Origin of the sequence: Akkermansia sp. KLE1798 (assembly GCF_001580195.1) — a bacterium.
Taxonomy (GTDB): Bacteria; Verrucomicrobiota; Verrucomicrobiia; order Verrucomicrobiales; family Akkermansiaceae; genus Akkermansia; species Akkermansia biwaensis.
In genome coordinates, this window is the sequence record NZ_KQ971086.1 from 1 (window position 1) to 42112 (window position 42112).

The 42112-nt window shown below is 58.1% G+C and carries 37 protein-coding genes and 2 tRNA genes; 29 read left to right on the forward strand and 10 right to left on the reverse strand.

Annotated features, from left to right (window positions below; all coding sequences use genetic code 11):
* Positions 1-104: 104 nt before the first annotated feature.
* Entirely contained in the window at positions 105-1244 is a 1140-nt protein-coding gene (locus tag HMPREF3039_RS08230) for an autotransporter outer membrane beta-barrel domain-containing protein (RefSeq protein ID WP_082770281.1), read from the reverse strand.
* 395 nt (positions 1245-1639) lie between these two features.
* On the opposite strand from HMPREF3039_RS08230, the gene kbl reads away from it, so the two are divergent.
* The 9 genes from kbl (at position 1640) to HMPREF3039_RS08280 (ending at position 13468) form a co-directional block, all read left to right on the forward strand.
* On the forward strand, positions 1640-2839 hold the full coding sequence (gene kbl, locus HMPREF3039_RS08240) for a glycine C-acetyltransferase (protein WP_067573326.1): 1200 nt from the start codon (positions 1640-1642) through the stop codon (positions 2837-2839).
* A 15-nt stretch (positions 2840-2854) separates the two neighbouring features.
* Entirely contained in the window at positions 2855-5488 is a 2634-nt protein-coding gene (locus HMPREF3039_RS08245) for an SUMF1/EgtB/PvdO family nonheme iron enzyme (RefSeq protein WP_067573328.1), read from the forward strand.
* Between the two features lie 142 nt (positions 5489-5630).
* Positions 5631-6401: a ParA family protein gene (locus tag HMPREF3039_RS08250; RefSeq protein WP_067573330.1), complete on the forward strand. Its 771-nt coding sequence runs from the start codon at positions 5631-5633 to the stop codon at positions 6399-6401.
* Positions 6402-6501: 100 nt separating this feature from the next.
* Positions 6502-9234 (forward strand): protein kinase domain-containing protein, encoded by a 2733-nt coding sequence (locus tag HMPREF3039_RS08255; protein ID WP_067982804.1) that lies wholly within the window; start codon positions 6502-6504, stop codon positions 9232-9234.
* 100 nt (positions 9235-9334) lie between these two features.
* A complete protein-coding gene (locus tag HMPREF3039_RS08260; RefSeq protein ID WP_067573334.1) occupies positions 9335-9913 on the forward strand; it encodes a hypothetical protein in 579 nt (192 codons plus the stop codon).
* A gap of 8 nt (positions 9914-9921) precedes the next feature.
* Positions 9922-10755, forward strand: coding sequence for a hypothetical protein (locus HMPREF3039_RS08265; protein WP_067952070.1), 834 nt, complete (start codon positions 9922-9924; stop codon positions 10753-10755).
* Positions 10752-11600 carry a hypothetical protein gene (locus HMPREF3039_RS08270; RefSeq protein WP_067573338.1) on the forward strand — a complete coding sequence of 283 codons (849 nt, stop codon included), beginning with the start codon at positions 10752-10754 and terminating at the stop codon, positions 11598-11600. Before HMPREF3039_RS08265 ends, HMPREF3039_RS08270 begins: the two co-directional genes overlap by 4 nt.
* Before the next feature lie 141 nt (positions 11601-11741).
* Positions 11742-12605 carry a hypothetical protein gene (locus HMPREF3039_RS08275; RefSeq protein WP_067573340.1) on the forward strand — a complete coding sequence of 288 codons (864 nt, stop codon included), beginning with the start codon at positions 11742-11744 and terminating at the stop codon, positions 12603-12605.
* A gap of 29 nt (positions 12606-12634) precedes the next feature.
* Complete coding sequence (locus tag HMPREF3039_RS08280; RefSeq protein ID WP_067573342.1) at positions 12635-13468, forward strand: hypothetical protein; 834 nt, start codon at positions 12635-12637, stop codon at positions 13466-13468.
* 25 nt (positions 13469-13493) lie between these two features.
* Here the strand turns inward: HMPREF3039_RS08280 and HMPREF3039_RS13805 are convergent, their stop codons facing one another.
* Entirely contained in the window at positions 13494-13796 is a 303-nt protein-coding gene (locus HMPREF3039_RS13805; protein ID WP_147550215.1) for a hypothetical protein, read from the reverse strand.
* On the opposite strand from HMPREF3039_RS13805, the gene HMPREF3039_RS13810 reads away from it, so the two are divergent.
* From HMPREF3039_RS13810 to mutL, 7 genes are all read left to right on the forward strand, one after another.
* The gene (locus tag HMPREF3039_RS13810; RefSeq protein WP_147550218.1) at positions 13797-14345 is read left to right on the forward strand and encodes a hypothetical protein; all 549 of its coding nucleotides are present in this window, start codon (positions 13797-13799) and stop codon (positions 14343-14345) included.
* A 26-nt stretch (positions 14346-14371) separates the two neighbouring features.
* Entirely contained in the window at positions 14372-15184 is an 813-nt protein-coding gene (locus tag HMPREF3039_RS08290) for a hypothetical protein (protein ID WP_067573346.1), read from the forward strand.
* The gene (locus HMPREF3039_RS08295; RefSeq protein ID WP_067573349.1) at positions 15181-16026 is read left to right on the forward strand and encodes a hypothetical protein; all 846 of its coding nucleotides are present in this window, start codon (positions 15181-15183) and stop codon (positions 16024-16026) included. Before HMPREF3039_RS08290 ends, HMPREF3039_RS08295 begins: the two co-directional genes overlap by 4 nt.
* A gap of 103 nt (positions 16027-16129) precedes the next feature.
* Positions 16130-16204, forward strand: a tRNA-Cys gene (locus HMPREF3039_RS08300).
* Between the two features lie 23 nt (positions 16205-16227).
* Positions 16228-16303 (forward strand) — tRNA-Glu (locus tag HMPREF3039_RS08305).
* 98 nt (positions 16304-16401) lie between these two features.
* On the forward strand, positions 16402-16614 hold the full coding sequence (thiS, locus tag HMPREF3039_RS08310; RefSeq protein ID WP_067573351.1) for a sulfur carrier protein ThiS: 213 nt from the start codon (positions 16402-16404) through the stop codon (positions 16612-16614).
* A 37-nt stretch (positions 16615-16651) separates the two neighbouring features.
* On the forward strand, positions 16652-18538 hold the full coding sequence (gene mutL, locus HMPREF3039_RS08315) for a DNA mismatch repair endonuclease MutL (protein WP_067573352.1): 1887 nt from the start codon (positions 16652-16654) through the stop codon (positions 18536-18538).
* 14 nt (positions 18539-18552) lie between these two features.
* Here the strand turns inward: mutL and HMPREF3039_RS08320 are convergent, their stop codons facing one another.
* Positions 18553-19515, reverse strand: coding sequence for a glycosyltransferase (locus tag HMPREF3039_RS08320; RefSeq protein ID WP_067573354.1), 963 nt, complete (start codon positions 19513-19515; stop codon positions 18553-18555).
* A gap of 158 nt (positions 19516-19673) precedes the next feature.
* Between HMPREF3039_RS08320 and HMPREF3039_RS08325 the strand changes: the two genes are divergently transcribed.
* Positions 19674-21620, forward strand: a complete 1947-nt coding sequence (locus HMPREF3039_RS08325) for an O-antigen ligase family protein (protein ID WP_067573356.1) — start codon at positions 19674-19676, stop codon at positions 21618-21620.
* Positions 21621-22096: 476 nt separating this feature from the next.
* Complete coding sequence (locus HMPREF3039_RS08330; protein ID WP_067573358.1) at positions 22097-22453, forward strand: DUF488 domain-containing protein; 357 nt, start codon at positions 22097-22099, stop codon at positions 22451-22453.
* A gap of 395 nt (positions 22454-22848) precedes the next feature.
* On the opposite strand, the gene hemC is transcribed toward HMPREF3039_RS08330, so the two are convergent.
* The 7 genes from hemC to HMPREF3039_RS14505 form a co-directional block, all read right to left on the reverse strand.
* Positions 22849-23784, reverse strand: coding sequence for a hydroxymethylbilane synthase (gene hemC, locus HMPREF3039_RS08335; RefSeq protein ID WP_067573360.1), 936 nt, complete (start codon positions 23782-23784; stop codon positions 22849-22851).
* Positions 23774-24775, reverse strand: a complete 1002-nt coding sequence (gene hemA / locus HMPREF3039_RS08340; protein WP_231863887.1) for a glutamyl-tRNA reductase — start codon at positions 24773-24775, stop codon at positions 23774-23776. The genes hemC and hemA overlap by 11 nt, the downstream gene beginning before the upstream one ends.
* 17 nt (positions 24776-24792) lie before the next feature.
* Positions 24793-25554 (reverse strand): cytochrome c biogenesis protein CcsA, encoded by a 762-nt coding sequence (gene ccsA, locus HMPREF3039_RS08345; RefSeq protein ID WP_067573364.1) that lies wholly within the window; start codon positions 25552-25554, stop codon positions 24793-24795.
* Between the two features lie 18 nt (positions 25555-25572).
* Positions 25573-26367, reverse strand: coding sequence for a GTP cyclohydrolase FolE2 (gene folE2 / locus HMPREF3039_RS08350; RefSeq protein ID WP_067573366.1), 795 nt, complete (start codon positions 26365-26367; stop codon positions 25573-25575).
* Between the two features lie 106 nt (positions 26368-26473).
* Positions 26474-26719: a 30S ribosomal protein S18 gene (rpsR, locus tag HMPREF3039_RS08355; RefSeq protein WP_192907213.1), complete on the reverse strand. Its 246-nt coding sequence runs from the start codon at positions 26717-26719 to the stop codon at positions 26474-26476.
* 32 nt (positions 26720-26751) lie between these two features.
* Positions 26752-26925 carry a 50S ribosomal protein L33 gene (gene rpmG, locus HMPREF3039_RS08360; protein WP_022396979.1) on the reverse strand — a complete coding sequence of 58 codons (174 nt, stop codon included), beginning with the start codon at positions 26923-26925 and terminating at the stop codon, positions 26752-26754.
* Positions 26926-26958: 33 nt separating this feature from the next.
* Positions 26959-27696, reverse strand: a complete 738-nt coding sequence (locus HMPREF3039_RS14505) for a TraR/DksA family transcriptional regulator (protein ID WP_067573371.1) — start codon at positions 27694-27696, stop codon at positions 26959-26961.
* A 234-nt stretch (positions 27697-27930) separates the two neighbouring features.
* On the opposite strand from HMPREF3039_RS14505, the gene HMPREF3039_RS08370 reads away from it, so the two are divergent.
* From HMPREF3039_RS08370 to HMPREF3039_RS14165, 11 genes are all read left to right on the forward strand, one after another.
* Complete coding sequence (locus tag HMPREF3039_RS08370) at positions 27931-28890, forward strand: ROK family protein (protein ID WP_067573373.1); 960 nt, start codon at positions 27931-27933, stop codon at positions 28888-28890.
* Positions 28891-28894: 4 nt separating this feature from the next.
* The gene (locus tag HMPREF3039_RS08375) at positions 28895-29869 is read left to right on the forward strand and encodes an RsmB/NOP family class I SAM-dependent RNA methyltransferase (RefSeq protein ID WP_067573375.1); all 975 of its coding nucleotides are present in this window, start codon (positions 28895-28897) and stop codon (positions 29867-29869) included.
* Positions 29866-30375: a metallophosphoesterase family protein gene (locus HMPREF3039_RS08380; RefSeq protein WP_067573377.1), complete on the forward strand. Its 510-nt coding sequence runs from the start codon at positions 29866-29868 to the stop codon at positions 30373-30375. Before HMPREF3039_RS08375 ends, HMPREF3039_RS08380 begins: the two co-directional genes overlap by 4 nt.
* A complete protein-coding gene (locus tag HMPREF3039_RS08385; RefSeq protein WP_067573379.1) occupies positions 30372-30782 on the forward strand; it encodes a (deoxy)nucleoside triphosphate pyrophosphohydrolase in 411 nt (136 codons plus the stop codon). The genes HMPREF3039_RS08380 and HMPREF3039_RS08385 overlap by 4 nt, the downstream gene beginning before the upstream one ends.
* A 1039-nt stretch (positions 30783-31821) precedes the next feature.
* A complete protein-coding gene (locus tag HMPREF3039_RS08395; protein ID WP_067573383.1) occupies positions 31822-34098 on the forward strand; it encodes a methyltransferase domain-containing protein in 2277 nt (758 codons plus the stop codon).
* A gap of 17 nt (positions 34099-34115) precedes the next feature.
* On the forward strand, positions 34116-35750 hold the full coding sequence (locus HMPREF3039_RS08400; protein WP_067573385.1) for a hypothetical protein: 1635 nt from the start codon (positions 34116-34118) through the stop codon (positions 35748-35750).
* A 929-nt stretch (positions 35751-36679) separates the two neighbouring features.
* A complete protein-coding gene (locus HMPREF3039_RS08405; protein ID WP_067952071.1) occupies positions 36680-38062 on the forward strand; it encodes an efflux RND transporter periplasmic adaptor subunit in 1383 nt (460 codons plus the stop codon).
* Between the two features lie 59 nt (positions 38063-38121).
* Complete coding sequence (locus tag HMPREF3039_RS08410; RefSeq protein WP_067573389.1) at positions 38122-38826, forward strand: ABC transporter ATP-binding protein; 705 nt, start codon at positions 38122-38124, stop codon at positions 38824-38826.
* Positions 38823-40187, forward strand: a complete 1365-nt coding sequence (locus HMPREF3039_RS08415; RefSeq protein WP_067573391.1) for an ABC transporter permease — start codon at positions 38823-38825, stop codon at positions 40185-40187. The genes HMPREF3039_RS08410 and HMPREF3039_RS08415 overlap by 4 nt, the downstream gene beginning before the upstream one ends.
* Before the next feature lie 31 nt (positions 40188-40218).
* Positions 40219-41583 carry an efflux transporter outer membrane subunit gene (locus tag HMPREF3039_RS08420; protein WP_067573393.1) on the forward strand — a complete coding sequence of 455 codons (1365 nt, stop codon included), beginning with the start codon at positions 40219-40221 and terminating at the stop codon, positions 41581-41583.
* 318 nt (positions 41584-41901) lie between these two features.
* A partial coding sequence (locus HMPREF3039_RS14165) for a hypothetical protein (RefSeq protein ID WP_197457893.1) occupies positions 41902-42112 on the forward strand: 211 nt, incomplete at its 3' end.

Genomic DNA, 42112 nt, shown 5'->3' on the forward strand with positions numbered 1-42112 from the left:
TTTCCCCTCTTTCCCCTCTTTCCCCTCTTTCCCCACCGAGTCCCCGGCATCAGCAACCGGCATTCCGCGCCCCTCCATCACCACGATGAGGGGCGCGGAAGACATCAGAAGACCACGGCTACGCCCAGCGCCGCCCGGTGTTCCGTGTAGGATTCCCGGAAACAGGCCTGATAGGAGGCATAAATGGAGAGGTTTTCACTGCGCACGAAGCGCGACAGGAATTTGGCCTTGAAGGCCTGGCGGGCCGGAGCGTATCCGCTGCCCCTGTACCGGGACTCGTACACGGTGTCGCCGTCCCACCAGGTATCGTTGAAGGTGTGGTGGGGATTGTTGCGCCATATGTCCGGGCAGTAGCTGCCGGAAACGGCGTTGGTCCACATCATGCCGTTGGAGAAACGGATGGCGTGTTCCAGCGTCACTCCCACTTCAAGAGCCAGATTGTCGAACGATCCGCGGTTTTCCCACCTGGAGTCCCTTCTCCAGTATTCATCATCGTCGTCCCACCACCAGGAAGAGTCATAGCCTCCGTCGTCATAGTCATCCTTTTTCACCTTGTTGGAGGCATGCACATAGCTCATCCTGGCGAAAGGCGTGATGCTGAATGATCTGGAGAATTCGTAGCGCCATGCGGCCGACAACGCCACATTCCAGGTTTCCGTATCCCACGTGGAGTCTTCGTAGTTCATGCCGTGGTGGGCGCATTTGTTGTCCGTGTTGCCGAATCCCATGTTCATGGACAGAAGAAGATGGGATTTTCTTCCGGTCTGCCTGTACAGGGCTCCGTAAACGTTGACCATCATCGTATCCTGGTCGAATTTGTCGCCTTCCAGAAATCCGGAGGGATGGTCCGCCATTTCCTTGATGTTCTGGGTGCCGGACATAAAGCCCAGGGCCAGGCCGAGCAGCCCGCCCCGTCCGTTTCCGGATGTACAGTAGTCGTAGCCCAGGGCTCCGCCGCCGGCCGAATAGTCGAAGGCGGGATGCCCGTTCCTGACGCTGGCATCTCCGAAGCTTCCCATGCCGCTGAACCAGAAGCGCGATTGATTGCCGTCCTGAAAACGGTACACGCCCATCTGGGAGTCGATGGCGTCGGAGAAAGCCTGCATATGGCCCGTCGCCGCCCAGAGGGAATCCAGGCTGGTTTCAGGGCCGCTGTCCGGGAATTGGTTCACGGACTGGGCATGCAGCAGGGAGGCGCACCCGGCGGCGCTCAAACACCATGCATATAGGGAGGATAGTTTCATGGCAGGTATGAATGTTTTTGTTCAACAGGTTTGACGAATCAGCAAGGTTGCTACCCGGAAAGCGGAGCGAAGAGGCGGTTTTGTTTACCCCGGCTTTTTTTCAGAAAAAATCCTCCGCTTTTTCTTCCGAAGGGGACTTCCCGGAAGGCACCTCGGCAACGGCTTTCCGCCTGGCCCGGAACCATCAGTTCCATGCCTTTTATGTTCTCGTGGAAAGACCGTTGAACCAGAAATACGGCGCCATCCGCCAGGCGCGCCGCCGTTTGCCCGGACATTTCGGCGAACCGCTTCTTTAAGCTTTTCCTTCCGGGCCTTTTGTGGTATGGGTGCGGGAGCAATGGCGCAGTCTCCTGCCCCTTTATTTGCTGACTGTTTCAATTCATCCATTATTTGACATGTATACCCCCGAGTTCAAGAATATCCTGACGACCACGCTGAACGGCCTGCGCGAAGAAGGCCTGTACAAGGAAGAACGCTTTATCGCCTCCCAGCAGTATTCCCAGGTAACGCTGAAAGACGGCCGTTCCGTCATCAACATGTGCGCCAACAATTACCTGGGCCTGGCCAATAATCCGGAAGTGATGGAAGCGGCCAAGAAGGCGATTGACCAGTGGGGGTTCGGCATGGCGTCCGTCCGGTTCATCTGCGGCACCCAGACCCTGCACCGCCAGCTGGAGGAACGCCTTTCCGAATTCCTGGGCACGGAAGACACGATTCTGTTCCCCTCCTGCTTTGACGCCAACGGCGGCCTGTTCGAAGGGCTGCTGACCGCGGACGACGCCATCATTTCCGATTCCCTGAACCATGCCTCCATCATCGACGGGGTGCGCCTCTGCAAGGCCAAGCGCTTCCGCTACGCCAACAACGACATGGCGGACCTGGAAGCCAAGCTGCAGGAGGCGGACGCCGCCGGCGCCCGCATCAAGCTGATTTCCACGGACGGCGTCTTTTCCATGGACGGCATCATTGCCCAGCTTGACAAGATTCACAAACTGGCGGCCAAGTACAACGCCATCGTCCATTTCGACGACTGCCACGCCACGGGCTTCCTGGGCAGGAGGGGACGCGGCACGCATGAATACCGCGGCCTGTTCGGCAAGATAGACATCACGACGGGGACACTCGGCAAAGCCCTGGGCGGCGCGTCCGGCGGCTACGTTTCCGGCCCGAAGGAAGTGGTGGACGTCCTGCGCCAGAAGGCGCGCCCCTATCTGTTTTCCAACAGCGTGGCCCCGGCGATCGTGGCCGCGTCCATCAAGGTGCTGGACCTTCTGGAAGGTTCCACGGAAGCGCGCGACCGCGTGGAAGCCAATACCAAATATTTCCGCGACGCGATGACCGGCGCCGGCTTCACCATCGGCGGCAAGGACCACCCGATTTCCCCGGTGATGCTGGGGGATGCCGTCCTGTCCCAGCAGTTTTCCGCACAGCTCCTGGACGAAGGCGTGTATGCCGTAGGCTTCTTCTACCCCGTCGTGCCCAAGGGGCAGGCACGCATCCGCACCCAGATTTCCGCCGCCCACACCCGCGAACAGCTGGACAAGGCGATTGAAGCCTTCTGCAAGGTGGGCAAGAACCTGGGCGTCATTTCCTGATTTCCCGGCCCGCTCATGACTTCGGACGCATCACCCGTGCCCGGCGGCAACCTGCCGACACTGCCCGTGAAACGGGTGGTGCGTCCCACCCCTTCCATCCCGGACCATGAAGTGGTTCGCCAGATCGGCAGCGGAGCGTATGGAGAGGTCTGGCTGGCAAAAGCCCTGACGGGCGCATGGAGGGCCGTCAAAATCGTCTGGAGGGAGGATTTTGAGGACGAACGGACCTTCAACCGGGAGTTTGAAGGCATTCTTCAATACGAGCCCATCGCCCGCAACCATCCGGGCCTGGTGCACATCCTGCATGTGGGCCGCCACGACGAAGGCTCCCCCTTCTATTATTACGTGATGGAGCTGGGCGACGACGCCCGCACGGGAGTCCATATCAACCCGGACGAGTATATTCCCCGCACCCTCCAGACGGACAAGAAGTTTTCCGGCAACAAGCCCCTTCCCCTGGATTACTGCCTGGAGGTGGGCAGCCAGCTTGCCCACGCGCTGCTGTACCTGCACAGCAAGAACCTGACGCACCGGGACATCAAGCCCGCCAACGTCATTTTCGTGAACGGGCGTCCCAAACTGGCGGACATCGGCCTGGTGGCCCATCTGGACCAGCGCAGTTTTGTCGGCACGGAGGGGTTCATTCCTCCGGACGGTCCCGGAACCCGCAGGGCGGATGTGTATGCCCTGGCCAAAGTCCTGTATGAGATCAGCACCGGGAAGGACCGCATGGATTTTCCCGAACTGCCGGATGAATTGCCGGCAGGCACCGTGCAGAAAAAGTGGCAGGCGTTCAATACCATCATCTGCCAGGCCGCGGAACCGCGCGTGGAGGAATGCACGATCGATTCCGCGGAGGAGCTGGCGGAAAAGATAGACGCACTGAGAGGGTATGAAGTTCCGTCCCGCTTCCGGCTTCAAAAGAAAAACCGCCGCAAGTTCAAACGTACCTTCCAGCTTCTGGGGGCCGCCATTGCCGGCGGCCTGACGGCGTACTGGGGAGTCCTCTGGCTCAACGAACAACAGCACGCACAGGAACCGGACACCCCTGCGGAAGCGCATTCCCAACAGTCCGCTCCGGAGGAAGAGTCCAGGAACGGGTACGTGCTGGTCACCAGTTCTCCGGCGGGGGCGTCCGTCTATGACGCCGACGGGAATTATCTGGATGAAACGCCTTACGGCCCCATCGAATTGCCTGCCGGCACCACCGTCGTGTACACCATCAAGAAGTCGGGATTTGCGGACAAGGAGGAGACGGGGACTGTTGCAGGAGGCTCCACGCTGGCATTGGGAGGAGTCCTGAAAGAGTACCATCCGCCCACGGACGGCCAGCCCTGGAAGGATACGGAAGGCGTTACCTATCTTCCGGCGGAGACGCGCCACGTGGCGGAGACGCCCCTGACGGCCGCCCTGTTCAACAAGTTCCTGAAGGAAGACAGGCAGCAGGGCAATTTTCAAATGCAGCGGCAGCAGGTGCAGCCGGGCCACCCGGAAAAGGATCTGGCCCTGCTGACCCAGGACGGCATTACGGCGTACCTGGCGTGGCTGAACAAGAAGTGCGAACGGGAGGGGCTGCTGGGCAAGGAGTTCTCCATCAGCGCGGACCCGGGGCCTCAGGGTTCCGGACGGACGGACGGGCGGAACACGTACGTCCTGAACGTCACCCGCGTTTTCCAGGTTCCCATCACCGTCACGACCAACCCGCCGGGAGCCAGCGTGTTTTTCAACAACAGGCTCATCGGCAGGACCCCCATTGAGGAGTATGTCAACCAGGTGCCTTACGTGATTGAGATCAAGCTGCCGGGGCACGCCACGATGCGGCGCAGGGGGCTTGATCCCCAGGACCTGTACCTTTCCCTCCAGCTTGAACCGGACAAGTCCGTGGTGTTCGGCTCCCCCTGGACCAACAGCCTGGGAATGGACCTGGTGCCTGCGGGGAACAATACTCTGGCAATGGCCCATGAAGTGCGCGTCAAGGACTTCCAGCAGTTCCTGAAAGCCACGGGCCGCAAAGCCCCGGCCAAGCCGGGATTCCCCCAGGAAGACGACCATCCGGTGGTGAACGTGAGCAGGCAGGACGCGCGGGCCTTTGCCAGATGGCTCACCAACAGGGAGCGCGCCCAGGGGCTGATTGACCAGCATGATTCCTACCGCCTGCCCAAAGACGCGGAATGGAGCGCCTGGATGCAGCTCGGGGAGGAAAAGGGAGCCTCCCCGTATGAAAAAACGCTGCCGCATGACCATTCCAGGGAGGTGTTCCCGTGGGGGACTTCCTGGCCCCCGCCGAACGGAGCGGGCAATTTCGCTGACCAGTCCGCCCTGATTTATCTTCCCTCGTCCCGCGTGATCGTGGATTACGAGGACGGGCAGCCCTATACCGCCCCGGTCAGGTCGTTCCCCCCCAACCGCTTGGGCCTGTACGACCTGGAAGGCAACGTGATGGAGTGGGTGGACGACAATTACGGAGGTCCGGAAAGCCTTCCCATACGCAGCCACGGCGTGGCCCGCGGCGGCAGCTACCTGTCCTTCCGTCCCAAGCAGCTCACCACCGGCATCCGCACTCCGCTGCCGGAAAACACGCGGGACGATGCCCTGGGGTTCCGCCTCGTTCTTTCCTCGGAACGTCCGCCCGCTCCTCCGGCTCCCTGACGAAGAAGGCCTTTTCTCCCGGCGGGGCCGCACCATCGCAGCACGGCTCTCACCCGGACCGCGGCTTTCCGGGTTCTCCCGCTCAGGAAAATGTTTGAAAGGGGGGCGCATTGTGCTACCGTGTCGCTGCACCGTTTTCCTCATGAAAATCATCGCCATCGCCAACCAGAAAGGGGGAGTGGGAAAGACCACCACGGCTATCAACCTGGCCGCCGCCCTGGCCCAGCTGAAAAAGAAAATTCTCGTCATTGACCTGGACCCGCAGGCCAACGCCACCAGCGGCCTGGGCATCGACACCCGGAAGACGGCCAGCCTGTACCCCGCCCTGCTCCACCAGATTCCTGCGGAACAGTGCATCCGGCCTTCCGGCAGAAAACGGCTGGACATTATTCCCTCCACCATGGACCTGGCCGGCGTGGAGATAGAGCTGGCGCGGGCCGGCGACCATCTGACCAGGCTCCGGGAGACGCTCGCCCCGCTGCGCAAATCCGGTTCCTACGATTACTGCATCATGGACACGCCCCCCTCCCTGGGCGTGCTGATGACTTCCGCCCTGGCCGCCTGCGACGAAGTGCTCACCCCCCTCCAGTGCGAATGGTTCGGGCTGGAAGGCCTTGCCAAGATTCTGCACGTGACCGCGCAGATTTGCGCCAGCGGAGCCAATCCCCACATCAGGCATGAAGGCGTCCTGATGACCATGTACGACGGCCGCACCAACCTTTCCCGGCAGGTGATCGAACAGGTGGGGCAGCACCTCCCCAAAATGCTGTACAAGACGGTCATCCCCCGTTCCATCAGGCTTGGCGAAGCGCCCAGCTTCGGCCACACCATTTTCGAGCACGACCCCTCCGGCCCGGCGGCGGAGGCCTACCTGAAGGCGGCGCGGGAATTCGTCAAGCGCCACAAGTCCTGAATACCGTTCCGGCCTTCCGGGGGCGGAACAGGCATTCACCTTGACTTGCCGGGAGCGGCATAGGAAAATGCCCGCAGTTTCCGTTTCCCGAATTTTTCCCATGCCAGCAAAAGAAGGCCAGACAGACGCCGCGCCCGGGACGACAGGGCAAGCCCCGCCTCCCCCTCCGGCGACAGGCCTGGAAGAGATTCTGCCCGGCAGGCCTCCGCTTCCCCATGCGGAGGAGAAGGGCGCGTTTTTCGTCTATCAGCGGGAGCTGGCTCCCGGCACGCGGCTGGAGCAGTATGAAGTTCTCAGCGTCCTGGGCAGCGGCGGCTTCGGCATTACCTATCTGGCCAAAGACCTGTTCCTGAACAGGAACGTGGTGATCAAGGAGAATTTCCCGGCAAGCTGCTCCTACCGCGACCCGCTGACCGGCCATATCAGGCCCAACAACGAACACGACCTGGAGAATTACACCTGGGCCCTGAAAAGCTTTTTGAGCGAAGCCCAAACCCTCGCGGAACTGAACCACCCGGGCATCGTCAGAATCCTGTCCGTGTTCGAGGCCAACGGCACGGCCTACTTCGCCATGGAGCACATCACGGGCCTGTCCCTGGATTATTTGGGGGAAAAGCTCCACACCACCGGCCACCGTTACACGGAAGACGAACTGAAGGGCCTGCTCACCCGCCTGCTCCGCATTCTGGAATACCTGCACGCCAGCCACATTTACCACCGGGACATCAAGCCCGGCAATATCCTGCTGACGGAGGAGGGAACGCCCGTTCTCATCGACTTCGGCGCGGCGCGGCATGCCCTGAAGCTGCACACCGCCACTGTTTTGACCACCCAGGGGTACTCCTCCCCGGAACAGGCCCTGGGCAAGACGAACATAGGCCCCTGGAGCGACCTTTATTCCGTGGGGGCCACCTTTTACGCCCTGCTCACCGGACATCCTCCGGAACGGGCGGAAGTGCGGCTGGCGGAAGACGCGATGCCGCCCCTGCACAGCAATCCGCATCTGATGCGCCTGTATTCCCGCCAGTTCCTGCTTTCCCTGGACAAGGCGCTGGCCCCGCAGATCAACTGCCGCTACCAGGACGCACGGGAGTGGATCAACGACATCTGCTCCATTTCCGGGGAGGAATCCTCCGCCACCATCCAGCTGACCCGCGCGGAGATCAGCAGCGCCCGGCCGGCGCACCACCTGGGCGCTGCAAAAAGTTCAGATAAAAACACTCCTTCCGGAAGGGCCACGGGCACTCCCTCCGCCGCCCGCAGGCTTTCCGCCCGCACCATCAGGCGCAACCGCCAGCTGATGTACCTGTTGGTGGGCAGCGCATGCACGCTGCTGGCGGGCGCCGCGGCGTTCTACCTGCTGGATTACCTGAAACAGGCCCCCATGGGCACGACGATCAACACGATCAAGGACGCTATCCAGCAGCCCGCCGCCAACGGACTGGAAAAACTCCCGGCCATTCCTCCGCGGGACCTGGCCTCCATCCGCATTCCGGAACTGAGAATCGCGGAAGACGCCTCCCTGGAAGAGCGGAAAACGCCCCGGTTCCAGCTCCGGCTGGACGACAGCATGCTCAGCAGCTCCAGCCTCCCTTCCCCCCTGCCGGAAGAGCTGCGCATTTCCTGCATTTACCTTCAGATGTCCTCTTCCCCGGACGGCAGGGAGGACCTCTACCTGACCATCCGCGATTCCAACGGCGCCCTGGTGGACCGCTCCCTCAACCCCATTCCCTCATTCACGGTTCCCGGCCAGTCCACCACCACGTTTTTCTTCCCGGCCCTCCCCCTGCTGTACACGGACCGGACGTACACGTATGCCTTTGAAACGGCCGCCCAGCAGCCAGTTCCCGTGCAGATGGCCTGTTTGAAGGGAGACCCGGCCCGGACGGAAGAGGCTTTCCCGAAAATCCGCATTATCGCGGCCCCGGCCATTCAGGACGAATCCCTGCGAGAAGACCCAGCCTACCGGGAGCTGATGCGCCAGGTTTCCTCCCCGGCATCCGGCCGCAGCAGAACCGCGGAACGCCTGAAAGTGACGGCGGACAACATGGCGGCGGTGGAACAACTGTCCAGGGAAGGCTATCCCGTCGCCCAATATGCACTGGCCAAGGCGCTGATGGCGCCGGATTTTCCCGGAGGCCCCAGACCGGAAAACGGCGTGGAATGGCTTTACCGGGCCGCCACGGGAGGCTGTTATGAGGCCATGAAGGATCTGGGCGTCATGCTCATGGACATTCCCTCCTACTTCCCCGGACTGCCCCAGCAGCCACCCCTGGCCAGAAGGGATTACGCCCAGGCCGCCCGCTTTTTGAGAATGGCGCTCCAGTACAGGGACCCGGAAGCCGCGTACCTGCTTTCCCTGATGTATTCCCAGGGCTGGGGAATGCCCGTTTCCACGGAACTCTCCCGCCTGATGATGGAACGCCTCAACGGCTCCGGCTACCTGACGTCCAGCCTGAACCTCCAGTCGGCCATTGCCGCCTGCTGGCTTCCCCTTCCCGTGGAAGCGGGGAGTTCCACCACCCTGAGATTCACGGTTCCCGGCCCCTTTGCCCCCGCAGCTCTCCAAGGCGTGACCCTGCACAATACGTGCAAGGAGCAGTCCTTTTCTTTCAGCAAGCTCAACGTGCTTCAGAACGGGCGTGTCGTGCTGGACATTTTCGCCCCGCAGAAAGTCGCCCCCGGGCAAAGTTCCAAGCCCATCGGCATTTCCATTCCGGAGGGATTCCTGGCGGACACCACACTGCCCCTGGAAGTGGAAATTCTGCTGGTTCCCGGTTCCAGCTGCGGCGTGGTGGAATTGCCGCTCCCGGTAGAGAAAGAGCGACCGTGAAAGGAATCCGCTGTTCGTCAGTTCCTTCCGCAATTGTTCCGGCCCGTTCATTTTCACGAAAGCTTCTTGCTTCCGTTTGAGGAAATGCTAAAAGAGAATCATGACTCCCCTGACCTGCATGCGCCGCCTAGTTCCCCTGCTGGCGACATTCCTGATGATTTCCTGCGGCGATCCCTCCGTCTCCTACTGTAAAAAGGTGGCCGATATCAATGCGGAATATTCCGAAAAAAGCGACGCACTGGCGGAACGGCTCCTCAAGCTGAAGAAGAATCCGACTCTTCCGGGCCTGGAGGAAAGCAGCCGACAGGCGGCCAAAATACTGAAGGACCGGGACGAAAACCTTGCAGACCTGAGCACCAGGGACGTGGACCCGGACCTGGTCGCCTTTGTGGAGGAAGACAGGAAACTGTTTGCCCGCGGAAGAGAACTGGCGGAACACTACCAGCAGTATTTTGAAAAATACCTCAAGGGAGGCCCCGAACTGACGCCCGACCCTGTACGCGCCGCTTCCAAAATAGGCCGCGGACGCCAGGAAGTGCGCAAGATTCTCAACGCCGCACGTACTCTGGAAGAAAGAGCGGAAAACCTGCGGAAAGAAAAGTCGGCCGCCTACGGCACGGAACTTCCTCCCCTTCATTTCCGCCTGCCGGACATGAAGGAATTGCTCTCCAACCGTTAACTCCCGGCATGAAAAGCAGATGGCACTTTTGCCGCGCGGCTCTCCTGTCCCTGGCATTCCTGCCCGCGGCGCAGGCGCAGCCGGAGACAGGACCATGGGAAGCCCTTTTCATGGGAATGTCCCTTTCCCAGGGAAAAAACCGCCCGGGCATTTCCTTTTCCTTCCGGCTCACGCCTCAAGCGGGGTATGTTCCGCTCATTCCCCTGGCCTCCGATGCATTCACGGCTACCGACAGCACCGGAAAGGCTCTTCCCTGCCTGCGCATTAATTTCTCACATTACCCGGACCCCGCCGGCACGGAAGATTATACGGTGGACATGTATTTATCATCCGATTCCCTGCCGGATGCACGGGCCACGTCCGTTTCCCTGAAAGGAGCCATTCCCGTTCTGGCGGCGGACAAAAAGCAGGCGCTTCCCTGGCAGGCGGTAACCCTGGGCGGAGACGCCGTTTCCATCCCTCTGCCTGAACGGGACAGGGAAGGAAAGAAAAAAAGCATCACGGTCAAGGCCCAAGTCCATGAAGGGATGGTTCCCGTGAAAGGATTCACCTATTGGCGGCTGACCATTACCGGGGATGAGGACATTCTTTTCCATTCCCTTTCCCTGAAAGACCACGAAGGAAAGGAGCTCCCTCCGGACGCCCGCCATCACAGCCATTTTGGCAGTAAATCCGGCCATCAATGGGAAATGGACTGGCTTCATGCCATCCCCGAACAGGAAAAGACCCTGCTCGTCCGGATTTTCTACCTGTCCGGGGAAAAAACCATGAACATTCCCATGAACCAGACAATCGGGCTCGGGGGTCCGATATCACCACCTTCCAACACTCCCACTCCATGAAAACCCTGCTGCTGTTCCTTTCTCTCTCCTGCCTGGGCGCCGCTGCGGACAAGGCGCCTCCGCCACCGCTCTGCCATCTGGAATTCGACTCCTTCTCCCTGGGCGTCAACAGTACGACCAAGGAGCCTTATTGCATATTGTCCCTGAACGGAAGGCCTCTGGAACACCTCAGTGTGGTCTCCATATCCAAGGAAAGGCCTTCCGATCTTTCCGTCACGGACTCCACAGGAAAAACCTATGCATTGAATCAGGTTCTGATTGAGCCGACGGGGGAAAAAGAATGGAACCGGGAAAAAGAGTTCCATCTGCGCTTTTTTCTTTCCGAATGGCCGTCGGAACATGCGGAATGGCTCCGCATCCGGGGAAATGTCTCCGTGGTGTGCATCAAAGCCTCATCCCTGGATCCGATGGAGGTCGATTTGCTTCATCCGGGAGAAGCGGAAATTCCCGTGGTGGGGAACGACATCCCGCAGGACGACGTTGTGGATCCGGCCCAAACGGAGTTCCTGACATTATCTGTAGACAAGAGTAAAATCAGGAAAGAGGGCGACTACCAATGGAAATTCAGCCTGGGCCACCGGGACAGTTTCCCCTACTGCGGCATGGAACTGGAAGACATGCAGGGGCGGCCCATTCCCTTCAAACATTTTACCGGAGGAATGTGCAGCGGCGGCGGCGGAACGACATGCTCCGAATTTTTCATCCTTACCCGCCCCTATGAACGACTGAAGGTGCGCATTTTATATGCCGATCCCCGCAACATTGAAATCAGGCAAGTGCCTGTTGACATCAGCGTGGGGATGGGAGGCCTCCTCAACAAGGGAAAAGTCTTTCCAGCGGAATAAAAACATTCTTCCCGTCCCCGGCCAGCCATCACGCCGCCCTCACCCAACCACCCCGGAGAACATGCCATGATCCAGATTTTTCCCTAGGCAGGACTGCCAGATTCCTTTGTTTGCAACTCTCTCATCCAACTCCCATTCCCTATGAAATTCCTGCTGCTGCTTCTGCCGCTTTCCTGCATGGCCGCTCCTGCGGACAACGCCCCCCTGCTACAAGACTCCCGGACGGGGTTCGCATCCTTCCGGACAGGTACGGACCACACGGAAAAGAAGAAATACTGCATGATAACCCTGGACGGGACATACCGGGGGAAAGCCAGCATCGTCCCTGCAGCCGGGAAACAATTCCCCGGCCTTTCCATTACGGATTCCACGGGAAAGACCTATACGCCGGACAATGTTCTGATTGCCATGAAGGCAGAAAAGGGACCGAATCAGGAAAAAGAGTTCATTATCCAATTCTCGTTTTCCGAATGGCCCCCGAAAGATGCGGAGTGGCTGCGCATCCGGGGGGAAGTACCCGCCACCTGTACGGAATATTCATCCACGGACCCGGCAGAGGTCGATTTGCTTCACCCGGAAGAGATAAAAATACCGCTTCCGCCAAACAGCGGCCGGCAGGATGATGACATTGCCGACCCCGCCCGGATGCAGTTCCTGACATTATCCATGAAGAAGCTGAAAGACGGGGACGGCGGACGGAATGGCACCGATGTCTGGGAATTCCTGCTGGCCTACCCGACCGATTTCCGGTACCGGGATCTGCAACTGGAAGACATGCAGGGACGGGCCGTCCCTGCCGGTATGCCGCCCTCTCTTTACGGGTTCAGCGCCAGCGGGGGAGGAGGAACGTCCACCTATGAATATCTCGTTCTCCCGCGCTCCCGTGAAAAAATGAAGGTACGGATTCTGTATCTTGATCCACGCAAGTTCGAGACAAGACATATACCCGTCGACGTAAGTTTGGGAATGGGGGGCCCGCTCAACGAGGGAAAAAGAGAACCCTGACATAACCGCACCCTTCCAACTGAATATTTATGAAGCCCATCATTCTGCTGTTCATGATTCTTGCGGGTGTTTTCCCCTGCCATGCCTCCGGTACTCCAGAAAAAACGGAGGACGGGAAGCCTGTGAAGTTTTGCGGCTTCCTGCTGGAGCAAGCAGGCCGCCGCCAAAAGATTACTTTCAATTTCCTGGCATTCTTTTCCGGGAAAAGGATACCTTTCTCGCCATCCGCTACGGAAGGATTGAAGATCACGGACTCCCAGGGAAAGAGACTGCGGGTGTCACGCATTTTTGTAGATCCCGTCCTGGACTCGGAGGAGGAAAGAAAAGACAACATGGGCTGGAACGGGGCAGCCGCCATTTCCATTGAAACGGATACCCCGCCATCCGCCCAGGCCGCCTGGGTGGAGATATCCGGACACGTTCCTTTGCTGATGGCCTCGGAAGTGTGCCAGGCTCCGGTTTCCGGTCTCACCGTAAACGGAGAGGAGATTCATTTCTCCCTTCCGGAAAAAAAGGAGATCGTCGGGGATAACTCCGTCCATATCCGGGCGCGCCATTACTTGGCATCATGGGGCGGTCCTCATTTGGCATGGAAGCTTTTCATTCGCGCCCCGGATTTTTTTACCATTCATTCCCTTTCCCTGACTGCACCCCAAAGAGGGAATACACCGCCTGCCTCCTATAAAAAATTCAACAGCCTCCGTCTTTTCGAAAAAATACTTCCGGAATGTTTCGTCTTCAACATTCCGGAGGAGGAAACCACCATGCAGCTCCATCTCTCCTATTTTGGAAACCTCCAGCCGGAAAAACTCCCCATCCATTGCCGCGTCAGCCTGGGAGGGGAAATTTTCCAGAACCATTGACAAACCGGCCGCCTCCATGAAAACGTTACTGTACCTGGCGATTGCTTTCCTTTTTCCCTGCTCCTTCGGCGATCCGCCTCCCGCCCTTGAGGGAGCGCACATGGAATTTGAATCTCTTGAAATTATTACCGACAATGATGTTCCCTGCATGAAAATTACATGCAGCGTCACCCACACGGCAAAAGAATCCTTCATGGAATTCCCTCCAAAAGCCTTTCTTCCGCTGAATATCGTTGATTCGACAGGAAAAAGGCTTCTGCCCGAACGTTTGACGGTTAGAAAAAATTTCCTCGAAAGAGAAAAAGATCGTCAAGGCAACCAGTTCCATGTGATTCTTTTTTTCAAGGAACTCCCTGCCAAAACCGCCACATGGATCCATATCCGCGGAAATGTTCCACTTCGCTGCTGTTCCCTCTCCTCTTCCATTCCCAGAGAACTTTTCTGGCGGGACGGCATGGAGGAAGAGTTTTCCGTCATAGACAGTGAAATGGTTCCGGAAGGCCCGGTAGCGGACCTGGCCGCATGCAAGAGCGAACCTGTCAGCCTGGGAGCCAGGCTTCTGCAAACCTACAGGAACAATTCCCAATTATGGAAAGTCCGTTTGAGTGCCATAGCCACCTTCCGTTTTTATGACTTGGAGCTTCTTGATGAACAGGAACGCCATGTCTTCTTTACTTCAAACCTCCCCAGCGTTTTTGCCGGAGGGGGAGGGGCCGGTTATTCCATGGAATACGTGTTCCCGCGAGCCTATTCCCGCCTGCAGGCCAGAATTCTTTACATAGATCCCGACAAGTTTAAAAATAAAAGCCTCCCATTCAACCTGACCGTCGGCCTGGCGGGAACTCTCAGCAAGAGACAGGCGCCATTGGCCAGGTAACTGCCCCTTCCCTACGAAAATATCTTATGAAAACAACCGCATTCCTCCTGTTTTTTCTCTGCGGCTCCCTTTCGTCCCCCGCCGGGGACGGGGAAAAAGATTTGCCGCGGGACAGTCTCGTCTTCTCGGAAATGAGGATTGTCCATCAGAAAAACGACAAATCCCTGACGCTGTCCTTCAAGCTGTCCTGCTCCGGTGGAGGGGTTCCCCTGACGCCCCCGGATGCACGCGGTCTGGCAGTAGTTGATTCCACGGGAAAAAAGCTCGGCATTCGGAACGTGCAGGTCACTCCCGAATTGTCCTATGAAAATGATTCCTTCCATTCGCCGGAGGGAAAAGCGGAGCTGAGCATCCAGACGGACTCCCTCCCCGCCGTTCAAGCCGAGTGGGTGCGGATTTCAGGGAGCATTGCCATTCCCATGGGCCGGAAAGTGCTGAAATTTCCGGCACAGGAAATTGAAGTTGAAAAAGATCCGACCATCATCCGGCATCCAAAGACCGGAAATCCCATCCACCTCAGGATTTCATCAGCCGGACAGGAAACGAACGGCCCCTTTCTTTGCGTCGATATCGGAAACAGTACTCCGGCTATTCTGCATTCCATTACTTTTCAAAATCCGGACGGAACGTTTCTTCATCCTACAATGATGGGGATGCCTGCCAGATACAATCCGGAAAACAGAAAGCCTCTCCAACTTCCCTATTTGTTCCCGCCAAATACCAGGACCCTCCTGGTGACGCTTTCGTACTTTGACGAAAGCGGAACAACGGACATCCCCGTCAATTTCAACATCGGATTTGACGGGAGCGCCTCACCCTTAAAGAAAATGAATCCATGAAGCTCCTGTTTTCACTGATTGTTTTTTCCGTTTTCTCCCTTTCATGGGGAAAACCGCTCCCCATTCTGAAAGGAACCGGGGTGGAACTGGCGCCGTTGGACACCTCCCGAGAGTCCGTTTTTTTCAATTTAAACATCAGTTATAAAAATGCCCCGGCCGTTCTGGACGCCAAAAAAAGCCTGGACCTTACGGATATCAACACGCAGGGAGGCAATCTGGACATCCGGAATTCCTCGGGAACGCCGCTGAACCCCAGATCCATTTATATCACTCTGGATTCCTACAACCGGAAGGAAGAATCCGGAACGTTCAACCTGGGGGTTTCCCTGGAAACGCCCCTCCCTCCCAAAACCCGCTGGATACACATTAAAGGAGAGGTGCCGCTCATGTGTTCGCACCTGTTTTCCCTTCCGGCGGAAGACCTGGCTCTGAAAGAAGGGGAATCCTGCGACATCCTCCTGTCATTTCCTCCCTTCCTTAGGGACGACGGCGACATAGCGAAAATGGAATCCATGCAACGCGTAACCCTTACCGCGACCCACAAAAAGGAGAAAGGGAAGTGGACCATCATCCTGTCCCATCCTGAGGATTTTCCCTATACCTGCATGGAATTTTTCGACGAAAAAAACCGTCCCATTCCCGTACAAACAGATAAATCCTTTTATTTTTTCAGCGCCGGCACCGTCTCCCGTCCCATCACCTGCACTTTTCCGGAAGATTACGGCCATGTACGCGTCAAGGTCCTGTACGAACAGAAACGGGAAGTCCGGCTAATGCCCATCGACCTCACCGCAGGGCTGGGCGGCATCCATGAATCAAAAATGCCGCCCATGAAAAAATGAATGGTTTTTTTCAGAAGCTTTCCGCTAAAAAACAAGGCATCTTTTCCAAAAACAAGATTGACACCGGAAGGCCTTTCTCCTAGTATCCGCGCACAGCATCAGCGGCGGGGTAGCCAAGTGGTAAGGCAACGGTCTGCAAAATCGTCATTCGCGGGTTCGATTCCCGCTCCCGCCTCCAAGATGCTGCAAAAACCGGTTCAAGTCGCGTTCGTCTAGCGGTCTAGGACTCCCGCCTTTCACGCGGGCAACACGGGTTCGAGTCCCGTACGCGATGCCAGTTTTCTTTTTATCTTATTCCTTGAACAGGAACTTTTTACGCCATTCGCAAGGTATGTTTCTGGCTTTTCCGGCCCGCTGTGCTATAGTGTGAACGCAATGACCGCCCAAGACAGCATTATCCTGAACGGCGCCCCCTATTTTCTGGCGGAACCCTGTTCCGTCATACGGCTTCTGGAACTCCTGAACCTGAAAGGAAATCCGGTGGTGGTGGAACACAACGGTTCCGCACTCCTGCCCCGGGATTTTTCCCGTGTTACGGTTGTTCCGGGGGATACGGTAGAAGTGGTCTCCATCGTTGCCGGCGGCTGAGTTTTTCATCATCAATATTTTATACTTTACTTCACCCATGCCGACCATCCATGTCATGTCTCCCACTCTTGCCAGCCAGGTGGCGGCGGGCGAAGTCGTGGAACGGCCGGCCTCTGTCGTCAAGGAGCTGGTGGAGAACAGCCTGGATGCCGGGGCCAAGTCCGTGCGGGTGGAAATCCGCCGCGGAGGCGTGGGCCTGATCAGGGTGACGGACGACGGATGCGGCATGAGCCGTGAAGACGCCAGCCTCTGTGCCAAGCGCCACGCCACGAGCAAGCTTTCCTCCCTGGAGGAACTGTTTGAAATCACCCATCTGGGTTTCCGCGGAGAGGCCATCCCCAGTATCGCCAGCGTTTCCCGCTTCAAGCTCTGCACCAGGCAGCAGCAGGCCCTGGAAGGCTGGGAAGTGCGCATTGACGGCGGGCTGGAGCACGAACCCCGGAGCTCCGGGGTGTCTCCCGGCACCGCCATCGAGGTGGCCGACCTGTTTTACAATACTCCGGCGCGCCGCAAGTTCCTGAAGTCCGCGGAAACGGAAGCTTCCCATGTTGAACACCAGATACGCCTCCATGCCTTGGCATTTCCCCAGGTGCGCTTTACCTACAGGAGGGACGACCAGCTGGTGTTCGATCTTCCGGCCACCACGGACCTGCGGGTGCGCATTTCCGCCTTGACGGACCCCGCCACGGCGGCGGCCCTGATTCCGATAGATGCCACTACCGGCCCCGGCATTTCCGTCAGCGGCTACCTGCTTCCTCTTTCCGAGGCCAGGCGCACCAGAAAAGGGCAGTATGTGTTCATGAACACCCGCCCGGTGGAAGACCAGCTGATCAACCGGGCCATCCGGGACGGTTACGGGGGCTTCCCCACGGGACTGCATCCGGCCCTGTTCCTGTACATGGAGGTGGAGCCTGCCCTGGTGGACGTGAACGTCCACCCCGCCAAGAAGGAGGTGCGGTTCCGGCGCGCCGCCGATGTGGTGAATACCATTGTGGAGGCGATTGCCAACACCCTTCAGCGCCATGCCCGGCAGGAAACCCGGCCGGCCGCTCCGGCGCCGGACGAACAGCCTTCCGACCCATCCCCTGCGCCCGCTGCCGCCGGAAGCGGAACCGCGGCAACGACCTCTCCCTCTTCTCCCGCACCTGGTTCCACGTCTAAAATTCCGGTGTTTCCCTCTCCTTCGGAACGCCCCCAGGGTACTTCGGGAATATCTGCGGTCCTTCCCGTCCGGCCCATTTCCCTGAAACAGGTGCCGGCCACCCAGGGGCGGCTGGATTTTCAGGACAAGGCGTGTTCCCGTCCGGATGCCGCGCCAGGCACGGAAGGGAGGGCGGAAAAGGACCTTTCCGCCGATTTCAAGTATCTGGGGACTCTGCATCAGCAGTTCACCCTGTTCGAGACGCCGGAAGGCCTGGTGCTGATGCATCCCAAGGCCGCGCGGGAGCGCATCATTTTTGAACGGCTGCGGGCGCACAGACAGGCCCCCATGCCTTCCCAGCACCTGCTTGATCCGGTGATGCTGGACCTGGACCCCCGGGATTTCGCCGTCATCCAGCAGTTTGCGCCCCATTTTGACCAAGCCGGGCTGACGGTCACGCCCTTCGGCCAGAATACCATCAGGATAGAGTCTATTCCGGCCCTGCTGGAACTGGACAACGCCAAGGCGTTCCTGCTGGAGCTGGTGGACCGCCTCACCCAGTCCGAGTTCAGCCGCAACGCCAAACGCATGGCGTATGAAACGTTCATTGCGGAGATTGCCAGGAGGTCCGCCTGGAAGGAACGCATTTCCCCCCACCGCGCTCCGGCCATCCTGAAGGATTTGCTGGCCTGCGAAGTTCCGTACTGCACCCCGGCGGGCAAGCCGACTCTGGTCAATTATTCCATTCCGGAGATCAAACGGAAATTCGGCATGCAGGCATGACGGAGTAAAAGGGATTATTCATCCGGCCCGGAGAGGCGTCCGCGGGCGCCACGGTACACCCCGCGGCATACGGCCCGGAATTTGGACGGGCTCCAGGCGTCATATACTGCGATGAGCACTCCGCACAAGGCGGCGTATCCGGCGCATGCCGCCCATCTGAAGATGGGGGAATCCGGATGCTTGAGCCTCTGGAGCCACGCCCAGTTGCGCACCTTGTAGTACAGGCGGCGCGCATCCAGCCCCGGTTCATAGTAAAAGGCCTTGCCCGCCAGTTCCACGCGCACCAGCCCGGTGGCGGGACGCGGATGGTGGAGAATGGAGCCGCTGACCAGATAAGTGCGGAATCCCGCGCGGGAAATGATCCACGGGTATTCCTCGTCTTCCCCGCGGATAAAGAGCCCGGCGGTCGGCCCCCGGACCTTGTCATGGATTTGACGGGGAACAAGGGCTCCCAGAAAGGCGCCCCCGGTCGGGAAAAAAGGCGCTTCCGGTAGGGCGTCGCGGCTTGTTACATGAATGCGCCGTCCGTCCTTTTCGTCCAGGAGCACCATGGGCCAGGAGAGTTCTCCGCCCTGTTTCAGGTCCACTACCTTGCAAACCCTGACACACGGCCATTCCATGCCGTCCGTTCCGAGTCCATGGGACAAAAGGCAGGCCAGGGCGTCCGGCTCCGGCCAGGAGTCGTCATCCAAAATCCAGACGGCATCCACATCCGGGAAGGAAAAAGCGCGTTCCAGCCCCCGGGCTATGCCGCCGGCATTTCCCGTATTTCCGGGCATGTCGATTATTTCCAGCATGAACGGATAGGCTCCGGCCTCCGCCTGTTCCTTCACGCCGTCCAGGGAACCGTCTCCGGCCCCGTTGTCCGCCACCACGACGCGGTGAGGCGGAACAGTCTGCTGCGCCAGTTTCTGCAAGCACATTTCCGTGAGGGAGATTCTACGGTAATGTGAAAAAATGGCGCAGATTCGTTCCATGAGATAACGAGAAAAGGATAAGGGCAAAAACGGAGAAAGCAATCTCTTTATCCCCCGCAAGGCCTGTCCCGGGGGCGCGTCATGCGGACGCAGGAAGCTTGCTCTTGGCAAGTACCCCCACGGCGGTTATAGTGCTTGGGCCTTTTTCCTGTCCGCCCATGCCAGAACCAACGTCCAGCAAACCTTCCGCTCCGCGCATTGCAGAAACCGCCGCCGGCAGGATACTGACGGCATTGCTGGCCCTGTTTTATACCGCCCTGGCCACCACCGCGGCAGGCGGGGAATGGCACACCCTGTTCATTCCGTCGTGTTTTCTGACGGCCGCGCTGCTAGTGTTCTGCTTTTGCCTCATACGGGGATATAAAGTGCCCAGCCCCGGCCTTGCCGGATGGCTGGCTGTGGGACTGGGGGGAGGCTATTTTTTCCTGAGGGCCTGGTTTTCCCCCTGGTTTTACGAGAGCGTGGCGGACCTGACCCTGATCGTGACCGCGCTGGTGATGTTCATGGCAGGCGCCTGTGCCGGAGCCGGCAACGGGAGCAAAAGCACCCTCCCGACGCTGGCGGCAGTCCTGGGCCTGCTGAATGCCGCACTCTGGGCCTACCAGAACATGGCGGGGACGGGAGCTTCCTGGTTCAGGCCGGATTATTCCCTGTTCGGGACGGAAACGGATGGAACCGGGTTGTTCGGATACAAGAATTTTTCCGCGCATTTCCTGTCCATTACCGGTTTTTTCCTGTGCGCCTGGAGCATGGCCAGCCTCAAAAAATGGGGAGTCCATCTGTTCGCGGGATTTCTGCTTGTGGCTGCCTCCTTCACCTGCGATTCCCGCGCCGCTTTTCCGAATGCCCTGATTGGGGTGACGCTCTGCTTTTTTATCTATACTTCCAGCGTTTTCCGCAATAACAGGAAGTTTTATACGGCTGCCATCCTGTTTTTCCTGCTGCTTTTTTTCAGCACGGCCTACGTCGTTCTGGACCTGACGAGCGGAGCGGGCAGCCTGACGTCCATTCTGGATGTTTTCACTTTCGGCAACCGGATTACCCTTTCCAAACTGGCGTGGTCCCTGGCGGAGCAGGCCCCGCTTTTCGGCCACGGCAGCCGGATGTTCACCAATCTGGCCGTGGAGTTTTTCCCGTTTCCCAATGTTCCCAATTTCACCCATCATGAGTATGCACAGGCCGCCTGCGATTACGGATACACCGGACTCGCCGTGATGCTTGCCCTGCTGCTCCTGTTTATTTCCCTGGGCTTCCGGAGCGTACTCCGGCTGGCGGCCGAACATCCGCAGGTCAATCCCCTAGGGCCGGCGGCCTTCTGCGCGCTGTGCATTGCCGCCGCCCACGCCTACGGAGAGTTCATCTGGCACAATCCGGCACTTGCGGGCGCCGCCTCCCTGTGCTGCGGCCTTTCCTGCACCGCGTCCTTCTCCAGGATCAAGGCTTCACGAACCGGAGGACGCCTGGTTCTGGGAGCAGGAGCCTTTCTACTGGCGGCGCTGTCCGTGTGGTATGCCTGCCTAGCCTTCCCGACCTGGAAAGTATCCTGGCAGGCGGTTCCCGCATCTTCTCCCGATGGCATGCCCATGCTGGAACAGGCGGCCGCCGCCAGCCACGACCCGGACCTTGTGCGGCGCAATATCCTGCATGCCGCAGGGAGCTCCCCGCCTCCCGGTCCCGGACGGCTCCGCCAACTGGAGCGGCAGATGGAACGGGCGGAATTGCTCAGTCCGGGCAATCATGCCCTAGTGGCGACCAAGGGGCTGCTTTACATGCACCAGGGGCGCTACGGGGAAGCGGAAAGGCTGCTGCGCCCCTATGTGTCCTTTTCACGGTTTGACGACCGCTTGTATGCCTGGACTACGACTTACGCCAATGTTCTGTATGCCTGGTGCATTTCCACCGCCCCCCATTCCCCGGGCAAGGCCCTGTCCATGGCGCTTGCAGTAAAAGGCCTGATGGAGAAGCAGGTGAGATTCTGGAACTATTACCGGATAGAGGATGCCGCCATGCGGCGGGAACACGCCCAGCGCAGAAATGAAGTGGACATGGTGATCCAGACGCTTCAGGCCCGCGGCGCGGTTCCCGACGATTCATGGAAGGAGTAGCAGTTTTCCCCGCTTCTCCCTTTTCTTTTTCCCCGACGGCGGCTGTTTCACGGGAAAATCCCATGGCCCGGAAAAGGGCCATGGCCGTCTGCCGTCCGGCGCAGGAAGATAAGGAAAACTTGGTACGGATTGCGTGACGGAGTCTCCATGAAAACGGTATTTTCCCAGAAAAAACTTCACTGGCAGCTGGAATACTGTCATGGATGATACCCTTGTAACCGGCAACAAATCTCCGGTCCGGAGCGGCAAAACCGGAGCGATGATGGATTTTTGATTTAACAGGTTCAGGCACCCGTTGTTTTCCATTCTTCCTCCCCTTCCCGGACGGCCTCCTTTCCCGGCCGGAAACCCGGAGCGGCAGGCCTGCCGATTCCCGGCACCACCCCGGTGCACGCAGCGCGGCATGTCCCGCACGGACTCAACAAAAAGATATTCCGCATGCTCTATTGCCGTTAACAGACATCATTTTCCCCAACATGAACATTTCAATCAAACGCATTTACGACCCGCAGGAGGCGGAAGACGGAGACCGCGTTCTGGTGGACCGGATCTGGCCCCGAGGCATTTCCAAGGAGAAGGCTTCCTGGAACGAATGGGTGAAAGAAGCCGCCCCTTCCACGGAATTGCGCCGATGGTTCGCCCATGATCCGGCCAAATGGGACAGTTTCCGGAAAAAGTATTTTGAAGAACTGGACCGGAACAAGGAGGCTGTTTCACATCTCCGCCAACTGGCCCGCAAAGGGAAGGTGACGCTCCTGTACGCAGCAAGGGATACGGAGCATAACGAAGCCGGAGCCCTGAAGGATTACCTTTTACAGCATGCTTCCTCATGAAGGCACGCTTATTGTTATGGCAGGCATGAATCGCAGGCCTGTACGCTGTATGCACCAGCCTATGGAAGGACGGCTTTCTTCTCTCGTTTATCAACAGGTGAAGAAAATGGAAAGGAGGTGAATATCAATGGCAACAAGTTCCCATATGGGAGACGATCACAGGAGCAGCTCTAAAAAGCGTTCCGGGTCCACTACCCACAAGACCGGGCAGCACGTCAAGCGTGATGCTTCAACAGGGCAGTTTATGAGCGACAAGCGAAGCTCCAGCTCCAAGGAAAGTCACAAGGAAAAACATTAATCCTGGTGTACTTACTGCCTGATTCAGGTTCCGGATGAACTCCGGAACCTTTTTTCCGTCCCGCCGTATCCCGGATGAAGCGGAAAAGCTTCCGCCGTCAGTTCAGGCCCAGTTTTTCAAAGGCCAGAATTCCCAGGGCTTCAGGAGCGTTCCGGTCCCCGCGGACAACGACGGCGAAGGGTTCTTCCCTTCCCGGCACGTAGTACGCCGCGCGCAGAACCAGTGCATCCCCTTCCAGGCAGGCGTGCACGCCCACGGGGGTGGAGCAGCTGGCGCCCAGGCGCACCAGGAAGGTGCGTTCCGCCACGCCGCAGACGCAGGTTTCCGCATCGTTGATCCCGGCCAGCAGTTCCTTCGTTTTCCGGTCGGAAACACGGCATTCCATGCCGACGATTCCCTGCCCCACGGCGGGAATGAAGGCTTCTACGGGCAGAGGGCGCATGTAGAGTTTTCTGCCCTGCACCACCGTTTCCGGCGCGTAGAGGCCGAGGCGTTCCAGCCCGGCTTTTGCCAGGATCACGGCATCCCATTCCGGATGCTCCACAAGCTTTTCAAGACGGGTGGGGACATTGCCCCGCAGGTCTTCAAACCGGAGCTGCCTTCCCCAGTACGTGCGCGCCATGAGGCGGCGGCGGACGCTTCCGGTGGCAAGAGTTCCGCGGCCGTTCCAGTCCGGCTCCTTCGTGATGAGCACGTCTTCCGCCGCAGCGCGGGGAAGAACCGCAGGCAGGCGGAATTCCGGGGCAAGCTCGCTCGGCACGTCCTTGAGGCTGTGGACAGCCACGTCTATGCGGCCTTCCAGCAGGGCCGTTTCCAGTTCCTTGATGAAGATTCCCTTGTCCACGATGCCGGAGACCCTGGCCACATCCGCCAGCGGCACGTCCGTACGGCGGTCTCCGGTGGTGCGGATGATTTCCCGGCGTATGTCCAGCCCCGGATGGAGCGCGGACAGGGCGGCGCGGACCATGTCCGCCTGGGCCAGGGCCAGGGCGCTTCCGCGGGTGCCGATGATGAGGGTGTTTTTACTGGTCATAGAGAGCGGTGTCCGGAAAGTATTTGGAGATGCCGTCCCGGATGATGGTTTCACACCGGGAGATTTCCAGCTCCCGGCTGAGCTTGGCTTCATCCGCAAGCTGGGTCAGGGTGTCGATGTCGTAAAGGTACACTTCGTCAATGTCCGCCACGTCCGGGGAGATGTTGCGCGGTACGGAGATGTCGATGAGGAACAGGGAGCGGTATTTGCGGGACGCCCGCAGGGGCAGGAGCGTCTCCCGCGTGATGATGCAGTGGGGGGCGGCCGTGGCGGCCACCACCACGTCAATGTCCCTGAGGTATTCCCCCCAGACATCATACCGGATGGCCTGGCCGCCGATCATTCCGGCGAGTTCCACGGCGCGGTCAAAGGAGCGGTTAGCTACGTAAATTCCCTCCGCGCCGCGGGCACGCAGGGCGCGGCCGGTGACGCGGCTCATATCGCCCGCCCCCAGGATCAGAACGCGGGTGCCTCCCAGGTCTCCGAAGATTTGTTCCGCCAGTTCCACGGCTACGGAGCCCACGGATGTGGCTCCCGCATGAATCTGGCTGTCCGTCCTGACCCGCTTGCCTATGGTGAATGCTTTCTGAAAGGTTTTATTGGCGCAGGCGGCGGTCACGCCGGCATCCAGCGCCGTTTGGTAGGCGGTTTTCACCTGGCCGAAGATTTCCGTTTCCCCCAGCACCATGGAGTCCAGCCCACTGAGCACGCGGCACAGGTGCTCCAGGGCGGACGCCCCCTGGTGGCAGTAGAAATGGGAGGCCATGTCCACCTTGCCGCGGCCGTCCCCCAGGAAGTGGGACAGGATGTGCTCCCTGGCGTTTTCCGGGTTGTCCGACCAGTAGTAGATTTCCATGCGGTTGCAGGTGGAGAGCACCACGCACTGTTCCACGCCCGGCAGTTCCCGGATGCTTTTTCCCGCATTCTGGAGCCTGTGGGACGGCACGGAGAACCGCTCCCTTATTTCCACGGGGGCGGTCCGGTGATTCAAGCCTAGACAAACCATTCTCATCTGCTCACCAGAAAAATACTCATGGACGCCAGGAAGAGGACCACGCAGCAATAGGCCAGCGCCCTGCCCGGCATGCCGCGACGATAGATGAGCCACAACAGAACGGAGTAACCCAGCGTCAGTAAAATGACAATAACGGTTTTTGCCGTATGGATGGGCAAATTCCCCTGCCAGCCGAGCCATTCCCCTGCCAGAAGCAGGACGAAGGCTACCAGCAGGAGGCGTTTCATGCTGGTTTCCAGCGTGCGGATGGGCGGCAGAAGACGGCAGGTGCCGGGGATCTGCCTTCTTTTCAAGCAGGCGTCCTGCATGCAGAAGGCCACACCCGCGGCGGCGGCCAGTCCTCCCGCTCCGTAAGACATCATGGCCACCCCTACATGGGCGGTCACCCAGAAGTCATGCACGCCCTGCACATCCGGACCGAACAGGCCGATCAGCAGGGAGAGGGCCGTCAGCACGGCAATGGCGGGCGCCGTGAAGATGCCCAGGACGGACATGCGGTACGCGCGGCCCAGAAGGAGGTAGAACAGGTTGATGGTCCAGGAAAGAAAGAAGATGACTTCCGACGCTCCCCGGATGGGGCACATTCCCGTCTGGTACGCCTTGACGCAGAGTGCCCCCGTTTGCAGGGCCAGCAGGCACGCCATCCACAGGTGGGCGTACATGAATCTGCGCCCGGAGGCAAGCAGGCGCCAGCCCAGTCCCGTGAATGCAAGGGAGAGGACGAGGGATGCCAGAGCCCACCAGTTGTCGTTCATATCCGTTAAGAAGAGAGCTCAGGAACGCAGATCCCGTTCAATCACGGCATAAGCCTGGTGGTTGTGGATGGATTCAAAGTTTTCCGCTTCCACCCGGTACCAGCTGAATGCGGAGAGGCTCTGCGTTTTCAGCGCCACGTTGCGTACCAAGTCTTCCACAAAGACGGGGTTTTCGTATGCCTTTTCCGTCACCCACTTTTCATCCGGCCTCTTGAGCACGCTGAACAGGGAGCAACTGGCGCATGATTCCACCAGGTCAATCAGGTCTTCAATCCAGACGGGGCGGGAGGCAAAGCGCACGGAGTAGGTCACGATGCCGCGCTGGTTGTGGGCGCCGTAGCTACTCATGGCCTTGGAACAGGGGCAGAGGGTCGTTACGGGCACCACGACGGTGAGCTTGAAGTCCGCCAGCCTGTCGCCCGCCTCCGCTTCCATTTCAAAACGGACGACATAGTCCATCAGGCCTTCCCTCCCGGTGACGGGAGCCGCCTTGGCCCGGAAGAAGGGGAATTCCATTTCCACATGGGAACGGCTGGCGGAAAGCCGCCCGAGCAGTTCACGGGGGATAGAGAGCGCGGTATGCACGTCCAGGAGGGGGCCGTGCTGGTGCAGGGCTTCCACAAAACGGCTCATGTGCGTTCCCTTGAATTCTTCCGGCAGATCCACGGCCAGGGAGACCGTCGCCACGGTGGATTGAATCCGGTTGAGCTTGTCCTGTATCTGGATGGGGAAGCGCAAGCCCTTGACGCCTACGCGGTCAATGGAGATGTTGCGGGTGTCCGCCTCCGACTGGGTATCTTTCAGTTCCTGCATACGGAAAGGGATGGTGGCTGGAAATGAAACGGGAGTTTGCCCGGTACTGGACAAACTCCCGCCTGTAAAGACAATTTCTTACCGAAAGAGGTTTCCCCTGGGCTTGTTACGGCAGAAGGTTGATCGCGCGGGCCCGCTTGATTTCACGGGTGATCTTGCGGTGCATCTTGGCGGACAGCCCGGTCACGCGGCGGGGAAGGATTTTGCCGGTTTCAGAGGTGAACTTGGACAGGAAATCAGGGTTGAGCAGATTGACCTGGTCCATCGGGATGTCGAGACGGCGGCGCGGCATCTGGCGATTGCACGTGCGGAAACGAATACGACGTTCTACAGTCTTGGGTTCAGTGGACATAATAATAAGAGATAGATAACTAAGCCGGCAGGTTAGCGCATTTCACGATGAAGCGTGCGGCGCTTCAGGAAAGGGTTGTACTTGACCTTTTCCAGACGGCCGGGAGTACGCAGGCTCTTCTTGTTACGCGTGGTGACGTAGCGGGACGTGGGCTTTCCTTCGGCTTTGGCCTCTGTGCATTCGAGGATGATGATGTCTCTAGGCATGATGAAAATGTGTTACGGGGGAGGATTTATACACTATTCTTCATCATCGTCAAGAGAAACAGATAAATCTACATCATTTTGTCCTCCCGCAAAGCCGAGGGCCACCCTGGGGCGGAACCGGGCGTTCTGCCCTTTTTCCTTTTCCCACTGCGCCTGGCATTCCACGGTAAGCCGGGCGAACGGAATGGCTTCCAGCCGGGGGATGGGGATGACCTTGTATGACATTTCACAAATGCCGTACGTACCGTTGTCGATGCGGGCCAGGGCCTGCTCGATTTCATACAGGCCGTCCTGCTCCTTGGAAAGGAGGCTGAGGGCGAAGTCGCGGTCATAGGCGTCGCTTCCGGCGTCGGCCTGATGCTCTCCGGAACCGGAGGCTTCACTGCCTTCCGGATGGTTGCGGAGGGTGTCCCGCGCCACGCCGTTCATGCTGTCCAGTGATTTGTCGCGCAGGTCCAGCAGGTGCTGGCGCTGCATCTTGACAAAATGTTCCCATTCGGGGTTGGCCGCCAGTTCCGCCTTGGCGGCGGCAATGGCTTCCGTCTGTTCATCCGTAAATTCATTCCGGGCAGGGGCGGGAGCGGGGGCTGCCTTTTTGGCGGGAGCCTTTTTCACAGCCTTTTTAGGGGGGGATGCCGCAACGGCGGCGGGAGCGGCGGTCTTGGCGCTCTTTTCCAGGTCGGCATCCTTTTTCTTCCTGCAGCACTTTTTCTTGGGAGCCGCAGCTTCCTTGGAGGCAGTCTTGCTATCGGTTTTCTTGGGAGTAGGCATATGAAGTGTATCTATGGGCTGAGGTTGATGATGTTTGACGAATAGAGGGCTGCACCGCCCAACTGACTAGACTATGAGACACTACATGCCCGCAAATGTTCATTCAAGAAAATTCAGCTATGAAGCAAGTCATTCTTTTCCCCTGCCGGGAAGGCTGGATTCTTCCATTTTTTAACGGGCGAGTACTTGTTTTAACCTTTTCATCGCGCCGCTCAATTTCTATATTGCTATTATATGACAGCTTCAACCATTCCCTCCATCGGCATCGACTTCGGGGGCACCTCCATCAAGCTGGGCGTCGTCCGGGGAACGGAAGTGATCGCCCACGCGCCTTCCATCGCCACCCAGGAGTACGGCAACCCCGACCAGCTGATTGAAGCCATAGCCCAGTTTGTGAACATGCTGCGCCTGAACCACCCGGAAGTGCAAGCCATCGGCATGGGGATGCCCGGATTCGTCAATTTTTATCAAGGCACCGTTTATACGCTCACCAACGTTCCCGGCTGGAACAACGTTCCGGTCAGGGAGATGCTCCAGGCCGCCTGCGGACTGCCGGTTTACGTGGAGAACGACGCCAATTGCATGGCGTATGCGGAATGGAAACTGGGCGCGGGAAAAGGGATGAGGCACCTTGTCTGCCTGACGCTGGGGACCGGGGTTGGAAGCGGGCTGATCGTGAACGGGGACCTGCTGCGCGGAGCCACCTGTTCAGCCGGGGAGCTGGGCCAGACCAGCATCGACTACCGCGGCAGGCTGGGCCATTACGGCAACCGCGGCTCCCTGGAAGATTACGTAGGCAACCGGGAGATTGCGGCGGACGCCAGAACCCTGTATGCCAGCCACGGCATTGACAAGGCCATTGTGGACTGCAACCCCATCGCCCTGGAGCGTGCGGCGCTGGCCGGGGACGAAGTGGCCGCCCAGGTATGGAGGGATTTGGCCGTGAAACTTTCCTGCGCCCTGATGAATTGCTGTTATCTCCTGAATCCGGAGGCGATCATCATCGGCGGAGGGGTAGCCAAAGCCAAAACACTGCTGTTCGAGCCGCTCCAGGAGATCATGAGAACGCAGCTTGCCGCCCCGCTAGCGGAGAGCCTGACGATCCTTCCCGCCCAGTTCGGCACGGAAGCCGGCATTCTGGGGTCCGCCCATCTGGCTCTCAATACCCACTTCGGCGAAACATTCCGGGTCTGATCACGTGTCCTCCCAGATACTCAAACTTGCCGGCAAGCTGGGACTTTCCCCGGACCAGGAAAAGGATTTTCTGGAGGCCATGCAGGCGGGGAACCGCTCCCGCAGCGCCCTGGTCATCACCCCGAAGGCTCCGGAAGATTACGTTCCGCCCGTTCCGGCCGATGCCGTTCCCCGGTCCTGGAGCCATCCCCGCGTTATTGTTCTGCCGGAGGGGGAGGCGGAGGCCAAACCCGGTTCCCTGCCGGATTACGGGCAGGGATTTTATTACCCTCTGGACCTTTCCTCCGTCTGGGAAACCGCTCCCCTGGCGCATTTGCCTTTCCGTCCGGAGCGCTGCCTGGACATGTGCGCCTCACCGGGTGGGAAAAGCATTCTGGCACAGGCACGGGTTGCTCCGCGGGAACACATCGCCAACGAGGTGCACCCCCGCCGGCTGGGCATCCTGCGGCACAACCTACTGCGCTGCGGATTCCTGAACCTGTACACGCAGCGGCTGCGCCCGGACCAGTGGGCGGAACAGGCTCCGGGCTGTTTTGACCTCATCCTTGCGGACGCCCCGTGCAGCGGACAGTCCCTGCTCGCCAAGGGCATTCCCAATCCCGGATGTTTCCACGCAGCCGCCACCGGAGGGAATGCCAAGCGCCAGAGGGGCATCCTGCTGGCCGCCCTGCAATGCCTGGCTCCCGGCGGGTTCCTGCTGTACACCACCTGTACCTACGCCCCGGAGGAGAATGAACGCAACGTGCTGTACCTGCTGAAGAGGCATCCGGAACTGGAGACCGTTCCCGTGCCGGAATTGGAGCCTTTCCATTCCGGCCTGACGGAGGAAGCCTGCTATCGCCTCATGCCTTTCCACGGCGCCGGGGCCGGAGGCTTCACCTGCCTGCTGCACAAGAAAGGGGAAAAGCCCCCCCTGCCCCCCCTGGCGGACGAGTTGCTCGCGTGGCCCATCCATGCCATGAATTCCCAAATATCATGAAGATAGGAATATTCTCCGACATACACGACCGTACGAACCATCTGGAGCAGGCCATGAGCCGGATGCACCGGCTGGGTTGCGGCCATTTCATTTTCCTGGGGGACTGCACCACTCCGGAGAGCTTCCGACGCCTGCTTGAGCTGACGCAGGGGCTTCCTCTGGACGCCGTACCGGGCAACAACGATTACGACCTTCTGGCCATGCACCAGATGGCAGCCGCATCCCCGGCGGCGCGGTTGCATCCCGAACATGCCGTCATCACCCGGTACGGCATGAAGCTTTCCCTTTCCCACTATCCCAGGTACGCCTGGCAGGAAGTGCGCAAGGGGCATGTGGACGCCGCCCTTTACGGACACACCCACCAGGCCCTGCAGGAAATGGCCGGAAATTGCCTGATCGCCAATCCAGGAGAATTGCAGGGCAGAACCGGCCGCCTGGGATTCGGCATCCTGGATACGGATTCCCGCACCATGAATCTTCATACGCTGGATTTCAAGACGCCATGACCTGCCTGAACGTTTGCTGCGCCCTGATCACGCTGCCCTCCGCGCACGGCCCCCTGCTCCTGGCCGCTAAAAAGGCATGCGGACAATCAAACGGGCTGCTGTACGAATTCCCCGGCGGAAAACTGGAAGCCGGAGAAGACGCCCGCGATGCCATTGTGAGGGAAATACGGGAAGAACTCGGCTGCGCCATCCGCCCGCTGCATCCGCTGGCTCCCGTCCTGCACCGGGAGAAAGACCGGACCATACGCCTTATCCCGTTTCTGTGCGAACTGGAGGAAAGCCGCCTGCCCATTCCCCTGGAACACGAAAGCCTGGGATTCTTTTCCAGCCGTTCCCTCCCTTCCCTGCCCTGGGCGCCGGCGGACCTCTCCATTTTGAAGGAATGGCTAGACCGGAACGCCCGGTGACGCTCCGGCATCGGACACCGTTTCCGTGCCGTTTTCTCCGCAGGCCCGGCCTTTCCGCTACCCTGTTCAGGTTCAATTCCTCCTCCGCATGTACGGGTTCATTCATCCGGCCCATGTCTGAAAAAGGAACCAAAAACATCTTGGATAATCAACCCGCATGGGGTATACAGGGAATTGGCTACTGCACTCGTCATCACCCGGCAAAGTGGCCCGAACCGATATTACAGCATAATGGGGGCAGCCCCGGCGCAGGGCTGACTATGTCCTATACGGAAAAGTCAAAACAGCGACGGAAGTCCCCGCTCTATTGAGACACGGGAACGTGGCTCATTGCCGGAGACGGTGCAGTGGTGTCTTTTTTAAAAATGGCGCAAAACCGCCGGACAGGAGGCGTTTAAAAGAATTCCGCCCCATACCGGCCCATCACGGAAAGCATGTTGGAAATGCTTTTCAAGTGCGCACTCATTCCCCTTCACGCCCTCAACTGCCTGAATCCCGTTTCTCACGAAGAAAAGGATTAAAGAGAAGGGTATTTCCATTCTCCAAACATGGGGGCAGCCGTTTCTCGTCCAATGCCAAGCTCACTGAACGGCTGGGGACGCTTCTTCCCTTCTTCGGGAATGTCTAACAAATTTTCCGCCGGGGCCGGCTTTTCCAGAGAAATGGTCGCCCGCTTTCCGGTGGCACATTGTTCCTTCACGGGTATTTCATTGTTCCCGTTTTAAAAGAGGCTATTTCTAGGCCGTTGATTACCTCAAAGATAAAACGTCTGGAACTCTCTCCATTGAATTGAAATGGCCCACAGTCATCCGGTTCCCTCCCCACAGAATTTCATGCAAGCACGGCGCTTCTACTCCCCGGCATGGGGAGCCAAAGGCGGCCGGCAGCGCATCACTTATGTATCATGGCAGGGATGGAAAAAGATGAAGGAGCTCATTCACAGAGAGTTAACCGGAAATTCAACAATGGACTCTCGCCCGGAATGCCGTCTCTGACCACATCAAAGACTCCCTGAATAACCAATGATATTTTCTCAATCATGAATTCCACCTGTTCTCAAAAACCAGAAGTCGCCGGTCTCTGGATCGGGGAAACCCTGCCACCCCTGGCGGAATTATGCATCCGTTCCTACCTGAACCACGGTATTCCGTTCCGGTTGTTCACTTACCGGAATTATGAAAACATTCCCGAAGGGACCATGGTGCAGAATGCCTCGGAGGTCATTCCCGAAGAACTGGTTTTCCGGCACGACAACGGCAGTCTTGCCCCGTTTGCAGACTGGTTCCGCAATACGTGGCTTGAGAGAAAGGGAGGGTTTTGGTCAGACCTGGACGTCGCCTGTCTTTCCCCGAACCTGCCGGAACAGCTTCCATGGTTTGCGGAGCAGGAACCCGGGCTGATTGCGGTGGGAGTGATCGGTTTTCCTCCCCACCACCCCGTCATGGAATGCCTGAGGGAGGTCTCGGAAGATCCAGCCGCTCCCATGCCCTGGGATACTCCCGGCGAGCTGGAAGCCAAGCGTCAATTCAAAATTGATTTCCCGGATCCGGCCCTCCGCCGTAAACACGCCGTGTGGGGGAATGCGGGACCGGAAGGTTTTACGCAGACCCTAGCCTACTTCCAATTGCTCAGCATGGCCGATTCAAGTTTAAGCATTTATCCTCTGCATTACACGGTCTGGAGGAATTGCTACAACGGAGCCGTCAAGCTCGATAGCCCCGCTCTGCGGAATTCCTGGGCCATCCATTTGTGGGGCGAGCTACTCCGGCGCGAACCTGACACGCTGGAAAACGTCCACAAGGAAAGCATTGTGGGGCAATTGCTGGATTTGCACATGCCACGGCCCTCCGTTCCACCCTCATCCGGAAACAAAAACAAGGTATCCATTCTCGTGGGCATCTGTACTTGCGCTAACGCGGAGAAAAAGAGGGAGATCATCCGGAAGACATGGATGGCACAGAGTGTTCCCGGAATCGAATGCCGGTTCTTTCTCGGGAGAAGGGAGGCGGTGGACAGGGAAGAGGACGCCATCCCTCTCTGGGTGAATGACGATGACGACCATCGGCCGGAAAAAGTCCTGGCTTTTTTCCGGCATGCCCTTGAATATTATGATTTCGACTGGTTGTTCAAGTGCGATGACGATACCTATGTCGCTCTGGACCGTCTGGCGGACCTGGCCGATGACCAATATGATCTGATTGGCGATTCGTCGTTGAAGGCAAAAGGGGCCCCCAGTGGAAGAGCGGGATATTTTCTTTCCAGAAGCATGGTGGAAAAAATCGTCGCCTATTCCGATATTCCACCTACCGGAGCGGAAAATCTTATTTTTGGCGAACTGGCCCAGCGGCTGGGAGCAAGGACGCTTGCCAGCGACCGCCTGAACATGAATACCACTCCGTATCCGATGAAGGACAACGATGTGGTCACCGCACACTGGTGCTCTCCCGAACATTTCCAAGGAACGGAAAATTTCCAGGATTTCTTCCCCGTCACGGTGTATGAAGGCAGGCATGCCTACTGGACGGATTCCCTGCTTTTTTACCGGGACGGCACTTTCCGGAGGGAAAAAACGGGTTGTTCAGGGCAATACATTGTCTATGGTTCAAAAAAATTGACCCTTAAATGGTCCCACTGGCCGGAAGAAAGCCTTGTTCGTGAGGGGGAAAGTTATTCGGGGTTATCTCTCACGTTGTCAAGAAAGCCGGGCCAGCCTGATTTGGCTGCCGGTTTATATCAGGGCCAGGAGTCCGGAAATCTGGATGAATCTTCTTCCGGGCTGTTTCTCATCCAGATGGGCTGCGGCGCCAACATACTTCCCGGCTGGATCAACCTGGATCTTCCCAAATACGACATTACGCGTCCCCTGCCCTGGGAGGACGAGTGCGTGGACGCCTATTTCCTGGAACACGTGATCGAACATGTTCTGCCGGCGGAAGCATATGGCTTTTTCATGGAGGCATGGCGCACCCTTAAACCGGGAGGAGTACTGCGGCTGGCTTTCCCGGATTTGCTCCGCATCGCCAAGCAGTCCACTCCCGAATATATCAGCTTCCTGCAGAAAAAGGAGTGGGGAGACGGTTCGCCGGGAAGCGCCGTCCGCAATATTATTGTGAACCACGGTCACAAGGCTGTCTGGACAATAGACACCATGGCCGCCGTTCTGGAATCCCTGGGGTATGAGATTTCCATCTGTTCCCCGGGCGAATCTTCGCATCCCCATTTGCAGGGCATAGAAACGCATGCCTCCCAGCTGGGGCATGCATTCAACGAGCTGGAAACATCCTGCGTGGAAGCGATGAAGCCTTTTCATTCCTAATAGACTGCCATCCTGTTATGAAATGCGTACTGCTCCAGGCTCCGGGAGAAATTCTCGAAGGAAGTGCCGAATTGAAAGAATTGGGATACCAGGCCGCCAGTTATCCTGTTTCCCAAAGAGTGGAAGAATTGCTGGATACGCGCTGCGATGAGTTTACGGATTTTCTCGGGATGCACGCGGAAGCTTGCGACAAACCCTACGTACGCTCGCTGCGTATCTCGTTTGCCTCCATGATTATGGATACTCAGTTCAACGAGGACGATCTCATCATCTTTGGAGAAAGTGACGCCGCCCCCGTCATCCCGGCGGAAAGGCTGCGGCCCGTTCTTGAGGAAATGGTCAAAAGCCATCCGGAAGTGGATGTTTTCCGTCTTTTCCACGAGCTCAGCAAGAGTCCGTCCAAGCCTCTTTCTCCGGAGGAAAGAATTGAGTTCGAACCTTACGCCACCTCCGGTCATACTGCCGGTACCGCCTACGTCTGGGGAACGCATGCCCTGATCATTCCCGTTTCAAAGAGGGAAAAGGTCGCCCGGATTTTTTATACCTGCCGCCTTCCCATTGATACGGCCCTGGAGGCTGCCAATGGAAACGGAGAGCTGTGCATCATGGTGGCAAGGCACAATTGCTTTTACCAAAAACCCAGAACCTGCCTTTTTGACAAATCAACCCTGTACAGCTGCAGGGACAGGAAAATGGCGCTCTGCCTGGCTTCCTACAAGCGGTTTGAAGATTTGCAGAGGCAGATTTACTGCATGATGCATCAGTCGTACCGGAATTTTCATCTGTTCGTCGCCGTTAAAGGGATGTCCAGCTTTATCTTCCAGTCCATTCTCATTCCCCAATTCCAGGAGTTCATTGACGAGGGGCGCCTTACTCTGAGATGGTTTCCCAACAAGAACCAGCTTTCCAATTTGGCGGACACCATACGCGGGCTGGACACAACGGATTATGAATTGTTCCTGAAAATAGATGACGACGATTTTTACGGACGGGATTATCTTCTTACCATTAACGAGTTTCATTCGGAAATCCCCCAGCACCATTGCAGTTACTTCAATGACTGGAACTGGGTGCATTACAAGTACGGCGGAATTTCCTCACTGCAAAAGGAATTTTACTATGTTTTCGGAGCATCCATGGTACTCACCCGTTCCGTGATGGAACGCCTCATGGCCTGTGAGGAACATCCCGAAATGATTCATCCCATCGTGCAACGGTGGTACCATATCCCCGGTCATGGAAATATCGGCTTCAGTGAGGATAATTTCATCCATAAGCTGATGCTTGAAAACGGGTACAGCAATATTGCGCCCTTTATCGCCAGGAAGAAGATCACCCATCATATCATCGTGCAGAAGGCCAATGCTTCCGTCACACGGGGATACTTGCTGGACGGAGAATTCAGGAAAGCCAACACGAACGTTTCCCATGATGCCGATGCTTTTGAGTATGTTCTCGATCTCCGGCATCCGCAGTGGAACGGCGCCTTCCGGGTGTTCGGAGCACGCGGCAACAGGGTGGACAATGACGATTCGGCGGAGGTTCTTTCCTTTTCTACGAAAAAAATCGTGGTGAAGTGGGACAAGTGGGGAGAAGAGAGCTTTGTCCGCCAGGATGACGGTTCCTACGAATTTCAGCAGACGGAGAAATAACGGGAATCGTAGCCATTCGGCAGGAAACATTTCATGGAATCCCAAATATATTCATGCCCTGGGGAACATGCCTCCAGTTGAATTTTCAAGCCGGTATTTTATTTTCCACAGTTCGCGGCAATCAAATCAATGCCGCTGCGGCCCATCGGAAGAATCCCATCACCCGTATATGCCTGCAACAGGGAAGCATCTCCATGAAACGGAAACGATCGAATGCGGCAGATTCATCCTTCCCCTGAACCGATTATATTTACAGGGGGAACGGAATATTCCCTTATTGCAATAGATGCGGCAGGAAGGCCCTTGACTTAACTGATGCCTCCGGCACGGGGAAGCTCAAGCGGCCTTTGGCTCGGAGCAGCTTCCCCGTTGTTCCTCACGGCTCCTGACAAGTGAAATGGTGAATTCCCTCCCCCTGCAGACTGTGGGCGGAAGCGGCCTTCCGTTCACTTCAGAATGAGCGCATGCGGGCATGGAGAATCATGGATTTCAGATGTTCCGCCGCACGGCGTTCCTGTTCCTCCGCCGTACGGATACGGCCAGGACGATGGAAAAAATGAAGCAGTGCGGACAACAAATCAATTAAATCATTCTTGTACATACGGATGGATTGTTATTTCCGGATCAAGCGATCCCTCATCATTGATTTAGCAAAAAACGTGCCAAATTTCAGAAAATGCCATAACATTTTTATTATGAATAATCGGTAGTATTCCAATCCAGAAATTCAACCTTTCCATTGATTTTCATTTTTGTAAGAAAGACTCCTTGCATTACAATAATGTAATATTATTAGTTAAAACACAATAACTGTTCATATTCGGAAGAGTATCCTTGACCCGCCCTGAAATCATGAGAGGATACCCTCCGTTACGAAAAAGTTTTAACATGCGTGCAACTTTTTCATTATTGCGAAGTATATTATAGTCGTGAAGGGATTCATCAAAATCATCATCGTCATTGCCGTCCTTGGAGGCGCCTGGTTCGCCTGGGAGCAATGGAAAGGGAACGAACCGCTCCAGGTGGATTATCAGACAGAGCCCCTCACGAGGGGAGATATGATGATTACCATTGATGCCACGGGCGTCACGGAACCGGACGAACTTGTGGACGTGGGCGCCCAGGTGAGCGGCATCATCATGGAATTCGGCAAGGATTTGAACGGCAAGGTGGTGGATTATTCCAGCCCGGTCAAGGCGGGCCAGATGCTGGCGGAAATTGACAAGCTGCCCGTACAGCTGGACGTGCAGAGGGCGGAAGCCTCCAAGGCCCAGGCCCAGGCCGGAATCGCCCGTGCCAGGGCGGACATCCAGCAGGCCAAAGCCAAGCACCACCAGGCCAAGCTGGACCGGGAACGTGCGGAAAAGCTGGGACCGGGGGACGCCTTGTCCAAGTCCAGCTACGACCAGTATATTGCAGATGAAGAGACCGCCCGCGCCAATGTGGCCGTGGCGGAAGCCTCCCTGCTGGAAGCGGAAGCCTCCCTCAAGCAGGCGGAAGCCACCCTGAAAAAGGAAATGCGGAACATGGAATACACCACTATTTCATCTCCCGTGGACGGGGTGGTGATCAAACGCCTAGTCAACATCGGCCAGACGGTGGTTTCCAGCATGAGCGCCTCCAGCCTGTTCTACATCGCCACGGACCTTTCCAAATTGAAAATATGGGCCGCCGTGAATGAAGCGGACATCGGAAGCATCAAGAAAGGCCAGGACGTGATATTCACCGTGGACGCCCATTCCGGCAGGAAGTTCAAGGGGACGGTGGACAAGATCCGGCTGGACGCCACGATGACGTCCAACGTGGTTACCTACATCGTGGATATTGACGTTCCCAACCCGGACAAGCTTCTCATTCCCTACCTGACGGCCAATGTGCAATTCATTGTCCAGGACATCAAGAATTCCCTGCTGGCTTCCAATGCGGCCCTCCGCTTCCGTCCGGATCCGGAACTGCTCACCGCCGAACAGAAAGCCGCTTTTGAAGAGATGCTGCCGGAACTGGCCGCTCCCGTCCAGAAGGGAGAGGAGAAAAAAGCCGTCATCTGGGAACTGAGGGACAATGTCCTTTACCCGCACCTCGTCACCAAGGGGGAAAGCAACGGCATGCTCACCCCAGTCCAGGGCAAGACGCTCCGGGAGGGCATGGAAATCGTATCCACGGCCCAGGTCTTGAACCGCTCCGGCAATTCCGGCGACGGAACATCCGCCTCTGCGGGCGGGGAAAACCCCTTCGCGCCCAAGATGCCGCCGCGCCGCAAGCCGAGCACGGGCAACACCAGCCAGGCTGGCGGACCGCCTCCGCGTCCCTGAGCCGAAGCCGCGCCATTGCCGCCTAACCATTCCTTTTACCGCTTCAAGCATTCAATAACGTGATCCGCTTACGTGACATAACCAAGGTGTACCACCTTGGAGAAATAGACCTCCCGGTGCTCAAGGGCATCACTCTGGACATCAAGGAAGGGGAGTTCGTCTCCCTGACCGGGGCATCCGGCTCCGGCAAGTCCACGCTGATGAATATTCTGGGCTGTCTGGACCGTCCCACTTCCGGCCATTATTACATAGCCGGGGAAGACGTAGCCAAATTCAACCCGGCGGAACGGGCCATTCTCCGGAACAAGCGCATCGGCTTCGTTTTCCAGAACTTCAACCTGCTTTCCCGCACCACGGCCCTGGAAAACGTCATGATGCCCGCCGTTTACGCCCACCCCGCGCTGAGCATGAAAGACATGCGGGAACGCGCCACGGAACTGCTGAACCTGGTGGGCCTGTCCGACCGCATGGACCACACCCCGGCCCAGCTTTCCGGCGGCCAGCAGCAGCGCGTGGCGATCGCCCGCTCCCTCATCAACAACCCCGGCATTCTGCTGGCGGACGAACCGACGGGCAACCTGGATTCCACCACCTCCAAGGAAGTGCTGCACATGTTCAAGGATCTCAACCGCCAGAAGGGCATCACGGTCATCCTGGTCACGCACGACCCGAAAATAGCCGCCTTTACGGACCGGGCCATCAATATGGAAGACGGCCTGATCTGCGAGGGGATTTCCGACAAGCTGAGTAAAGAAGACGTATGAAATTCCTTCCCCTCCTTAAGACCTGCATCAAGGCCCTGGTGCGCAATCCCATGCGCGCCGCGCTCACCATTCTGGGCATCATCATCGGCATTGCCGCGGTAATCGCCATGGTGGAAATCGGCCAGGGGTCCACGCTCCAGATCAAGAGCACCATCGCCTCCATGGGGGCGGACACGCTGAACATCCGCCCCGGAGCCATCTCCAAGAGCGGGGTCAACACCGGAGCCGGCGGCAGGGCCTCCCTGACCAACGCGGACTGCGAGGCCATCATGAAGGACTGCCCCATGGTGCTCCGCGCCACTCCCGTGGTGCGCGCCAGCGGCCAGGTGATTTACGGCAACAAGAACTGGAGCCCGGAAACCGTGGAAGGCGGTTCCGTGGAATACCTGAAAATCAAAAGCTGGTACGACATGGAGCGCGGCCAGCCCTTTTCCGACGAAGATGTGGAGCAGGCCAGGCGCGTCTGCGTCATCGGCCAGACGGTTGCCAAGGAACTGTTCGGGGATGAAGACCCACTGGGCAAGGACATCCGCATCAAGAACGTCATGTTCAAGGTGATCGGCATCCTGAAGAAAAAAGGGGCCAACATGATGGGCCGCGACCAGGACGACTCCATTATCCTGCCCTGGACGAGCATCCGCTACCGCCTGCAGGGTCTGGGGGGCGGCTCCGCATCCGCCTCTTCCGGCAAGTCCACGGCTACCTTCAACAGGGCGGACAAGTACACTTCCTCTTCCGTGGCTTACTATACGGAGACGACGGACCAGCCGTACACCGACTCCCCGCATCCGCGCCGCTTCAACAACATCGACTTCATCATGGCCCAGATTGCGGACCCGGAACGCTCTTCCGAAGCCATCGACCAGATCACGGAGGTCATCCGTGCCAAGCACAGCCTGAAAGACGGCCAGCTGGACGACTTCCGCGTGTGGGACATGGCTGAAATGTCCCGCGCCATGAGCAGCACCACGGAAGTAATGACCAACCTGCTGATGATCGTGGCCATGATCTCTCTGGTGGTGGGCGGCGTGGGCATCATGAACATCATGCTGGTCTCCGTCACGGAACGCACCAAGGAAATCGGCCTGCGCATGGCCGTGGGCGCCCGTCCGCAGGACATCATGCGCCAGTTCCTGCTGGAAGCCGTCCTGCTCTGCGTGATCGGGGGCGCCCTGGGCATCCTGCTCGGCAAGGCCATCTCCACCGTCGTCAGCCGGACCATGAACTGGGCTACGGCCTCCTCCCCGGAAGCCATGGTCCTGGCGGTAGGCGTTTCCGTACTTATCGGGCTGGTCTTCGGCTGGTATCCGTCCTGGAAAGCCTCCAAGATGGACCCCATCGACGCCCTTCGCCACGAATAACCATTCACCCCTTCCCTTTTTCATGTCACCCATGTTCAAATACATCCCACTCCTGACCGCATGCTGCCTGGCTTCCTGCATGGTGGGGCCGGACTTCCAGCGCCCGGCCAACGACCTGCCGGCCTCCTGGGCAGCGGCCAAGCCTCCCCACAGCACGGACCAAGACCTGCGTTCCTGGTGGCGCATTTTTGGCGATCCCCAGCTCAACCGCCTCGTCTCCACCTCCCTGAGCAACAATCCGGACATGAGGGTGGCCCTGCTCCGCATCCGGGAATCCAGGGAAAGGCTGCGCATCTCCCAGGCCTCCCTGCTTCCGTCCGCCGACATGAACGCCGGATGGGGCCTGTCCCCGGACCGGGGATTCAGGAGTTCCACTTCCCAAGACTTCTCCCTGGGGGCCTCCACCTCCTGGGAACTGGACCTTTTTGGCGGCAACCGCCGTTCCATTGAGGCGTCCCGCGCCTCCCTGATGTCCACGGAAGCTTCCGCCTGCGCCGTCCGCACCTCCCTGCTGGCGGACGTGGCTACGGCCTATTTCAACTGGATCACCGCCTGCGAACAGCTCCGCATCGCCCGGGAACAATTGGAAATCCAGCGCCGCACCCTCACCATTGCGGAAAAGCGCCACACAGCCGGATTTGCTCCGCAACTGGACGTGGAACAGGCTACCTCCAGCGTCGCCGCCACGGAAAGCCACATCCCCGCCCTGATTGCCCAGGTGGCCTCTGCAAAAAACCAGCTCTCCGTCCTGCTCGGCACTTACAACTCACGCATGGAACTGACCATGCCGAAAGCGGCCGTGTTTGAGAAAACGCCCGTGGTTCCGGTGGGCCTGCCTTCGGAACTGCTGCGCCGCAGGCCCGACGTCATCGCGGCGGAAGCGGACCTGCACACAGCCGTGGCCAACGTGGGCGTGGCCGTATCGGACCTGTACCCGCGCTTCAGCCTGACGGGGTCCGTATCCGGCCGCGGCACCGACTTCGCCCAGCTCTTCCGGGAAAACAACAACGCGTGGTCTTTGGGCGGCAACCTGGTGCAACCCCTGTTCCAGGGGGGAGCCCTGCGCGCCAACGTACGCGCCCAGCAGGCAGCGGCGGAACAGACGGCGGAAGCCTACCGCAAGACGTTGATCACTGCCGTCTCCGAGGTGGAAGAAGCGCTCATCGACTATGGCAACTACACCTCCCAGATGCCGTACTTGCAAAAGGAAAACGAAGCCAACAAGGAAGCGTTCAGGATTTCCATGGAATCCTACCAGGGCGGTGAAACAGAATTCCTTAACGTGATTACCGCGCAAAACTCCTGGCTCAGTTCGGAGGAATCCCTGGTCACCATGCGCCAGAACATCCGCAAATCCATTGTCCAGCTTGCCCGCGCCCTGGGCGGCGGATGGTAGGGAGAAACGCCTCAACGGCCAGCTTCCATCCAAAGAGTATGTTCTGGCATAAAGAAATCCGGCTGCAACAGAAAAAACGCAAATTCGTTATTAATAATTAATTATTAATATATTAGTTAAATACTATTTATCAAATCAAAGATTCAGGTAGGAGATTCCAAGAGATTCTTCTACCTGATTTTTTTAGAGATATGTGGTATCACACTGTGTAAAAATAAAGTTCTTTTTTCTGGAATCACGTGTTAGGCGTCTTTCATTGGAATGGCTGGTAGTTCTACATTGTCCGCAAATCACTTAACAATCCTGATTTACAAGACAATGAACAATACCGACAACACTCCGGAACCCCGCTATCCCTTCGTTCCCATGTTCGCCAATGGCCTCCCACAAGGCGACTTCTACGTCAACGGAATCACCGCTCCCGTTCTCATTCCTAAAAGCTCCGCCTCCAACGACACTCGCCATGAGTGGACCGGCTATCTCAAGATCATCAAGGAAGGAACCTATTTCCTTTCCCTGGCCGCCGATT

What these genes read in the sequence shown, in the direction of transcription:
- HMPREF3039_RS08230 (WP_082770281.1), bottom strand. Translation starts at nt 1,244, where the DNA reads ATGAAACTATCCTCCCTATATGCATGGTGTTTGAGCGCCGCCGGGTGC.
- kbl (WP_067573326.1), top strand. Translation starts at nt 1,640, where the DNA reads ATGTATACCCCCGAGTTCAAGAATATCCTGACGACCACGCTGAACGGC.
- HMPREF3039_RS08245 (WP_067573328.1), top strand. Translation starts at nt 2,855, where the DNA reads ATGACTTCGGACGCATCACCCGTGCCCGGCGGCAACCTGCCGACACTG.
- HMPREF3039_RS08250 (WP_067573330.1), top strand. Translation starts at nt 5,631, where the DNA reads ATGAAAATCATCGCCATCGCCAACCAGAAAGGGGGAGTGGGAAAGACC.
- HMPREF3039_RS08255 (WP_067982804.1), top strand. Translation starts at nt 6,502, where the DNA reads ATGCCAGCAAAAGAAGGCCAGACAGACGCCGCGCCCGGGACGACAGGG.
- HMPREF3039_RS08260 (WP_067573334.1), top strand. Translation starts at nt 9,335, where the DNA reads ATGACTCCCCTGACCTGCATGCGCCGCCTAGTTCCCCTGCTGGCGACA.
- HMPREF3039_RS08265 (WP_067952070.1), top strand. Translation starts at nt 9,922, where the DNA reads ATGAAAAGCAGATGGCACTTTTGCCGCGCGGCTCTCCTGTCCCTGGCA.
- HMPREF3039_RS08270 (WP_067573338.1), top strand. Translation starts at nt 10,752, where the DNA reads ATGAAAACCCTGCTGCTGTTCCTTTCTCTCTCCTGCCTGGGCGCCGCT.
- HMPREF3039_RS08275 (WP_067573340.1), top strand. Translation starts at nt 11,742, where the DNA reads ATGAAATTCCTGCTGCTGCTTCTGCCGCTTTCCTGCATGGCCGCTCCT.
- HMPREF3039_RS08280 (WP_067573342.1), top strand. Translation starts at nt 12,635, where the DNA reads ATGAAGCCCATCATTCTGCTGTTCATGATTCTTGCGGGTGTTTTCCCC.
- HMPREF3039_RS13805 (WP_147550215.1), bottom strand. Translation starts at nt 13,796, where the DNA reads ATGGAACTGGTTGCCTTGACGATCTTTTTCTCTTTCGAGGAAATTTTT.
- HMPREF3039_RS08290 (WP_067573346.1), top strand. Translation starts at nt 14,372, where the DNA reads ATGAAAACAACCGCATTCCTCCTGTTTTTTCTCTGCGGCTCCCTTTCG.
- HMPREF3039_RS08295 (WP_067573349.1), top strand. Translation starts at nt 15,181, where the DNA reads ATGAAGCTCCTGTTTTCACTGATTGTTTTTTCCGTTTTCTCCCTTTCA.
- thiS (WP_067573351.1), top strand. Translation starts at nt 16,402, where the DNA reads ATGACCGCCCAAGACAGCATTATCCTGAACGGCGCCCCCTATTTTCTG.
- mutL (WP_067573352.1), top strand. Translation starts at nt 16,652, where the DNA reads ATGCCGACCATCCATGTCATGTCTCCCACTCTTGCCAGCCAGGTGGCG.
- HMPREF3039_RS08320 (WP_067573354.1), bottom strand. Translation starts at nt 19,515, where the DNA reads ATGGAACGAATCTGCGCCATTTTTTCACATTACCGTAGAATCTCCCTC.
- HMPREF3039_RS08325 (WP_067573356.1), top strand. Translation starts at nt 19,674, where the DNA reads ATGCCAGAACCAACGTCCAGCAAACCTTCCGCTCCGCGCATTGCAGAA.
- HMPREF3039_RS08330 (WP_067573358.1), top strand. Translation starts at nt 22,097, where the DNA reads ATGAACATTTCAATCAAACGCATTTACGACCCGCAGGAGGCGGAAGAC.
- hemC (WP_067573360.1), bottom strand. Translation starts at nt 23,784, where the DNA reads ATGACCAGTAAAAACACCCTCATCATCGGCACCCGCGGAAGCGCCCTG.
- ccsA (WP_067573364.1), bottom strand. Translation starts at nt 25,554, where the DNA reads ATGAACGACAACTGGTGGGCTCTGGCATCCCTCGTCCTCTCCCTTGCA.
- folE2 (WP_067573366.1), bottom strand. Translation starts at nt 26,367, where the DNA reads ATGCAGGAACTGAAAGATACCCAGTCGGAGGCGGACACCCGCAACATC.
- rpsR (WP_192907213.1), bottom strand. Translation starts at nt 26,719, where the DNA reads ATGTCCACTGAACCCAAGACTGTAGAACGTCGTATTCGTTTCCGCACG.
- rpmG (WP_022396979.1), bottom strand. Translation starts at nt 26,925, where the DNA reads ATGCCTAGAGACATCATCATCCTCGAATGCACAGAGGCCAAAGCCGAA.
- HMPREF3039_RS14505 (WP_067573371.1), bottom strand. Translation starts at nt 27,696, where the DNA reads ATGCCTACTCCCAAGAAAACCGATAGCAAGACTGCCTCCAAGGAAGCT.
- HMPREF3039_RS08370 (WP_067573373.1), top strand. Translation starts at nt 27,931, where the DNA reads ATGACAGCTTCAACCATTCCCTCCATCGGCATCGACTTCGGGGGCACC.
- HMPREF3039_RS08380 (WP_067573377.1), top strand. Translation starts at nt 29,866, where the DNA reads ATGAAGATAGGAATATTCTCCGACATACACGACCGTACGAACCATCTG.
- HMPREF3039_RS08385 (WP_067573379.1), top strand. Translation starts at nt 30,372, where the DNA reads ATGACCTGCCTGAACGTTTGCTGCGCCCTGATCACGCTGCCCTCCGCG.
- HMPREF3039_RS08395 (WP_067573383.1), top strand. Translation starts at nt 31,822, where the DNA reads ATGAATTCCACCTGTTCTCAAAAACCAGAAGTCGCCGGTCTCTGGATC.
- HMPREF3039_RS08400 (WP_067573385.1), top strand. Translation starts at nt 34,116, where the DNA reads ATGAAATGCGTACTGCTCCAGGCTCCGGGAGAAATTCTCGAAGGAAGT.
- HMPREF3039_RS08415 (WP_067573391.1), top strand. Translation starts at nt 38,823, where the DNA reads ATGAAATTCCTTCCCCTCCTTAAGACCTGCATCAAGGCCCTGGTGCGC.
- HMPREF3039_RS08420 (WP_067573393.1), top strand. Translation starts at nt 40,219, where the DNA reads ATGTTCAAATACATCCCACTCCTGACCGCATGCTGCCTGGCTTCCTGC.